Source organism: Agrobacterium sp. 20P9.1.2 (assembly GCF_057799395.1).
Map to the genome: position 1 here is coordinate 403,194 of NZ_JBYOKI010000005.1, position 45,501 is coordinate 448,694.

A 45,501-nucleotide genomic window follows, 5' to 3' on the forward strand; every position below is an offset into this window, starting at 1 on the left:
GAAGGATCGATCTTGGATTCGAAGCTGATAGGCGGCATGCCTTCATGCAGGCGGAAGGTTGCCTGGATGCGCATTCTGAGCGCACGGTCCCCATCGATGCGGTTTTTCATGATCGTGACGCGCACATCAGAGAGACGCGTTTCGAACATCGAAATCCGCCGCTCGATCGTCTGGGCCAGCTTTGCTTTCGACGCATCCGTGACCAGATTGGCCGAGAGGATACCATCGACGCCGTAGCTTACCAGCGCGTCCGGCAGTTCCTTGTAGATAGAAGGCGGCCCGGCGGGATTGCGCCGTGTGTTGAGCAGGGATTCCAGATCACGGCGAATGACTTCACGCATTTCGCGCACCTGATCGGAAAGGCTCGCGGGCGGATCGTTCTCCATGTCGGGCGCATCGTCAAGCAGCCGGTCGAGGACCGAGCGAGCCAACGTTCTTTGCTTTGGGCGATATTGCTCCAGCGGATCAACCACGCGCAGTCTGCCTTTCCTCGGTTTCAGATGGAGCCGACAGGCTGGCAATTTCGTGGAACGGCACGAGATCGTCACCGATCAACAGGCAGCGTTGGCCGCGACCGGTGACCAGCGGGCCATCCTCGTTCCACAGCGTTTCGCGACCAAGCAGCAGGGCGGTCGTATCGTCTGCGCTGTGATAGATCGATGGCAGCAGGACCGATGCGATGGCGCCATCCCGCAGTGTCAGCTCCGCCTGTCGGAAGGCGAGATCGCGCGGGCGGTTCATTGGCTCTATGGCTAGGCTTTCAATGCGGCTGTAATCGATCCAGAGATATTTGCCGCCATTCGTCAGCACCTCAAGCGCATGCGGAATGCGGTCATCCAGATCGCGGATGTCTCCCGCTGCGCCACCGTTGAGAATGATGGATGCCTCACCGCGCTTTGCATCCAGTTCTTCCAGAGCCTGCACCGCTTCATCGGCTTTGCCGTCACGGGCTGCGATATTAGCCTTGATGGCAAGCTGGTCGAGTTCAGATGGGCCGTGGGTGAAGTCTGGCACGGCACCGGTTTCAAACCATGCGACGCGGGCAGCCATGGCGCGCAGATGATGCCGGAAGAGGGAGAAGCCCACGGCATCCTGCGGCGCGAAGGTGGCAGCAAGATTGCACTGCGCATCCGCTTTTTCATATTCGCCCGCCAGGATCAGCAGATCGATATAGAGGTAACGACCCTCCTTGTCGGACGGCTTCTGCTTCACATGGTCTTTCGCCGCCGCAATCGCTTCGTGAAGCTCATCGGCATCGAGCAGGCGGGTGATATCGTCGCGCAGGGTCATGCGGGTATCCTTTGTGGCTCAGCCGAAGACCGCGTGATGGATGCGGTGGGCGTGTTGGTTTCGGCAATGAGGTGAAAACTGGTGGAGACGTCATCCAGCTGGAAATGCGGCTGGAGACGCACGGTGCAGGAAAAGCTGCCCGGCTTTCCGGGAATTTCGTAAACCTTGATACCGGCAGACCGCAGCGGGTAGCGCGTGCGAAGCGATGCTTCGGCGTCGTCATTGCCGAGAGTGTAGGATGACAGCCAGTTTTCCAACTTGCGTTCAATGGTAATCGCATCGCTCAACTGGCCAATATCGTCTCGCATAATCACCTTGAGGTAATGCGAGAAGCGCGAGGCGCAGAGCACATATTGCAGCATGGCTGCTAGCCGCGCGTTCTGACGAGCGCTTTCCTTGGAATAATGGCCCGGTGCGTGGAGCGACTGGTTGGCGTTGAAAATTGCCATGCTGGAGAGATAGGTGGTCGAAACCGGCACGATGCCGAGATCGGAGAATTGCTGTTCCTGCCCCATGGTCAGCTGCATTTCTACGGGTGGCTGGGCGGACAAGCCATTGCTTTCGATACCGAGATCGAGAGGCGGCAATTGCGATGGCGACAACATGCCACCGTCGATCTCATCCTGCGTCACACCGCGAATATCGGCAAACCAGCCGGAATCGATGAAATTGCGCACCACGACGGATGCAAAAGCAAAGGCTGGATTGCCCCAGAGGAATGTCTCGCCATTTTCGGAAACATGCTCCCGGAAGGGAAACGGGTCTTGGCGCCTGCGCGAGAAGGGTCGGTGCGGCGAGCGCAGAAGAATGCGCGGTGCGACGAGGCCGACGAAACGGCTGTCATCGCGGGCGCGAAGCGCATTCCAGCGCAGCCGTGATTTCTCCTGTTTTAGCCAGGAAAAATCATGAACGCGGCTGAGTTCGGAAAAATCCTCCAGCCCCATGGTCGATGGGGACGCTGCCGCAATGAAGGGGCAGAAGGCAGCGGCCGCGACCATGCCGATCTGCGACAGCGTGGTGATGGAATCCACGCCCTCGAAATCGTCAGGGGAAAAAGCGTAATCGCCAACCAGAAGGCCAACGGGTTCTCCGCCGGGCATGCCGAATTCGCGGTTATAGATGATTTCAAACAAATGGCTTTGGTCGAAATCCGTTGCCCGTTCCATGCTGCGGGCAAGTTCGCGCCAGCTGGCATTGAGAAGCTTGATCTTCACTTCCGGGCTTCGGCTCGCCTCACGCACCACCATGGCAAGCCCGCGCCATCTTGCTTCCATCGCCTGAAAATCGGGATGGTGCAAAATGGCGTTCACCTGGCCGTTCAACGCATCATCGATAAGTGCGATTAGCTGATCGGCCTGACTGCGGATGTCCGAAACGGACCTTTGCGTCATGAAATGGGCTCCGGGCGGAAATGATGTGGGGAGGGGCATTGCTGCCCCTTCACCCTGTTCAGTTCTTGGTTGGAATACGGGCAACCATGCGTAGAGACGTGGTCAGCTCTTCCATCTGCAACCAAGGACGCATCCATGCCACCGCGTTGTAGGCGCCCGGCTTGCCCGGAATTTCCTGAACCGTGACCTTCGCATCCCGCAGCGGATACTTGGCGCGGGATTCCTCGCCTGCCTCGTCATTGGCGTTGACGTAGTTGGAAATCCAGCGGTTCAGCCAGACTTCGCAATCGGAAGCCTCCATGAAGGAGCCGATCTTGTCGCGACCCATGACTTTCAGGTAATGGGCAAAGCGCGAGGTTGCCATCATGTATGGCAGGCGCGCAGAAACGGCGGCGTTGGCCGTTGCTTCCGGGCGGTCGTAGAGCTTCGGCTTATGGGCCGTCTGCGCACCGAAGAACACGGCGTAATCGGTGTTCTTGTAGTGGCAGAGCGGCAGGAAGCCGAGCTTGCCGAGTTCCGCATCGCGACGGTCGGTAATGCCGACTTCGGTCGGGCATTTCAGGTCCAGATCGCCGTCGTCGCTGGAGAAGACGTGCATGGGCAGGTTTTCCACCTTGCCACCGTTTTCCGCACCGCGAATGGCCGTGCACCAACCATATTTGGCAAAGGCTTCGGTGAGCTTGGTGCCCATCACATAGGCTGCGTTCATCCAGCAATATTCGTCATGTTGCAAATCGCCATTCACGGAACCATTGGTTTCGTCATAGGCGAATTCATCGACCGGATTGGTCTTCGGGCCGTATGGCATGCGTGCCAGAACGCGCGGCAGAGCGAGGGTAACGAAGCGGGAATCGTCACTTTCGCGGAAGCTGCGCCACTTGGCATATTCCACCGTGTCGAAGATTTTTTCCAAGTCGCGCGGGCGTGCGAGATCGCGGTAATCCTCGAAGCCGAACATGCGCGGGCTTGCCGCCGAAATGAAGGGTGCGAAGGCAGCCGCTGCGATGGACGACGCGCCTTGCAGAAGCTGCACATCGTCGAAGGAATTGTCGAACTCGTAATCGCCGATGATGGCGCCCATGGGTTCACCACCGGGTGTGCCGAATTCATCTTCATAGATCGACTTGAACAGACGCGACTGGTCGAACTCGACCGCTTTTTCCAGATCGCGGCCCAATTCGCGCTTGGAGGCGTTCAACACGCGGATTTTGAGGTTGACGCTGGTTTCGGAGTTTTTGACCAGATAGTTGAGGCCGCGCCATGTGCCTTCCAGCTTGGCAAATTCCGGCGCTTGCATGATGGCGGAGAGCTGCTCGGAAATCGCCTTGTCGATTTCGGCAATCGCCTGGTTCAGCGTGACTGTCAGGTTGCGATCATATTTGACCGTGCCCTTCAGGGCCTGATCGGTCAACGTGCGCAGAAGGTTCTGGGCGCGGTCCGGTTCGGTCTGACGTGTTGCGGCAACCACCTTGGCCAGAAGGCCATTCTCTTCAGCGGTTGTTGCCTGTGCATCGTTTTTCAGCAGGCTTTCAGCGCTCATTTTTCAATCCTTCCAAATGCGGCTTATGTTTTGCCGCTAGAACAGGTGAAGCCCCGTGCGCCGGGGCATCTCGAAGAAACAGTCCAGATGTCGCCAGGCTATTGCGCTGCGCCATTTTTCTCTTTCAGTTCGGAAACCAGCTTGCCGAGATCCGTCTTGTTCTGAAGGATGTCTTCCAAAAGCCGCTCCAGATCTTCCGAGCGGTCTGCCTTGGACAGCAGATCGCGAAGCTCGTTGCGGGCATCCAGAAGCGACTTGAGTGCTGGCACCTGATCCACGACGGAAGCTGGCAGGAAGTCATCCATGCTTTCGAACTTCAGATTGACCTGAATATCCGTGCCGTCATTTTGGAGCGTGTTGGGAACGTTGATGTTGAGGCCGGGCGTCATGCGGCGCATGACTTCATCGAAATTGTCGCGATCCACCTGTACGAATTTGCGCTCGCCGAAGGGCTTCAGCGGCTGTGTGGGGTTGCCGGAAAAATCGCCCAGCACGCCAACGACGAAGGGCAGTTCCTTCACCACCATCGCGCCTTCTGTTTCCACTTCGTATTTGATGTGAACGCGAGGCTTGCGAACCCGCTCCAGCTTCTCATGCACACTTGCCATTCAAACCTCCTTGATGCCGCTTGGGCATTGCTGACTTTCGGGAGCCTGGACGCTCCCTTGGTTTCACTTAGTTTCCGTTGTTCTCGCCGCCGGGCTTTATGCCTGCCGCCGTCAAAACGGCGTTGCGTGTCTGTGCTTCGGGTAAAAGCTCTGCGAGCAGTTCTGAAAAATCCATGCGCCCCCTGCGAACCAATGTTTCAATTGCCAGCGATATCGGAGAATGCGGCTCCGTCCGGCGGAAATAACGCGCAACTGTAAGAAGAGTTTCAAACGCTTCGTCACGAGATGCAATTTCTTCGGGATTTTTTACGATGGCTTTCTGAACTTCGGGATGTGCGCCGTTGACATCACCCTCCGCTATCCGTGCATTCTCCTGCGGTGCGGCCACGGTTTCGTCCTTTCCGCCAAGCGTGCGAATTGCAGCCGCGGCTTCGATAAGCGTGTTGCGAATGTTGGAGCTCGCTGGTGCATTGTGGCCGCAACGCTCGGACATAATGGCCGTGATCGCGTCGAACAGTGAAAGGCAGGTATTCACATCCGCAAGATGGGAAGACATAGCCGCGACACCGACTTCGGATGCTGCGTTATAGAGTTCTTCACGACGTTTCGTTTCGGTTGAACGCTGCGCCAGCTGGAAATCCCACAGGGTCTTGTCACCGAACTTGTTGCCGGGAATGAGCGAGCTCAATCGCAGCGGCTGAATCAGCGTTCCCTCACTGCCAATCCCGTTCAGTCCGGCAAAGGGAGCAAATTTTTCTTCGTCGTCATCATCGCTGATGGAGTGAATCGAGTCCCAATGGTTGCAAAATATATCATATGTAACCCGGTAAACTTCACGTAGACCGGGAAAGCCCTTCAAGCGTAACTGTGCTTCCGCAAGCCACGCCAATATTTCCACGTCGCGGCTTTCAGAATATATAATATGCAATCCGAGATTGCTGACCTCGGTCCAGTTATTGGAAACGCGTAGAACTTCTTGCGGTGAGACAGTACGTTCTTCTGCCCTTGCCTGGTTTCTTTCATCTTTAATTCTATAGTATAGTTCGCGAGTTCTTGCGTTGTTGCGAATATTTTCTCCGCAATCACCTAAGTATTCTATATTCTGAATGTCTTTCCGCGGGTCCAAAATCAGTTTATCCCTCATAAATTATGATAGATATGTGTCAGTTACTTCCGTTACGTAAGGTTATTCACTAAACAGACTTATGGAAAATGAGGCAAAATTGTGGCGACTTGTTTTTAAACTCGTCAAATAAAAAAGCAACTTTTGGCTGGACAAGTGAGTTTCATCAACCTAACTATGCCACGTCACGTTGTGGAATGATCCAAACCGGAGGCTCGCTGCATGTCGCATATTGATCTCAATCGCCTTGTTGAAGCGCTTGAGCCTGACCTGCGCGTATCGCTGGAGGCGGCGGCATCTGTCGCTGCAAGGCGGGGACACCAGTTTGTGGATATTGCGCACTGGATGTGCGCGGTTGTAGATTCTGACAAGCATGCTGACATATTTCATCAACTGAAAATACCGACCGACAAGCTGCATGCCGAAATCGATCGCGCGTTGGACGATGCCGCCATCGGCGATGGCGAGGCCTTGTCGCTCTCGCAAAATGTTCTGACAGCAGGGCGCGAGGCTTGGCTCTTGGCATCGCTGCAAGATGGCCGCTCGCACATCTCGCTGATCCATCTTCTCCTCGCTTTGGATGAGGAAACTTCGCTGCGCAGCCTTGTGCGCGCCGCGTTTCCGTCACTGAAACTGATGGACAGAGCCGCTCTGGAGCGTCTTCGCGAGGAAACCGCGAACAACTCGCCTTCGGAGGACGGTAAAACAACTCTCCCGTCGCAGGCTAAAGACCAGAACGATTTTCTACGTCTCTACACGCAGGACATGACGCAAGATGCGCGACAGGGGAAAATAGACCCAGTCATCGGTCGTGATGAAGAGTTGCGTCAGATGGTCGATATTTTGACCCGTCGTCGCCAGAACAACCCCATCCTCGTCGGTGAGGCCGGTGTCGGAAAAACGGCTGTGGCGGAAGCGTTGGCGCTCGAAATTGTGTCAGGCAATGTGCCGGAAAAATTGCGAAACGTCCGGCTGCTGAGCCTCGATCTCTCCCTTCTTCAGGCCGGTGCAGGCGTGAAAGGTGAGTTTGAACGACGTCTCCACGGTGTCATCGACGCGGTCAAACGCTCGCCAGAGCCGATCATTCTCTTCATCGATGAGGCTCACGGTCTTGTCGGGGCCGGTGGTGCAGCCGGGCAGGGCGATGCGGCCAATATTCTCAAGCCTGCGCTGGCGCGTGGTGAGGTGCGAACCGTCGCAGCCACCACATGGAGCGAGTACAAAAAGTATTTTGAAAAAGATGCCGCACTGACCCGCCGCTTTCAGCCCGTACATGTACGTGAGCCGGACGAAGCGACCGCCATTCGCATGCTGCGCGGCGTGGCCGATACGTTCGTCAAACACCATGGCGTCGTCATTCGCGATGAAGCCATCGTTGCTGCCGTCCAACTGTCCGCCCGATACATGCCCGCGCGCCAGCTGCCGGACAAAGCAGTTAGTCTCCTTGATACCGCGTCGGCAGCAGTTTCGCTTGCCCGTCAGACATTGCCAGAAAAGCTGCGTTCAATGGAAAGCGAACGCGCACTTCTATCCACGGAATTGGAATGGCTGGCGCGCGAGCCGTCTACCGAAGAGACGAGCGCTCGTATCGACGCCATAAAGTCTGAAATCACCAATCTCGAAACGGCTACCGAAGGCCTTCGTTCGCGTTATGACGCAGAACTCGCCGAATTGCAGGAATCTGAAAAAAGCGACGCCGAGCAATCCGATTCCTCCAATGTCGCACCGTTGAGGGCAGTTACCCTCGCGCCCGATAACAACGACGAAAAGCTGGTGCCGACCGTCGTTGACCGTGAAATGATCGCCGGTGTCGTGTCCCGCTGGACAGGCATTCCGCTTGGCAAACTGCTCGCCGACCAGATCGAAAGCGCAAAGACGCTGGATGAGCGGATGAAGCAGCGCGTTATCGGTCAGGATTTTGCCATTGATCGTATTGCGGATGCCATGCGTGCAGCCCGCGCCGGTCTGTCCGATCCGCGCCGCCCGCCTGCTGTCTTTCTGCTTGTCGGCATGTCGGGCACGGGCAAAACGGAAACCGCGCTATCACTGGCCGATCTGCTCTATGGCGGAAACAGCCATCTGACGACGATCAATATGTCTGAATTCAAGGAGGAGCATAAGGTTTCGCTGCTTCTCGGTTCGCCACCCGGCTATGTCGGTTATGGTGAGGGCGGAGTGCTGACAGAAGCCGTTCGTCGCCGTCCATTCGGCGTGCTGCTTCTGGATGAGATCGATAAGGCGCATCCCGGCGTTCAGGATATATTTTATCAGGTGTTCGACAAGGGCATGTTGAAGGACGGCGAAGGCCGCGACATCGACTTCAAGAACACCACCATTTTCATGACGGCCAACACCGGCTCCGAACTGTTGACGGCACTTTCGGCCGACCCGGACACCATGCCGGAAGGCGAGGCGCTGGAAGCGCTACTGATGCCGGAGCTGACAAAGCAGTTCAAGCCCGCATTCCTGGGACGCACGGTCATCCTGCCCTTCATGCCGCTCGGGCCGGAACAGCTGTCTCGGATCGTCGACATACAGATTGAGAAAATCGCTGAGCGAGTTCGTGCGGCCTATGGCACCGAACTCACTCTGTCCCCGCAGGCGCGCGAGGCGCTGGTCGGGCGGGCAGGCTCAAGCGAAATCGGCGCGCGCGCCATCGAAATCATGATTGGCCGGGATTTGCTGCCGCCACTGTCCAGCTTCTTTCTGGAGAAAGTCATCGCTGGCGACAAGGTCAAGCAGATCACGGTCGATTTTGATGAAACCGGGTTCGGCATTCGTGCCGAAGCGGTTGGGGAAACTGATGAATTCGCGGCATCCAAAAAGGGTGCAGTGGATAAAGTTGCCGCGTCGGAAGGGATGTCCCGACGCATGCGGCAGTAGTTGAAAGGCAAACACGGCCTCGGAGCAAGAGGTCTTTCATTAGCTACAGGAGCTTACAGCATGCCTATTTATTTGCAGATCGACGGTATTCAGGGTGATGCAACCCACGAGGAGCACCGCAAGTGGATGGACATTGAAGCCATTCATTGGAACGTATCGCGCAACATGAACACCACTGCTGGTTCTGCTGCAAACCGTGAAGCCTCCGAACCAACCATTTCGGAAGTTATTCTCACCAAGGTCAGCGATTCGTCCTCCACAAAGCTTTTCAGTGAAGCTTGCTCTGGTCGCCAGGGCAAGTTGGCGACGATCCACCTCGTCACCACCGGCAACCCCGGTAACACCTATATTCAGTACCTGCTGACGAACACGCTTATCGCCAGCTACTCTGTCGACTCCAGCGGTGACCGTCCTGTTGAGACCATCAAGCTCAACTTCACCAAGATGGAAGTCAAGTACACGCCTGCCGACGACAACAACACGCAGCAGGCTCCAATGATCGCTTCTTACGATCTGGCGACCACGAAGGCCGCTTAATCTGCCAAGGAAGGTGCCGGCAATTTCGCCGGCGCCTTTCCCTCTTATCGATATATTCGGGTTGGTCCTTGCGTGAAGCCGATGAACGGCTTGGCGGAGAGCAACGCATTCAGTCTAGCGATGGAGATGGTCGTGTCTTTGGCAACGGATCGTTTGAACAATATTCTCATTGAATTGCCGAAATACAAATCCCAATGGCAGTTGAACGTGGCGAGCCCCTATGTGCGCGCCTATGATCTTGCCATCGACAATTTTCAGAGGACGACCAAGGCGCAGCAGGCCCGCGACAAGATGATCGCGGAACTGTTTGTCCTGTCGGCATCGATCCTGACCGGCAGCGTGATGATGGCCGCTTTCGCGACCAGCTCGTTGCGGGTGTTGACCAGCCGCGCTGCACTGCGCGTGATCTGCAACAACAATCTGAATAGAACATTCGATGCCATGCACGCTGCGAACAACAACAAGGTCTTGATGTTCGCATTGGGTGGCGTGCTGGACGAAGCCAAGAAGGCTGCCGGGAAGCAGATTACCAGCGCGGTTGAAGGCCTGACCAGCAGCGCCTCTATCGCATCGGCACCCACAGCGCTCAATTTCCTCACGCGCGTCGAGGACTTCATCAACACCAACCACATCTGCGTGCACAAATTCGTTCAGGGCGTGCGCGATGACGGTAGCATCAGCGATGCGAGCAAGACCCATCTCGCGGATCTTGTAGCCAAGACGCCGTTCTGCAACCCGCCCGAAAGTCGGCGCGTGGATGAAAACCGTCTGTCACAGAAGATGGAACTGCTGTTCTACATGGATGCCGTGATGGAGTCAGACAAGCTGGTGAGCTATATACCCGGCAATAGCGGGATGTACGGTCCCAGCGAGATCGAACTCAGCAAAAAATCGATCCCCGAACTGACATCATCGCCCGGTTATCCGCAATCGACTGTGCCCCGCCTGAAAGGCGGCTTTCCAATGCGCGTCGAGCCGGGGCAACGGGTCGAGTATGACGGTCTGGGTTCGGTGGTTAGCGAACGGGTGAACCGCCTTCACAGCCAGATCCTTGGCCAGCAGTTTTTCCCTCCACAAAGCACGTTGGCAAGTATGGTCAGCTCGCCCTCTGTTAACAAAGAGCAGGTGGCAAAAGCTGAGCGCGTGATCGGTCAGCTTGGTGTTGCCGCCAGACCCCAAGGTCTTGCCGACATTAAGATGTTGTGAGGGCGCTCTGTGCTGTTGAGTTTCATGTCCCGCGCCTGGTCCCGTCTCATTCCTGCGCTGAGCACGTCTGTTCTTCTCGTTGCGTGTTCAGCGTCTGCGCAGGCTCACCCCGGCTGCGTGCTTGAGGTTGAGAATGTGAAGCGATACGCGAATTCAATCCCAAGCTTGCTGGACTTCGCCGAAAAGCGTTTTTCCGAAGAAAAGGGTGAAGATATCTTGTCAGTCGATGGGCTGCTACGACCAATCGTGACAAAGAACTTCGAAGAAAATTCTATATTCGCCAAGCTGGAATCAGAACTCAAGCCAGCGAGTTGCGACGATGCCGAACTCGTCGCCATCGCAAAGCGGATTGCGGACGCGAACGAGCAACTAGCGAGCGCCGGTAACAGCACCGGCTCTTCACAAGCCGCACTGACTCAAGACAAAATCCAAAAGCTGGAAGCGCTCGCCAACACTATGGTTTTGCCAGTGCTGGCCGCAGAAAACTCGGTCGCAGGTGCAGCCATAAACACCGCTCTACAGGCCTATTTCACTGAGAAGCCAGAGGCTCTTGCCAAGCAATCCGCGTCCGAGACCCAAAAAACGGCTGAAGAGGCTGTCGCCAATCTGCGCGGTAATCCGGGCAATCTGGGGCCGTTTGATCCGCAGGCCGCAAAGGGAAATCTGACGGCTCAACTGACGTTGATATTATCGACGCTGCCGGAGAGCGATATAACCCACCTTTCTGAGTTCTACGCATCCGCAGAAACGAAGGCGGACAGAGAAAAACTCATTGAAATCTATCGGCAGGAGATCGATCAGCGCAGCAGCACGATGTTGAGCGAGTCCATCGAAGCCTTCAAACCGCATCTTGCCAACAAGCATTCGGCATCAAATACGAGTGCATCGCCATGACAGACGCGCGCGATAACGCAACCGCCATAGCGAATGTCAAAACCACCCTCGTACGGGTGATTTCTGCCTGCTTCATTCTTGGTCCAACTTTTGGGTCGCAGGCTCTCGCTCAGGACGCGGAGCAGCCGTCAATCGTTTCCGGGGCTCAGCTGAAGATGGCAATCGAGGGAAAAAATGCGCCTGAAGTGACCGATCCGGAAACGCAGCGCATCATCTCCGCAGCCAGGGGAAGCGCCTATATTGCCGGCGTGGCTGATCTGACGAGTGGGAAAGACTGGTGCGGACAGGGCGTCGCCCCGCATGAGCTGACAGACCGCGTCTACACGCATCTGGGGGATGTTTCCCAAGAGAAGCTGAGCGGTCAGGCGGCGGCTCTCGTTCTGGAAGCTCTTACCGCTGCCTTCCCCTGTCAGCCGAACAAAAATTAAAGGAAGATTTGCATTGCGCGTTGATTTCGAAACTCTGTATTCCAACTATCCCAGCAGCGAACCATCGCGCTCCAATCATGTGAGCCAGCGGGATTTGTTCACGGAAATAGGTTGGGACGAGTTTCTCGGCAATCCCAATTACAGCAACACCTGCGCAATCCGCGTCAGCATGGCTTTCGTCAAGTCCGGCTTCAACATCGTTCCGGCGTCGCACAGAATTCAAAAAGGCGCGTTCGCTGGAAAGGGTGTTGAGGTCAACATGCGGCGGCTGGCCGATCTTATGGCTCGAAACAACTATCTTGGGACTTATGAGGACTACACGCCTGCCACGGCACAAAATGGCATCGGCGCACGTAAGGGCCTCGTCGCCTTCAACAATATTCCCGGTTATCGCGGCGGTGGCCATATCGATCTCGTCCTGGGCGGGACGGACGCCGCTCAATGCGCATCGGCCTGCTACTACCAATCCGAAACAATCTGGTTCTGGCCACTCCAGACCAGCCGCCTGTCTTAAGTTGAGGGATATTTGATGACCGAGCAGCCATCGTCCGCCGATTTCATCCAGGCCAGCCGTGTTTTGAAGGTCAAGTCGCCACTCGGCGAAGACCAGTTGCTGCCCGAACGCATGGTCATCAATGAAGGCGTATCGCAGCTCTTCGAAATCCAGCTCAATGTCCGCGCCAAGAAGGAAGCGGTCAAGCCGGAGGAGCTGATCGGCAGGTTAGTCGATGCCTCGATTGAAGTAAGCCAGGGCGAAGGCGAAGATGGCGGTGTCCGTCGTCCCTTCAATGGTCTGGTGACGGAACTGCATGAAGGCCCACCCATCACCCGTGGCCTGCGCTCCTATTCGATGACCATCCGTCCGCAAATGTGGCTGCTATCGCGCCGTTCGGACTGCCGTATCTGGATGGACAAGACGAGCGTTGAGATTGCCGAAACACTGTTTTCCGAACACGGCATTCCAGCACCGGATACGTCGGGCATCATTTCTCCGCCACCACCGCAGCACTACAGCGTCCAGTTCAACGAAGATGACCTGTCTTACCTTTTGCGCCGCTTCGAGGAAGACGGTCTTTTCTATTGGTTCAGCCACGAAGATGACTCTCACAAGCTGCATGTGGCCGATAGCGCCAATGGCTGGCTGGGCGCGTCCCCGTCTGCACAGGGCGAAGGCAAGGTGCGACTGGCGCAGGGCTCATCGGACCGCAACCACATCAACGACTGGGCCCGCCGCTTTTCCTATGTGCCGGGCCAGCGCGCCGGTGCCGACTGGAATTTCGAGACACCGGGCATGGTACCGGGCACGATGACGCCATCACTGGTGCAGATGCCGGATGCGACCAAGCGCGAGCTTTACGAATATCCCGCCCGCATCAAGACCGTGGAAGAAGCAGAGCGTGCGCAAAAACTACGCACCCAGTCGTCAGAAGCCGACCACGACCGCGTCTTCGGCGCCTCCACCTCCCGCATTCTGGAAGCTGGCCGCCGCTTCACTCCATACGAGGTGGCGCATCCCGAACATGAATATGAAGAGCATGTGATCATCAGGGCCAGCCACACCATCGTGGACCGCTCCTACGAGACCAACAGCAACGAACCGGAATACCGCAACGCCTTCGAGGCGATCCCGGCCCGCGTACCCCTCACCCCACATCGCACGACCAAGCGTCCCAAGATCGAAGGTACGCAGGTCGCCATTGTCGCCGGACCCGAGGGCGAAGAAATCCATCCGGATCAATACGGACGCATCAAGCTGTGGTTCCCATGGGACCGAAAGGCGAAGAAAGATGGCACGGATACCTGCTGGGTGCGGGTGGCGCAGAACTGGGCGGGCTCCACTTGGGGCGGCCAGATCATCCCGCGCATCGGTATGGAAGTGATGGTGGCATTTGTGGATGGTGACCCGGATAGGCCGTTGGTGACGGGGGTGGTGCCGAATGCGCGGCAGACGGTGCCGTATGAGCTGCCGGCGAATAAAACAAAGAGCACCTTTAGGACGCAGACACACAAGGGCGAGGGTTTCAACGAACTCAGCTTCGAGGATGAAAATGGACTTGAGGAAATTTTTCTCCACGCTCAAAAAGATTTGACGGTAAAAGTATTGAACCATGCGACCGAGAGGGTCGATGCAAATAAAGTAACATCTGTTGGCGGTGCATCCCTGACAGAAATTCAATCCAGCCAAACAACACATGTAGGCCGAAATGCCACTATTAATGTCGGCTCAGGTGTGGATGGTGGAGTAATCCGCGGGATTCTTGCCTCGAGTCATTTTGGGGTGCGAGATGTAGGGTACTTCCTTGAAAAAACGATTTCAGCCTTGAGTGGAAATGGGCATTACACAGTTAATGCTACTGGTGCGGTATCTATTAATGCACTAGGCGCATCAACCTTAACCGTTGGAGGCGCAAATATTGTGACCGTCGGTGGTGTATATACCTTAAACGTAGGAGGCGCGATCTATCAAAGCGCAGTTTCTACTTCGAGTGAGGTTGTAGGCAGCACGAAGACGATCGATGCTCATGAGAAAATCTTGCTTCGTTGCGGGAAATCTGAACTACACCTGCTTTCTAACGGAACAATAAAACTTATAGGCGTCAATCTAATTGTGGAAAAAGAAGAGAATATAAAAATGAATGCTAACCGCATAGATATCAATTAAAGAGCGGGAAAACTTTTGAAAAAAGTCATCCTCTGGTTATCCGTTATTCTCGCTCTAAGTCTTTCCGCACTCGCAATTAGCAATGCAAGGGAGCCGAATTTGTCGACCCGTATAATTATATATATCGATAGCCCGATGCTCGAAAAAGGTGGAGCAGTTATAGTATCTGGGCGCCCTATTGCTGATGATAAATGGCGGCTCCTTACTGGTTCAAAATCTGATGAAAATGATCATAAAAAAGAGTTTCATGTTAGCATTTCATCACCTGCATCAATGGTCGACTTTGTTTATCCAGAAAACGGTACTTATAGTTTCAAACTTGTTCCGAGTTTGCAAAATTCTACTTTCAACCTCGTAACCAAAGAGATTCTCGTTGGTAGTGCTGAGATTTTTGACCCCGAGACGAAGCAGGATATCAAATGGCCTTCAATGAGCGTCATCCACATTCGAGGATCGACTTATGATGAGAGTTGGGCGCGTATTCTTTCATCGACATTCGATTTAGCTTTCTCTGCGGACAAGCCAAATCTCATAGACGTTCATCGCTTCGCTGCTGGTCGGGTGATATCTCTATCGGAAACAGCTATCGAACAGTTCGTGAAGGACACTAAATGAGCAAGTTCGTTTTAGTTACGCGTTCTTTCCATCCCGACAGAAACTTTGGGATGGGGGGGTTAGGTTTCCACGGTGATGCGCGAGGCTTTTCTTCAAGCATGGGTGTAACTTCCAGGATAACTCATGAGGTTACTATCGACCTGCAAGCCGCTCGGTTCACTCGTGCTCGATGCTTTTCTGACCCCTCTTCAAATGAATTTATTCCTCGCGTACTGGAATTAAGAGGGCAACGTGCGGCGGACGTGATGGTAAGTGATGAAATGAGGGATAGAGGAATAGATATTCCTCAGAATGAATGGAGCCGGAGGGGCGATATTTTACCCAAGATGGCAAACGATTATTCGCAACCGAGGAAGCAGCCCCGTCATAATGTGTCGGGAAATATTACGCCTTATCGGGAGGATGGGGATCAAAGTGTAAACGGCAGGTTATCCTATGCCGGAAAGAATTTTGCTTTCTACGGCGCGGATACAGATACGGGACACTGGCTTCTCGGCGGTGGGATTTCGGATGGCGGTTCGGATACTCGAGGAGGCAATTTAAAGGTTTGGGAACGTTGGGGAGGGATGGTTCCAGATTTGGATGTCACTCACGAGTTTAGTTTTCGAATCAATCGCTCCAGCAAAAAGCTTCAGATTTCCTCCGCAATGTCCGGTGATGGTTTTCCAAACAGCGAGAGTTTTTTGATAGACGTTGCTAAGAATGTGATATTTTTGGGGACTCACATTCGGATAGGGACGGCTATTACACAACTTCCGAGTGGAAGGGCTTTGCCAATGACAAGAACGTTGCTTACCGTAGATTGGCTGCCTGGTGATCTGTTCGGACCCAACGTCAACGTCGATCTTGCGAATGACTATACTGGGGATGGTTCGCCTCAACACGTTGTTGCTGCAGGGGAAATGGCGCTTTCTGATTGGAACGCCGCTCACACTGGCCGCGATGCAAGTGGCGATTGGCTTCGCGGGATAGAAGATCATGTTCCAATGCCGAGGCAATCTTGGCGGGGATTGAAAGAGCAAATTCGGAACGCATTCTAATCTAAACCCAGCACGAACATCTTGAATTGGATTGGTAGTCATGCCCGAAGCCCACCGCCGCACTGACATAGGCTCAGGCCACTCATGCCACTTCCCGCCAACTCTGGCAACTGGCGGCAGCCCCAACGTGTTCGTCAACAACAAACCGCTGATGCGCGTCGGTGATGCCTACGTACCCCATGGTTGCCCGGTCTGCCCCGAACCCGTCCATGGCCGCAAGCTAGCCGCAGGATCATCCACTGTCTTCATCAACGGCAAGCCCGCTGGCCGCATTGGAGATGCCATTGATTGTGGTGGGCAGGCGCAGACGGGTTCACCCAATGTTTTTATCGGTGATGAGGGTGGTTCCGGCTCCGGTGGTGCAGGTGGAACGGAGTGTCAGAAGAGCATGGCGTCTCAATCGATGCCGATGGTGCGAAGGTAGATCTTATGGTTCCTGACGCTATTGACGAGAGGCAACTATCTTCAGTCGCTCAGGCTTTGTTGAAAAGCGTTTCCGAACTTGCTTCCGATCCCGACAAGCGCGTCTACGCGGTCATGGATGGTTCGCAATTCGATGACCTGCCGCGGTTGCTGAAGCAGGCTGATATCTCCCACCGCCCACTTTACCGCTATGCGGGCGGAGATTACGCCGTCATTGTTGGCGGTCCTTGGCTGGTTAATCCATATCAAGCTGCATTGTCGCAGTCGAATGACACCTCTTCCAGCGACGCTGCCGAGGACGACATTTCCAACGAGGAGCTTGAATCCCGTTCAGCGGCACTCTCCGCTCAGATGGTATCATCCTTGGAGGCGGGCGACCCGACTGGTGGCGGTATGCTGCCGGTGCCGGATGTCGATCCCACGCTCGTTATCCAGCGTCTCCAGAAAATCGTCGAGTTGAGTGATGGAAAGCCAGCATTGGTTCTCTGGTCTGGGAACGGTGATTTCACCACTGAGCATCTTCACCGCCATCTGCGCGGCCTCAACCGCATATTGGTGCCGAAGATATGGAAAGATAATCAAGTTTTGAATGAAGGACCGCGCGTTACGAACGAGGAAGAGTTTGTCGCCGCGGGAGATCATGAGTCACCAGAAGATTTGATGTCCGGCGGCCAGGAGATGGTCATTTTTCGACATGCAGACGCGAATGTCATGATGCAGACGATCCCGGCTCTGGATGAGGTTCAAGTCGCTCGTTTGTTCGGCCCCGCGATACAGCTTATCTTCGCGCCGGATAAGGCTTGGGGCGGGGGCGTCAAGAGAGCGCGTCGAGGGGCGGATATACCGGCCCCTCTCGGTCCTCTTAAGTTTGACCGCGCCGCGATGCAGATGATGAGTGCCTCCCGGCTGGAGGTTTCCCGGCAGCGAGTTATGACCTACCTGCGGGAAGCTGACCCCGAAAACAATAATCTTTCCGATGCTGATCTTCGTAAAAAGACGTTGTTTTACGAGGCTGATGGAAAGGAAATGGGACTTCGATCTGAAGCTGCGCATGCCCGCTGGGCGTTTTTGATGTCATCTACCGATGGTGAAATCGGCCGAGAGCAGGAAATCAGAAAGGCAGTGAAGACCTCCGCTGATCCCGATCAAACCTTGGGCCAGCTCATGGATGAGATGGTGAAAATTGGGCAGGCCGAGATCCAGGGCAAACGTGTATTGGGGGCCGGTTGATGGCTCTTCCTCTCGCTATTCCCGTTGCCGTTGGCTTAGGCCGTCTTGCCATGCTCGGCTACCGGGCTTATCAGGGCTACAGGGCCGTCCGAACCGCTCAGGCCGTCACCGCAACTGCGGAAGCTGCTCTTGCTGCTGAACGAGCAAGAAAAGCGGCTCAGTTGGCCCAAGCTGCCTCGATGGCCCAGCAACTCGCCCAAACAAAGGCGCGTGAAGAGCCGTGCGATGACTGCCCTTGCCACAGCGTCGTTGTCATTTCTAAAAGTAAGTATCCTGAGTCCGCGCAGCATATTTTGGATGCCCAGGCGGCGGGAAAGCCATCTATCTTGACAATTGACCGACCGAATGCTGCCATGCGTAGAGCAGCGGCGACTGGTTCGTATCCCCGGGAGGCTGGAAAGCAACCTGATGAATATCCCCCTGCAATGTTTTCGGAGGGCGGAACTGGCGCCAGCGTGAGAAATATTACTGCTGGTGACAACATGGGGGCAGGCGCTTCCATGGGTAATCAGCTTCGAAAATATCGTGATGGCTGTAAAGCCACTATTACTGTTGGACCTTGATTATGGCTGAAGTTTTTTCACTTTTTGTAAGCTACCAGCAAGTGGCTGTTTTCAATCAAAGTCTTGATAGCCCTTTCAATGACTGGGAACCACGCCATGTTTCACAAGGGTTTTCCTGGCGTCCTGATAGTGTTTCCTTCAGAGTTGCCGAGGGCGAGAATTACCTCGTCGAAATTCTTCAGAATGATGAGGAGTCGATGTTCACCGGGGAGCCGACAAGAATTATTTTAACGCCCTTTGAACGTCTTAATAATGATTTCGTAGCCGTTGGATCTATAACTGAAGAAAATAAAATCACGATTGTTGAGGCGGAAAAATTCCAGCTTATCTTTGAATTGCTGCCCAGTGGTATTTATGAAGGCGAGAAATTCGAGAACGGTATTCGACTTAGATTTATAAAAGACGACAGTCCGATGTTTGAAATCCAAAAAGCAGACAGCGAGATGGATGTATCTTTGCCATTGAACTTGGTTGCTCGGCCAGCGGAGTAAATCACGATATTCTCTGCATCGATGTAGGGATGCGGAGCGTTTTATGAATTTAGATTTTTAGTAGCGTGGGCTCTTTCAAATGATTGCCGAGTTTCCGTTGACGGCTCTATACAAACAAGTTGTCGTTCATCGCGCCGACCTGCCGCGTCCCGGTTTGCTATGGGATGATGATCACGTCGATCAAGGCTTTGCGTGGTCGGAAGGTATAGTCAGTTTCGGTGTACCCGATCACGATGGACAGTGCTTCCTTCAAATTGATGTAGCTGACCAGTTGAAACTGGAAGCCAACGCTGAGTGGGCCGTTCAGACTCCTTTCGAAGTTGATGCACCTTTAAAGATTGGCACGATCACCAATATGCGTGATGTTCTTGTGCCGAATGGCCGTTACAATCTCGTCTTTCAAGCTCTTCCCGGCTCTGCTGCTCCAGAGAATGGGTACGCTTATGTCCTCTTGTTGACCTTTGTTAAATCTGTTGAGCCATCTTTTGAAATTCTAAAGCAGGGTGAGGAGCTCGCCACAGACAAGGTTTTGCGTCGGGACGCACAGCGCGCCTAATGTCTATTTACCGGGGCTCCCTAGCACTAATAACTCTTTAGTTGATAGGAGTTTGATTAGAAAAATGGCGGATGTTGATTTTTGATCAGATCCCACGAAGCGCCCCGCTGAAAGGCAACGCCAGCGCTTGAAAAGTTGAGCTAGCGGCCTAAATATAACGTTAAAGTAGCTGCGCGGACATTTGTCGGGATGCCATCATTTAAATAGCTGTTTTGTAGTAAGATATATATTAGATTTAATGAAGCATGAAAAAATGATTGAAGAAATTTTATCCACTCGCAAGGCTACGCCGGAGCAAATCCTCCAGGCTTTCGATGATCTCCAAGCTGCAAATCTCGATTTCATGAATGGGCTTTGGAGCGGTTTTGAAATTCGCACTGGCCACGGGCTTGATGGGCTTCTGGAACCCAGTGGCTGGTATGGCAAGCTGTTTGAAACCGCTGAAGCCGTCCATCCGCTTTTGTTCTACGGTACAGGCAAGAGCAGTCTCTATGCGGTTGATCCTCTTCTGGTGCCGTTGTCAGCACCTCTGCCCCGCTCCTCTGCACTCGGTTACGCAATGAGAATTCTGCGACCTGTGCTGCAAACCAGATCGCCCAAAGCGCGCCTGCGGATGGTTGAGTTTCGCGGCCGGGCCACGGCGACGATGGTTTATGACAGCAAGCCGATCTTCGATCATTTCGCGCGGATAGATGACCGACGTGTTCTCGGCATCATGGACCTCAAAGGGATGCCTGGCCCCTATGCATTTTGCCTGGAACGCGATGATACTTCAATGGATATAAGGCTTTAACAAATGACTGGCGTTACACTCATTACCGGCGGCGCAAGCGGAATCGGGCGTTTGCATGCTTTGCGGTTTGCAGAAAAGGGCAAGACTGTCGCCATCATCGACCTCAATAAGGAGGGGCTTTCCGAGGTCGGTGGGCAGCATCGTTGTATCAATGCATTTTCATGCGATGTGACAGATCATGAGGCCCTTTCTAGGACGATTGCTGAGATTGAGCAGACCCTTGGTGAAATAGATGCGCTTATCGTTTGCGCCGCGATTATGCCGGGCGGTGAGCTTGCAAAAACAGAACCGGCCAAGACGATCAAAGTCATGCAAATCAATTATGGCGGAATGGTCAATGCGACGAGCATTGTTCTTTCCAAAATGCTGCCGCGCGCCCGCGGCGATGTCATAATATATGGATCAACAGCAGGCATCGTCCCCATTGATCGCTTCGGCGCCTATGGCGCAACGAAGGCAGCCGTCAATCATTATGCCAAAGTGCTGATGAATGAAAACCGCAACAAGGGCATCCGGTTTCAGCTCGTGTGTCCACCCGCAGTCGATACGCCGCTCATCTCTCAGGTCTCGAATGATGGCCCTGATTTCCTTAAGAATGGCCAGACATCAATTTCGCAAATGGTTACGCCAGAAGCTGTTGTCGACTCCGTAGAGCGCGCGCTGGAAGCAGGCCGCGAGATAAATTATCCAGGACGCGGCAAGTTGATCGAGCTGGCCTATCGAGCATTCCCAAATATTGTTCGCTGGGTGTCTAACAGGTAATGGCATTTTTCGCCGGGGCCGCATGGGCTAAGTCAGCTTTGGTCTCGGCACGATACAACATGTCTACGGAATGAAAAAAGCCGCCGTGCTATCTGGCCCATTTTCCTACGCTGCGGGTTACGCGCGACGCTGACAGTTCAGAAGCTTTAGCAAGCGTACCCCAGCCAATACCCAGCCCACCCCCGGAACATCTCCCGTCCCGCCGCGTTTGTGACAGGCTGTAGAAGGAGATGATCATGGCAGTGACGTATCACGTAGGTGAACACGACGGCGGGTATGCTTATCGGTTGGGGGATGTGTGGTCGGAGACGTTTCCGGATCATGATGCCGCTTTGGAGGCTGCGAAGGACGCGGCGCGGCGGCAGCAGATTGGGGGCGAGGAGGTGGATATCTCTTTCCAGCTAGCTAATGGACAATGGCAGTCGCAGCATGTTCATGGCGGTGATCGGCCTGATACAGATGTCGTGGACGATACTGTCGAGAAGTAATCGTTTCTATTAAATTAGGCCGGATGGGGCGCTTACCGTTTGTGGCGCTCCACCTGGTGATGTAATATATATTTTATGATTTCCTCGGAGCTCGTGCATTTTTGCACGCAATGGCTTCCTTATCACACTCGCACTTATAACAATGCGTCGCAGCCGAGCTATCGGTAAGCAGCTTGAAGTTCGCCAACGCCGGTGCAAGAGTGGTCCTATGCTTCTGTCGCTTTCCAATGTCACCAAATCATATGAGACCCCGGAGGGACCTGTTGAGGTTTTGAAGGGTGTAGATCTCCTTGTGTCTGAAGGTCAAAGCGTTGCTCTGACCGGGGAGTCGGGAAGCGGCAAAAGTACGCTACTGCATCTCGCTGGTGGGTTGGATCGTCCCGCAAGCGGGGTCATTTTGATGAATGGGCGTGATCTGACCGGCTTGGACGAAGCGGGGCGTGCGCTGTATCGGAAAAACGAAGTTGGGCTGATCTTCCAGCAGTTCAACCTCATCCCATCGCTTGATGTCGCGGCCAATATTGCGTTTCATGCCAAGCTTGCGGGTCGGCATGATGTTGCGTGGCAAAGTGAGTTGGTGGCACAGCTTGGTCTTGGCCAATTGCTGAACAGATATCCGGAACAGCTTTCGGGCGGCCAGCAGCAGCGGGTAGCCATTGCGCGGACGCTGGCGGCGCGGCCTGCCCTGGTGCTGGCAGATGAGCCAACCGGTAATCTGGATGAAGCAACCGGTGATGCGGTGCTGGACCTGATGTTGTCGCTGAGCCGGAATGCCGGGTCTGCGCTGCTGCTTGTTACGCATTCCATGCATCTTGCAGACAAGCTGGATCGTAAAGTCCTGCTGCGCGGCGGAAAAATTGCCGCATGAACCTCGCCACTTTTCTCGTTCTTATCTCCCACTGGCGTCACCGCCCGTTGCAGCTCATCACGCTTATTCTCGGCATTGGACTGGCAACTGCACTGTGGTCCGGCGTGCAGGCCATCAATGCGGAAGCGCGGGCCAGTTACGCGCGCTCCGCTGCAATCGTTGAGCAGAGCGGGCTTTCGCAACTGGTGGCGAAAGATGGTGGCATCATTCCGCTTGCCAGTTTTGCAAAGCTTCGACGCGCAGGCTGGAATGTCTCGCCCGTCATCGAAGGTGACTACAGGTTCGGCACCAGCCGCATAAGGCTGGTCGGCATAGACCCGCTGACAATGCCGGATGAGGGCCGTGTCTTCACTCTTTCGGGTTCTTCCGAAGTGGTGGATTTCATTGGCGGGCAGGATGTGCTGGTGGTGTCTGAGGCCACGGCACAACGGCTCAAGGGCGAGACTGGCGTTCGTTTGAAGGTGTCCGGCAATATACCGGATGATGCGGCTTTTACGGATATCAGCGTTGCCGACAGGTTGCTGCATCGTGATGGTGCACTGAGCAGGCTTGTGATTGCACCAGATCAGCGCCTCGCTTTACCCGCGCTGGAGAGCGTTGCGCCAGAGCTGAAGGTCAACTTAGCTGGTGAGCGGCCGGACATGGCGCGGCTGACGGACAGTTTTCATTTGAACCTTACGGCCTTCGGCTTCCTCGCCTTTATCGTTGGCCTTTTCATTGTCTATTCGGCCACTGGGCTTTCATTCGAACAGCGACGGGCCACGTTCCGTACCATCCGCTGCCTGGGTGTGTCGCTGCGCGCGCTGACATCGATGCTCATCATCGAAATCATGCTTCTTTCCTTGATCTCTGGCGTGATCGGCGTCGTCATTGGATATGTCATGGCCTCCATGCTGTTGCCCGGCGTGGCGGCGACGCTGCGCGGGCTTTATGGCGCAACGGTTTCCGGCAGCCTTTCCCTGCGGCCTGAATGGTGGCTGGCTGGAATGGGCATGGCCCTGGCAGGCACCGCTTTATCGTCCCTGCAAAGCCTCTGGCGCGTGCGCAACATGCCCATTCTGTCTGCTTCCCAGCCGCAGGCATGGGCTTTGGCATCGGGAAATGCGCTGCGCTTTCAGTCGCTTGGCGGCGCGCTTATGCTCGGCATTGCAGCCCTGTTTGCGGTCGTGGGTTCAGGGCTAGCGACCGGGTTCTTGGTGCTGGGTACCCTTCTTCTGGGCTCGGCGCTTTTGCTGCCTGCTTTTCTCACTCTCATTCTTCAGCTTGCGGAGCGGTGGTCTAAAAAGGTTCTGACCGTTTGGTTCTGGGCAGATACACGCTTACAACTGCCCGGCCTGTCACTGGCCTTGATGGCGCTGCTTCTTGCGCTGTCGGCCAATGTCGGTGTCGGTACCATGGTATCCAGTTTTCGCACCACTTTCCTAGGCTGGCTGGACCAGCGTCTGGTCGCGGAACTCTATGTCACGGCGCGTGATGAGGCGGAAGCGGCCCGTCTCAGGGCGTGGCTTCCCGTACATGCAGATGCGGTCCTGCCGATATGGAGCGCGTCGGGGCAAGTGCTGGGCGATGAGGTGCAGATATCCGGTGTTGCTGACCACGCGACTTACCGGGACCACTGGCCGCTTATTCAATCGATGCCGGGTGCTTGGGACACAATCGCGCAAGGACATGGCGCGCTGATAAATGAGCAGTTCTGGCGGGCAAAGCATGTTCAGCCCGGACAGGAAATAACTTTGCCGGATGGCTGGCGGGTGACAGTCGTTGGTGTTTATTCGGATTACGGCAATCCGAAGGGGCAGGTCATGGTCGGTGCGGATGCGCTAAGCAACCATTACCCCAACGTGTCCAAGCTCAGATATGGCGTCCGCGTCGATCCCGCACGCGCGTCCGATCTCAAACGCCAAATGGTGCAGGAGTTGGGACTGCCGGACGGTAATGTACTGGATCAGGCCTCGCTGAAACGCCAGTCGCGTGCGGTGTTCGAGCAGACCTTTGTCGTCACAGGCGCGCTGAATGTGCTGACGCTGGCCGTTGCCGGTTTTGCCATGTTTGCAAGCCTGCTGACGCTTTCCGGCATAAGGCTGCCGCAGCTTGCGCCTGTCTGGGCCATGGGCATCCGCCGGCGTAACCTTGCTATTCTGGAGGTGCTCAGAACGCTCGCTTTGTGGCTCGTCACCTTCATTGCCGCCATTCCCGTTGGGCTTGCGCTGGCCTGGGTGCTTCTCGTCATCGTCAATGTCGAGGCTTTCGGCTGGCGCCTGCCGATGATGATTTTTCCGGTGGAGTGGCTGAAGCTGGGTGCAATCGCGCTTGTGGCGGCCATCCTGTCAGTGCTTGTGCCAGTTCTGCGGTTGGCCGCCATCAATCCATCCGATCTGCTGAGAGTGTTTGCTAATGAGCGCTAGATATCTAGCTTTTTTCGGCACTGTGCTGATGGCCCTGCTTGCATTGCCAGCCATTCTTCTGGCGCAGGGCTTCGCAGGTCTCGGGTCGGATGCTCAAGGGTTTTCCGTTCCTCAGCGCGGGACCACGCTTTCGTTTCCGAGAGATCACGGGGCTCATCCGGATTTTCGGATCGAGTGGTGGTATGTCACCGCAAATCTCGAAACAGAAGATGGCCGCCCGCTTGGCGCGCAATGGACCCTGTTTCGCTCCGCCCTTTCGCCGCAAGATCAGACAGGTTGGTCCAGTCGGCAAATCTGGATCGGGCATGCGGCAGTGACGACGGCTGACCATCATTATGTCGCGGAGCGGCTTGCCCGGGGCGGTGTCGGGCAGGCGGGGGTGGTGACCAGCCCGTTCGAAGCGTGGATCGATGATTGGCAGATGACGTCGTCTTCAGCCGGAGGCATCGACCCACTGGCGCAGATCGATCTGCACGCCACCGGCCAGGACTTCGGTTACCAGCTGGCACTTACCGCAACGAAACCGCTCGTTTTGCAGGGAGATCGCGGTTATTCGGTCAAATCTCAGGCAGGGCAGGCGAGCTATTATTACTCCCAGCCCTTTTACGAGGTAAAAGGCACCGTCACCCTCGGCGGATCGCTCGTCAAGGTTCGCGGCAAGGCATGGCTGGACCGGGAATGGTCATCGCAGCCGCTGGCGTCAGATCAAACCGGCTGGGACTGGTTTTCGCTGCATCTTACCTCTGGCGAAAAGGTCATGGCGTTTCGGCTGCGCGATTCAGGTGAGGGCTACACGTCTGCGAACTGGATTTCCGAAGACGGCAAGACAACACCGCTCTCGTCGGATGATGTCAGTTTCGAACCTCTGCGAAGCGCCAGGGTCAACGGCAAAGACATTCCGGTTGCCTGGCGGGTAAAGATTGCCAGCAAGGGGCTGGATATCACCACAAAGCCGCTGAATGACAATGCGTGGATGGCCACATCCACGCCCTATTGGGAAGGCCCGATCTCGTTTGATGGAAGCACGTCCGGCGTCGGGTATCTGGAAATGACCGGCTATTGATTGGCTTAGGCCAAAGCCTGCCCAACCACTATCGATGAGAGATTAGCCGCCGGTATTCCGCTTCCGGTATGCCGTAGGAATCTCCCGCCGTTTCTTCCATGATGCTGCGGTCCCTGACCGTAATCATCGCGCGCTCTGCCTTTATCGCGCGGTTTCCTTCCAGCTTGTGCAGCGCATCCGTGACGCTGGGCCGTCTAACGCCGAGCATCACCGCCAGAAAATCGTGGGTCAGCGGCAGTTCGTCTCCCAGCCGGTCGTGACACATCAATAGCCAGCGTGCCAGACGTTGCTCGACATCGTAGCGTGCGTCTGCAAGGGCAGTTGCCGCGATCTGGATCATGAACACATGCGCATATCGCAACAGAAGCTCGCGCAATGCGCTGTTATCGTCCATCAGTTTCTGAAGCTCGGGCGTGGGAATTCGCAAGGCCTTGCCGCCTGCCTGCATGAATGCCTTGTGGGGGCTGCTGTCCACGCCCAGCAGAACCGGCACGCCGGAACATCCCTCGTGACCGATACAGCCGACCTCGATGGACTTGCTGGCCACGACTACTTCCGAGGACAGGCCGCTCTCGAAGAAGTAAACGTGGCTGATGGGTTTGCGAGTTTCAAACAGGACCTGCTCCTGCGCAAGCGTCACAGGTTCCAGCCGTGGCTGTACCAGGGCGACGTCTTTTTCGGATAGAGTTTTGAGAAGACCGTTAGTAGTCCAAGTCACGCGAAGCCCTTTCATGCGGTCCATAACAGGCAATGTGCGGCTTGAGCGTTTGGACCGAAGGGAACGCCCTGCTTCTATATCACAAATTGCACCGTGATGAAACTTTCCTCCCCGCCAAAGGTTCGGGACGAACAGGGGAGAATTGTAATGAGATACTATTTTCATGTCCGTCGTCATCAGGAACTGCAGAAAGATCCGGAAGGCGCGGAATTCGAAACTCTCGAAGCAGCGCGCGACGAGGCCTTTCAGGCCGCCCGCGAAATCCTCGCGGAGAGGATGGTACGTGGCGAAGTCATAGATGGCGAAGTTTTCGAAATCACGACAGAAGAGGGTGAAATCGTCACGACCGTTCCCTTCCGCGCAACGGTCCGCATGGCTGAGTAAAAGGTCTATCCATCTTCCAGAACTCACGTTGACAGTGGCTCACCTACGCCAAAAATCCGTCTTTTCAAGAGGCCGTTCAACAAGCGTACGCTAACGTACCCTTCCCTCAGGTGGAGGAACGATGATGCAGCCAAAGACTTGATTAACCTCAAGCTCATGAGGAGATCGAGCATGGCAGCAGAAATCAACACTCAGCAGGAACTCGTGTCCCTGATACCCGCCCTGCGCAGGTTCGCCTCGCGCTTTCACCGCAGCCAGACAGATGCCGATGATCTTGTGCAGGATACGCTGCTCAAAGCCTTGAAGGCCTTGCCCTCGTTTACGCCGGGCACGAACCTCAAATCCTGGCTGTTCACCATCATGCGCAACGCGCACCACACGACCTATCAAAAAGCCAAACGCATCACCGTCGGCACTGACAATCTCGACTTCCTCATCCCGGCAGCGGAGTCGCCGCAGGAATGGGCCATGCGGAAGCTGGAATACGACAAGGCCGTCGCCGCCATGCCGACCATATACAAGGATGTCTTCCATCTCGTGGTCGAAGACGGGCAGGCTTACGATGCGGCGGCGACCCAGTGCCGGATTTCCGTTGGAACGGTGAAGAGCCGTATTAACCGCGCAAAGCATTTTCTGGCAGATCGCATGGGCGACACCATGGCCAACGTCGCTTCCATTTGAAGCGACAGGGCCGGGGTAGGTTCTGGCCTGTGACAGGCGTTCTCACCGAAAGATAAAGCTTTTACCCGCAACCGGGGAACCAGATGCCCGCCATTCAGTTTCGGCTCCTCTCCCACTGGAGCCATGCATGACAATTCCCACCGCCACCTATCGCATTCAGTTTCGCAACGGCATGACCTTCGATCGTGCTGCTGCACTCATCCCCTATCTCAAGAAACTTGGTATCAGCCATCTCTATGCGTCGCCGATATTCACGGCGACGACTGAGTCCACGCATGGATATGACGTCACGGATGCCAATGAAATCGATCCGACCATCGGCGGTCGGGCTGGTTTTGATCGGCTGGTTGAGGCGCTGAAAGCTGAAGGTCTTGGGCTCATTCTGGATATCGTGCCCAATCACATGGCCGCGTCTCTGGAGAATGCGTGGTGGAAACACGTCATCGAGCACGGGCAAGAGAGCCGTTACGCCCACCATTTCGATATCGACTGGTCACGCCGTCTGACATTGCCCTTTCTCGGCAGCGATTTTGCCGAAGTGATTGAAGCAGACGAGATTACAATCAAGGCTGACCCGGTCACCGGCAAACCGGCATTTTGCTATCATGATGCCTTTTATCCGCTGACGCCTTCTTCCTACGCCGCAGAAGGCGCGGACGCACTTCAAACAACTGACAAAAGCCGTATTGCCGATCTGCACGACCAGCAGCCGTACCGGTTGATGTCCTGGCGAGATGCGAGTTCCGATCTCTCCTACAGGCGGTTTTTCGAAGTCACCGGCCTTGTCGGCGTCAGGGTCGAAGCGCCTGAAATCTTTGACGAGACACACCGTCTCATACTGGAACTGGTGCGCAGCGGCGCTGTCGATGGCCTGCGCGTCGATCATGTGGATGGGCTTGCTGATCCCAAAGCCTATCTGGAGCGGCTGCGCCGTGAGGTCGGGCCGGATTGCTATCTGACGGTGGAAAAAATCTTGGGCCCGGGCGAGGCGCTTCCTGCAGACTGGCCCGTATCAGGCACCACCGGATATGAGTTTATTTCCACGCTAAGCAACATCTTTGTGGACGAAACGAAGCTGGATGAACTGCGCTCGGCCTACGAACAGGCCACAGGTCGTCCAGTCGATATGCAGACGGAATTGCGAAAAGCCAAGCTGCTGATGGCCGACAAGAACTTCGCTGGGGAATTCTCAAGGCTCCTCAAGCTATCGATGGAGATACTGGGCGAGCAAACGGAGCAGCCGAGCGAAGCGGATGTTCGCGCTGCGCTGCGGGAATTGGTGACCTCATTTCCGGTCTACAGAACCTATGGCACAGAGGATGGACTTCCTCACCAAAGTGCCGAAGTTTTGGCCGAGGTTGTCGCTACCATATCCGCTGGCCCGAACGCGCCCAATGTGCATGCACTAAAAAGCCTGCAACACATTCTGCAAAGCGGTGAGGGGCCGATTGCCGCGGAGTTTAGAACGCGCTTCCAGCAATTGACGGGCCCGCTCATGGCGAAGTCGGTAGAAGATACGTTGTTCTACCGCGAAAACACGATGCTGGCGCTGAGCGAAGTCGGAGCAGAACCGCTGCCGCATGCTTATTCAGTGGAACGGTTTCATGCAGAGATGGCTCAGCGGCTGGAAACCCAGCCGCATGGCCTGTCGGCCACCTCCACCCATGATACCAAGAGAGGCGAAGACGCACGCGCGCGGCTCTATGCCATCACAGAAGCGCCGGAACTGTGGGCGAAGGCAGTCAGCCGCTGGCAGGGTATGAATGCCGGTTTCAAGCAGGACCTTGAGGACGGCGTGGCGCCCGAGCCAGCCGTGGAATGGATGCTGTATCAGGCGCTGGCAGGCGTCTGGCCATACGATTTGAAGACGACGGATCAGGAAGGGCTGAAAGCGCTGGAAGAGCGTTTTGCCGCCTATGTGGAAAAGGCCTTGCGCGAGGCGAAGCTGCGTACGAATTGGGGCGACGGCAACGAGGTCTATGAGAAGGCGGTGATCGACTATGCGCGGAATCTGCTTTCCCCGGATAATCAAATCTTTCTGCAAGACTTTATGAAGACGCTTGAACCCCTTGTAACCGCGGGGATTTCAAACAGTCTCTCGCAAACGCTGATAAAGCTGACCGCTCCCGGTGTGCCTGATATTTATCAAGGCAGTGAAGGGCTCGATCTCAGCCTTGTCGATCCGGATAATCGCCGCGAACCGGATTTCGACGCTCTTGCAACGCAACTGTCTGACGAGGACAGCGTGGTCGAAGACTGGCCGAACCCAAAACTAAAACAGCGTCTGATTGCCACCATTCTTCATATGCGACGCGAAGCGCCCGATCTTTTCCGTAAGGGACGCTATCTACCGCTCATAGCAACCGGCAGCGGCGCGGAACATGTCGTGTCCTATGCCAGAACCACACAGGATGATGCGCTCATCGTCGTCATACCCCGGCTCACAATGGGGAGTGGTTCAGTCGTAGACGAGAGGCGCATAAAGCTACCGGACGAATTGGCAAACCGGACATATGTCGATGTGTTGAGCCAGGAGACGTTTGAAGTGTCAGACGCGCTGATCTTGGGGAAACGCCTTTTCGCCGTGCTGCGGGCGTCGCGCTAATCAGTCTGCCTCGGCGCGGACCATCCGGTCGATGTGTCCGCGCGCCGTCAATGACCCCGGCGGATGACCGATGATGCGTTTGAAGGCGCGGCTGAAGGCGGCCTGTGAACCGTAACCCAGCTTGATCGCGGCGGTTTCGATTGGCATGTGTTCCTTGCCGATCCATTGTGAAGCAAGACGCATGCGCAGTTCTGTCAGATAGCGCAGTGGCGTAATGCCGGTAACATCCAGAAACCGTTCGGCAAAGACGGAGCGGGACGCGCCCATTTCACTCGCCAGTTCGGCCAGAGACCAGTCATGGCCGGGATTGTTGTGAATGGCCAGAATGACGCGGCCAAGGCGTGGGTCGCGCAGGGCAGCAATCCAGCCAGAGGAATCGCCACAGCCGCATTCCACCCATGCCCGCACAATGAAGGCGGCAACCACATCTGCCAGCCGAGCCAGAATGCCCGCAAATCCTGCCCGCGCCTGCGTCGTTTCCCGTTCCATAGCTTCCAGCATCGGCAGCAGTTCAGGATAGCGCGGCAAAAGCGTACCGACGAACATCACCTCCGGCATCAACCCGACCAGCGGGTGAAGGCCGCCGAGATCGAATTCCATGCAGCCGCTGAAAACCAGAACGCGCTTTTCATGCGGCGTGTCGGGATTGCAGGCCTTGATATCAGTTACCGAATTGCATAGCGGGGCTGCATCGAGCGAGCGGATATTCTGGCAGGGAATGTCAGGGCTCGAAATCAGCGAATGTGCACCGCCGCGTGGCAACAGCACCGCATCGCCTGTATTCATGGTATGAAGCGTTCCAGCGGGGCTGCGCAAATAGACAGGACCGCAGGCAACAAAGTGAAACTGCGCGCGCCCTTCCACTTCGCCAAAGCCGAGGCCGAAGGGCGCTGTCGCCTCTATCCGGCGGTAATCCAGCCCGACGAGACGCATGCCCATCAGCAATTCGCTGACGAGATCTGGATCTGGCAACAATCGATTTTCGGACTTTTGATCAAGCATGACGGATTATGTGGCATAGAACGTCCGGAAAGTCCAGTTTATGGTCAGCGCATTCTCATCCTCCCAAAGGACACGATTATGAACCCTACTTTTAATCCCGTTGCCGCTGAGGCCGGTCCACATGCGCCCGCCTGGGGTGCCGTCACCTCCATGGCACTTGGCGTTTTCGGCCTGGTGACGGCAGAGTTTCTGCCTGCCAGCCTGCTGACGCCCATTGCCGCCGAGCTTGGCATTACCGAAGGTGCGGCCGGGCAGGCGGTCACTGTCACTGCTGTTGTCGGCATGGTGGCAAGCCTCGCCATTACCTCTGTCGCTCAGCGCATTGATCGTCGGCATCTGATGATGCTGTTTTCGGCGCTGCTCGTTATCTCCAACCTCATGGTGGCAGCGGCTCCAAGCCTGACCATGCTTTTGATCGGACGTCTGTTGCTGGGTGTTGCGCTTGGTGGTTTCTGGGCGATGTCGACTGCCATCGTCATCCGGCTGGTACCGCCAAAGAGCATTCCGCGCGCGCTCTCCATGGTGTTCAGCGGCGTCTCCGCAGCCACCATCGTTGCTGCTCCTGTCGGTACCTATGTGGGTGATCTTGCGGGCTGGCGCGCCGTTTTCGTCCTGACCGCACTGCTGGGCGTGATCGCCTTCGTTATGCAGTTCCTGACATTGCCGAAACTCGCTCCAACAGGCACCACCAGCCTGAAGACCCTTGGCGTCGTTCTGGCAAGACCGGGAATTGCTCTTGGCCTTGCAGCAGCAACGCTGGTCTTTGGCGGCCACTTTGCCTTCTTCACCTATCTGCGGCCATATCTGGAGGCGGATATCGGCGCTGGCATCGGCATGGTTTCCGCTCTGCTGCTGGGTTTCGGATTGGCCAATTTTGTCGGAACATTGCTTGCCGGATCGCTGATCAGCCGCAGCCTGAGATTTTCGCTGGCTGCTCTGCCTCTGCTGATGGCGGTCATCGCATTGCTGCTTGTCACCACACAGCCACCGCTGCCCTTGGCCGCCATTCTGGTCGCAATCTGGGGCTTCCTGTTCGGTGCGGTCCCAGTGTCGTGGTCTACATGGCTTGCACGCACCATTCCCGATGAAGCGGAAAGCGCAGGCGGTCTGCTGGTGGCGTCCATCCAGTTTGCCATTGCCATGGGTGCTGCGATTGGCGGCGTCATCTTCGACTTGAACGGCGCAACCACTGTGTTTGGCACCAGCGGTCTGGTGCTGGCCATCGCCGCCATCGGTATCATTCTCGGTGTAAAGCCGCGTCCGCAGGTCAGCATGGCCTGAAGAATTTGAGGACCATCAATCAAAAAGAAAGCCGGGGCTGATGCCCCGGCTTTGCGTATGTCGGCGATATGGTCGCTTTAGTTCGGGCAGGCTGTGCCAGTCGTACCGGTCGTGCCTGTTGTCGTCGTGCTGTTCTGGGTGGATGCAGCGCCGTTGACACAGTTGGTGTTGTTTGTGTTACCACCCGCACCGGAACCGCTGTTCATATTCGAGTTCGAATTGTTCATGCCTGTGCCGGATGTTCCGTTGGTGCCGGAACCACTTGTCGAGCCGCTAGATGTGCCCGAACCTGCATTTGATCCGCCATTGCCGCCTGTGCCACCTGAACCGCTGCCACCTGTTTGCGCAACAGCAAGCGATGCGAAGCTCAAAGCGAAGACCGATGCGATGAGATACTTTTTCATGTGTGTTTCCTCCAAGGTTTTCGTTATCTGCACCTACCCTAACCGGTGGGGAGTCGCAGAGTTCCCTGAAGCCTTGGAGTCATTTGGTAAATCGTCCTCGCCGGACTGTAGTCATAGCCAACCGGCCTTCTTGAAGCGCACGTATAGCACGGAACACATGGCCGCAATCACCGCCAGAACGATGAAGTAGCCGTAACGGGTTTCCAGCTCCGGCATGTTCTTGAAGTTCATGCCATATATGCCGGCGATAGCCGTCGGCACAGCCAGAATGGCGGCCCATGCCGCCAGCTGTCGTGTGATCGCACCCTGCCGCTGCTGCTCCAGCAGGTTGGATGCCTCAAACACAGACGTCATGATTTCCCGCAGGCCACTCACCATGCCATCCACGCGGCGGATGTGGTCATGGACATCCTTGAAGAAGGGCTGAACATTCTCATCGACACAGGGCAATTCGAGATGGCTGAGCTTACCCACCACTTCCGCCATCGGCCCCAGAATCCGCTGAAAACGGATGACCTGACGGCGCATGCGGAAAATGCGTCTGATCTGTTCCGGCTGTAGCAGCGAGACGAGGACGTGCTTTTCCAGCTCCAGAACCTTGTCTTCCAGCGTCTCGATAATCGGCAGATAGCCATCCACGACGAAATCGATGATGCCGTGCAGGACATAGTCCGGCCCCTGTCGCAAAAGCCGCGGCGAATGTTCAAGCTGTTCGCGCAATTCCTTATGCGCGCGGGCCGAACCGTGCCTGACGGAGATGAGGTGATCCGAGCCGACGAAGATGCAGGTCTCGCCATAGACGATCTTGTCACCCTCGAGGTGAGCCGTCTTTGCGACGACGAAAAGCTGGTCGCCGTAGACATCGACTTTCGGTACCTGTTTGCCTTTCAGCGCATCTTCCACCGCAAGAGGGTGGAGGCCGAACATGGTTTTCAGGTCTTTCAGTTCCTCCGCCGTCGGATCGACCAGCCCGATCCAGACGAATTCCCCGTCTTTCGATTCAAATGCCTTGCCGCTCAGCGGCACCTCTTCGGCGCGTTTGCCGTCTCGGTATAGATAGGATGCTAAGATTGCCATGGGAGCCTGTGCGCGGGATGAAGGAGGAGCTCTCAACAACGCGAGGGAAAGAAATTCGCTCCCTCGACGCGCCATGAAAGCCTGAAGACGATAAGCGCAACGATGATGAAAGTCGCTGCCTAACGCTTCGCTTAGAGCAAGAACGGGATCAAGACACGCTGACGGGTTTCGAGCGAAGCCTGCTGGCCGTGGCGGGATCGGCGCGTCTGCACAGCTGTGGCGGTAAGCCTTTCATGATCAGCTCCGCGTCTGCGACTGCCATGGAACCCAGTCTGTAGAACGCATCGAGCGTTCCGCCAGTGCGGTGCGCAGAAAGTAACAGACCGGGGATCGAACGGACAGGATCATCCGCCGGGACGGGCTCATCGGGAAACACGTCGGTCGCCGCGCGGATATGGCCGGATTTAACAGCGTCGAGCATCGCCGGGAAATCCACTACCGCAGCGCGGCTCATCAGCAGGAAGGCAGAGCCCGGCTGCATGGCGTCGAACTGCCGTTTGCCAATAAAGCCCTGATTTTCACTGGTTACGCTGGCAAAGACATAAACGCCGCGGGATTTGGAAAAAACGTCATCCAGCGTGCTCGGAATGCAGTCCAGACGTTCGATGATTTCCGGCGGTAGCCATGGATCGTAGACATGGACCGCGTTCTTGAACGGTCGGGTCAGTTCCCGCAATTCGCGCCCGAGATCCCCGAAGCCAATGATGCCGATGGGCGCACCGGCATAGCGGAACGTATCGACGTTTCCGGCAAGGCCATATTCCTCGGTTCCCTCGCGAAACTGGCGGTCGGCGAGGGTTATGCCGCGTGCCAGATCGAGCGCCATGCCGAGCGATGCTTCCGCAACGGGCGATGAAAAAGCCGAGGCGGGTGCGATAACCCAGATGCCGCGCTCGACGCAGGCCTGATAGTCGATATTTGGCAGAAAGTTGGATTCCACGTTGATGATCGCCTTGAGCTTTGGCGCGCGATCCAGCCTTTCTTTTGGCATGTCGGTCTGGCCGAAGATCAGGACGGTATCGGGAAGAAGGGCATCCACCTGCTCCGCAGGCATCTGCCGATCCTCCGAAATGACAAGTTCACCCAGCTTTTCCAACCGGGCGCGAACATCGGGCTCCATGATTAGTTCAAGGGTCCGCGGCAGCGGATCGACCAGCACGATGTTACGATCTGTCATGATACCTCCCAGTATGAGACGGTATCTTCCGTCCCTATTTCGTTACCGTGCGGCCCAGTTTGCACCGCGGCGGAAGATTTCCCGCATCTGCGGGACCTCGAACTCTTTCGCCACATGGCCGAGCGCCGAATAGAACACGCGGCCTTTGCCGTAGTTCCGCTTCCACGCCACCGGCATTACTACGCCGTCGATCCACCACGCATGATCACCGGTAAAGTTGGTCGTTGCCAGCACCTCGTTGGATGGATCGACATGCATATAATACTGTTCGGACGTGTAGGGAAAGTCGGCGATCCCCTGCATGATCGGATCATCCGGCTTCGTGATATTCACCTTGTAATCGATGATGTTGCCGGGATGCGCGACCCATTGGCCGCCGATCATGAACTGGTATTCCACGCATTCGCGGAAACTGTCGCCCGCGCCACCGTGGTAACCTGCAATGCCCACACCGTTTTCGACGGCGGCAGCAAGGTTCTTTATCTCTTCCTTCTCGATCTTGGACATGGTGACAATCGGCACCACGAGGCTCAGATCATGCACGGATGGGTCCGCGAAAGCTTCCGTGCTGTGCTCGACATAGACCTTGAAACCTTCCTCCTCCAGAAGATCCTTGATGATGACAGAGCATTCCTGCGGTTCGTGACCGCTCCATCCGCCCCAAACTATCAGTGCTTCACGCATTTCATTCCTCCTTAAAATTATTTGCCGATCTGGCCGTCAACCAGCGATTCCGCCAGCGGTGCTGGGCGGTCGACGGCAGTGGTGATGGTGATGGTCGTGCCGGTGTCGGATGCGGTCTGAAACGCTTCCATGACTTCCAGCACATGCAAGGCGAGGTCGCCATTGGCGCGGTGCTGCCGGTCAGAGCGGATGGCGTGCGCCATATCCGCCACGCCGATGGAGCGGTAATTGCCATCCGAATAGGGCGACGACAGGTCCTGATTTTCGAACTGTCCACCCTTCTTTAGCAATTGTACTTCGCCGCCGAAATGGTTGGGGTCGGGCACAATCAATGTGCCTTCGGTACCGTAGAGCTCCAGCGGCACATGCTTGTGTCCGGCCACATCGAAGCTCATTCCGACCTGCACGATGGCTCCATTCTGGAACGCCAAAGCGCCAGCAACATGGGTGGCAATCTGCACCGGTATCTTTTCGCCATTGCGCGGTTCGCTGGTGATCAGTCGCGCCGTTCGTGGCGAGAAGGCAAAGCCCGCGACCTTGGCCACCGGGCCGAACAGATTGACGAGATCGGTGATGTAGTATGGTCCCATATCTAGCATCGGCCCACCGCCAACCTCGTAGTAGAAAGCGGGGTTAGGATGCCAGCGCTCATGGCCGGGGCACATGAAGGTGGCTGTGCCACCGACGGGCATGCCAAGAACGCCCTGGTCGATCAGCGTGCGGGCCGTCTGATGGCCGCCGCCGAGGAACGTGTCGGGGGCAGCGCCGATGCGCAGGTTTTTGGCCTTCGCGGCTTCGGCCAGCTTCTTGCCTTCTGCGAAATTGATGCCCAGCGGCTTTTCGGAATAGGTGTGCTTGCCCGCTTCCAGCGCCCGCAACGCCACCTCGACATGCGCCTTGGGGATCGTCAGGTTGACGATGATCTCGATGTCCGGGTCGGCAAACAACTCATCCACCGTCCGGGCCGTCAGGTTGAATTCCTCGGCCTTGGCCTTTGCCATATCCACATTCATGTCGGCCACGCCGCGAATGTCGAGAATGGGAAAGGATGCCATCGCTTTCAGATAAGCACCGGAAATATTGCCGCATCCGATGATGCCTATGCCGACTTTTTTCATGTTCTCTCTCCCGTCATGATGTGAACCCGCTCCCTCCTCAGAGAGCCGGACCCGTGGTGTTCCACGGCGATTCATAAAGCTCGTAAAGTGCGACCGCAGCAGCGCCTTGCGCCCACAATTCGTCGCTCGATTTGTCGAAAACCAGTTCCGCCACACCTTGCAGGGAAGGCGGCACGGAGGTCTCGTAGGCGGTGCGGATGCTGTCGATGAACGGTGCGCCGAGTTCCAGACTGGACCCGACGATGATGACCCGCGGTGGCGCAAACAGCGTAACGATATTGGCCAGCGTCAGCCCGATGGCCGCACCCGCGCGCTCGGCAGCGGCAATGAGATCATTGTCCTGCGCCAGCACCAGCGTCTGCGCATGCTGCATGCCCCGGCCCAGCCGAATGGCCTCCGCAAAGCGTCCATCCGCAGGTCGTGACCCTAAAATGGCATTCTCTCCGGCATGGCTCGCAAGCCGCACGGTGCCTTCCGGGCTGGCGACCAGCACGAGATCGCCGAGATTGTGGCTGAGGCCACCGGCACCGCGAAACAGATCGTTCCGGTGCAGCACGCCCAGCCCCAAAGTCTGCTCCAGCGAAATCAGCACCATGTCTTCCAGATCCCGCGCCTTGCCGAACCAGTGGTGGCCGAGCGTTACGGCATGGGCATCGCTTTCTATGATGGTCGGCGTGCCGAAACGCGCCGTCATTTCATCGGCAAAGTCTATATTCACTTCACGCAAAACGGGGCTGGAACGGATTTTTCCCGTGCGATGCTCGATGACGCCGGGTAGCCCGAGGCAGACCATGTCGACATCTTCCAGCGACAGACCGGCATCCACCACGCAGCGCCGCACCCCATCCTCGATGAGATCCGCTATGACGCCAATCGGCTGACGGTCGATGCGGATGGGTAGCGCAAGCGTGGATAGCACATTGCCGCAAAAATCCGTGACCACGAAAACCATGCGGCTCGCCGCGATCTTCGCACCCACCACACGCGCCGCATCCGGGTTGAGTTCCAGCATCACCCGGGGACGCCCACGCGCGCCTTCGGTGCGGATGTCGCCCAGATGCCGCGACAGAATCAGCCCGTCATCCAGCAGCGAGGCGGTAATCGCCGAGACGGTTGTGGTGGAAAGCTGCGTTCTTTCGCTGATCTCCACCCGTGAGATCGGCCCGTGACGACGCACGGTATCGAGGACGTTCAGGCGATTGATCGCGCGCATCAGTTCCGGGTCTGCGGTCTTCATGATTTCCAGTCGCGATCAAGCCAATGTCTGAGGCGGTATTTATATCGGATTGCGGATTAAATAACCGGGTCAGATGGGGGTGTGTCAAGCGTAAAGCTGAAAATATCAGCAATATGCCTTGACATTGAGCGCGTCCTTATATGAATTAATCCGCATTGGGGAATAATTGGTGAGGAACGTCCCCGGGAGGATTACCATCATGACGAATAAGCACGCAGGCGCAAGCCTGAGCGGCAAGTGGATGTCGTTTGCCGCAACCACAGCCATCACATTCATGTTAGGCACAGCGGCGGCATCTGCCGCAACGGTGGTCAAATGGATGCATGTGGAACTCGATCCGAAAGCCGTGGCCGTCTGGGAGGAGATTGCCAAGGATTTCGAATCCAAACATCCGGATGTTGATGTTCAGCTTCAGTTCCTTGAGAACGAAGCCTTCAAAGCCAAGCTGCCGACGCTGCTGCAATCCAACGATGTTCCCGACTTTTTCTATAGCTGGGGCGGCGGCGTGCTGGAGGAGCAGTCCAAAACCGGCGCATTGAAAGATCTGTCCGAGGTTTTCGATGCTGATGGAGGCAAGATTCGCAATGCTTATAACCCTGCGGCCATCGATGGCTTTTCCTTTGATGGCAAGGTCTGGGCCGTGCCGTTCAAGGTCAGCCTCGTCAGCTTCTTCTATAACAAGGAGCTTTTCGCCAAGGCTGGCGTGAAGGCTGATGACATCAAGTCCTGGGACGATCTGGGCAACGCCGTCAAAACCATCAAGGCTGCGGGCATCGTTCCAATTGCCGGTGGTGGCGGTGAAAAATGGCCGATCCATTTCTACTGGAGCTACCTCGTCATGCGCAATGGCGGACAGCCGGTGTTCGATGCAGCCCGCAAGGGTGAGGGCAAAGGCTTCATGGACCCGGCCATCATCAAGGCTGGCGAACAACTGGCGGAATTCGGCAAGCTCGAACCCTTCCAGCCCGGCTATCTCGGCTCCACATGGCCGCAGGCACTCGGCGTGTTCGGTGATGGCAAGGCCGCGATGATCCTCGGTTTTGACAATACCGAAGCCAACCAGCGCAAGAATGCCGGTGACGGCAAGGGCCTTGCACAAGACAATATCGGTCGCTTCGCCTTTCCAGCCGTCGAAGGCGGCGCGGGCAAGGCAACAGATACGCTCGGTGGCTTGAACGGCTGGGCCGTCACGAAGAATGCCTCCAAGGAAGCCATCGAATTCGCCACCTTCATGACCAATACGGAAAACGAAAAGAAGATGGCCAAGGCCGGTATGATCCTGCCGGTGGCTGTCGGCGCCAACGAAGCCGTGACAAACCCGCTGCTGGCCAGCTCTGCCAAGCAACTCTCGGAGTCCACATGGCACCAGAACTTCTTCGACCAGACATTGGGTGCAGCCGTCGGTCGCGTCGTCAATGACGTCTCCGTTGAAATCGTCTCGGGTCAGATGACATCGGAAGAAGGCGCCCAGCAGATTCAGGATGCCTTCGAGCTTCGCTGATCCCGCCTGAACGACAGGACGCCGCCGCTTGAATGCGGCGTCCTTCGCCCCGCGTGAAACCGAAAGCGGACATGATGACGAATATTTCCATCAATGCAGCACCCGCATTGGCCAAACCACTGACGAAGCTGAAGCGCAAACAAAGCTCGGTCGCCCATGACCGTGCCCTGACGCTGCTCATCTTCCTGCCACCGGCACTTCTTCTTTTTACCCTCTTCGTCATCCTGCCGATGGGCGAGGCGGCGTGGTACAGCCTCTATCGCTGGAACGGATATGGCACGCCCACCGATTTCATCGGGCTGAAGAACTTTCAGGTGTTGTTCGGCAATGCGGCCTTTTCGCAGGCACTTATCAACAACGCCTTGATCATCGTAATTTCGATCTGCATCCAGATCCCGCTGGCCATCTGGCTGGCAACGATGCTGGCGCATAAAATTCCGGGCGTCGTCGCCTTCCGCCTCGTCTTCTTCCTGCCCTACGTCCTTGCAGATGTCGCAGCAGGCCTGATCTGGCGCTTCGTCTATGATGGTGACTACGGCCTCTTTGCCGCCATCTCCAACTTCTTCGGCTTCGCCAACCCTTATGTTTTGGCGGACAAGGATGTGGCGATCTATGCGGTGCTGGCCGTCATCGTCTGGAAATATTTCGGTTTTCACATGATGCTGTTCATCGCCGGTCTGCAATCGGTCGACAAGAACGTTCTGGAAGCCGCTGAAATCGATGGCGCCACCGGTTGGCAGAAGTTCCGCTATGTCACGCTGCCTATGCTCGGTTCCACCGTGCGTCTTTCCATCTTCTTTGCGGTGATCGGCTCGCTGCAACTCTTCGACATGATCATGCCGCTCACCGGAGGCGGCCCGTCCAACTCCACGCAAACCATGGTGACCTTCCTTTATACCTACGGCGTCATGCGCATGCAGGTCGGTCTTGGCAGTGCGGTCGGCGTGGTGCTCTTCGTCATATGCGTCACGCTCGCCTTTGGTTACAAAAGGATTTTCATGCGCCATGACTGATACTTCCACATCCATCCGCGTAAGCACCAGCACGAAGCTCTATCTCTATGTGTCGCTCGGCCTCATCGCAGCCATCGTGCTGGTGCCGCTGTTGACCACAGCGCTGGGCGGCTTCAAGACGCTGGGTGATCTGCGCGTAAACCCCTTCGGCCTGCCGGCTGAATGGCAATGGTCCAATTACGGCGATATTCTCTTCGGCAAACGCTACTGGCTGCAAATCTTCAATTCGTTGGTCATTGCCGTTCTCACCGTGTTCCTCACGCTCGTCGTCTCGGCCATGGCAGCCTTCACCTTCGCGCACGTGAAATTCTTCGGCTCCAATTTCCTGCTGAACTACTTTCTGCTGGGGCTGATGTTTCCTGCCGCCACGGCCATCCTGCCGCTGTTCATCCGCATCCGCGATCTTGGCCTGCTGGATACCTATTGGGGCGTCGTGCTGCCGCAGGTGGCATTCGGGCTCGGCATGAGCATCCTGCTGTTTCGCAACTATTTCAGAAACCTGCCGGACGAGCTGTTTCAGGCGGCCTTCGTGGATGGCTGCGGTTATCTGAAATTCTTCTGGTACATTTCCATGCCGCTCTCACGCCCCATCATCGCGACGGTGGGCATCGTCTCCTTCGTGGGAAGCTGGAACAGCTATATCCTGCCGCTCATCATGCTCAATTCGGAATCGAAATACCCGTGGCCGCTCGGCATCATGGTCTATCGTGGCGAATTCGGCACGGAGTGGCAGCTGGTTCTGGCCTTCATCACCATGACGATCTTGCCCACCATCATCGTCTTTTTCCTAGCACAGAAACACATCATTGCGGGTCTGACGGCTGGCGCCGTCAAGTCCTGATCAGGAGCAGAACATGGCATCCGTCGAACTCAAAGATATCCGCAAGTCCTACGGCTCGCTCGGTGTCATTCATGGCATTTCGCTGGATATTGCCGATGGCGAATTCATCGCGCTCGTCGGCCCCTCCGGCTGCGGAAAATCCACGCTGCTGCGCATGATCGCTGGGCTGGAGGAAATCACCGATGGCGACATCATGATTGGCGGCAATGTCGTCAACGAGATGACGCCGCGGGAACGCAACATCGCCATGGTGTTCCAGTCCTATGCGCTCTACCCGCATATGACTGTCGCCGAAAACATGGGCTTCAACCTCAAGATCGCAGGCCAGCCAAAAACCGTGATCGATGAGCGCGTTGCAGAGGCCGCCCGCATGCTGGATCTCGCCAGCCTTCTCGAGCGCAAACCATCGCAGCTCTCCGGCGGCCAGCGCCAGCGCGTCGCTATGGGCCGCGCCGTCGTGCGAAATCCCGCCGTCTTTCTGTTCGATGAGCCATTGTCCAATCTCGACGCCAAGCTTCGTGTGCAGATGCGGAGCGAAATCAAGACTTTGCATCAAAAAGTTGGCACGACGTCTATCTACGTCACCCATGACCAGATCGAAGCCATGACCTTGGCCGACCGCGTCGTCGTCCTAAACCAGGGCCGCATCGAACAGCAGGGCACGCCGCTGGAACTCTACAAGACACCCGCCAACCTCTTCGTCGCCGCCTTCATCGGTTCCCCTGCCATGAACCTCATCGAATGCATCGTCGATGGAGAAGACGGCGCACCTGCCGCCCGTCTCGATGACGGTACGGCGATCCGCATCTCACCAGACCGCAAGGTCAAGCGTGGCCAGTCCGTCACGATAGGCCTTCGCCCTGAACATTTCGCCGTGGGCGGCGGTGGTGATGTGGCGGTCTCCGGACAAACGCTGCTGGTCGAGCCGACCGGTGCGCAAACCCATGTCATCTTCGATCTTGCCGGTCATCACGTTACGGCGGTGGTGGATGGCGAGCAACTGGTTCGGACGAACACCCCGTTTGCGGCAAACATCAGCCGAGACCGCGTCCATGTCTTTGACAGAGCTTCTGGACTGGCGCTTTAAAAATTAGGAAAATATTCAGGAGTTAGAAAACAAAAATGGAGCGGTTAAACCGCTCCATTTCAGCATAATCTCTTTAGGCGGCAGCGAGTGCTTTTTCGATGTCTTGAATCGAATGGCCGGTCAGGTCCTTGTCGAGTTCGCCCAAAAGGACGTCCGATAGCGACTTGTGATAACCCTTGCGCATCTCACCCAGCGTGCGGGGTGCTGCGACGACGATCAATCCCTTGATGTTGCCGGCCAGAACCTTCTTGTTCAGCATATCGGCAATACCGGCGCTGAAACCGTCTTCGTCCTGCTGGCTGTCATCAGGGTTTGCGGAGCTGCTGGAGTGACGCGCGCCGGATGAAATCTTGGAACTGTCCACGTCCGCATCCGGAAGCGCCGTCAGCTTCACATTCTGAGCATCGCCTTCATTGCGGAACAGGCTCAGCTTTTCGCCATCGGCCACAGCGACAACAGTGTGTTGTGGAATATCCATAGTCTTCTCCCAATCTTGCATTCAAAGCATGGTCATATCTGACCCTTGGCTCGCTTGAATAACCAGTCACGGGAGAATCCGTTCCTTAAGGATTTGCATACAGCGATGCTGTCACCTCACCAAACCCGCTCAGCAAAAGCCATTGAGCTTGAGAATTTTATAGGCCTCGATGGATGCGCGTAGCTCATCTTCAGAATTGCGATTGCCCTGATTGACGTCAGGGTGGTGCATCTTCAGCCGGTTCTTGTACCGGCTCCTGATTTCTTCAGGCGTAGCATCGTGCGACAGGCCGAGCGTTTCGAAAGCTTTGGCTTCCAAGACCTTCAGCTTGCGCTTTCGCAGTTCGGCCTTCTGTGCTTCGCGCTGCGCAGCGGTTTTCCGCGCGTTGAGCACTTTGGCAGAACCGGAGCGCTCAGTGGAGGGAAGAGGCATTTCGGTCGACTGGTTGATCCTGCTGCCAATCGTTTTACGGCTGCCGATGGCAGCTTCCTTCTGAAGGCGCGCGACGTCGGCGTTGGATGGCGCCGTCGTAAAGCTGTAACCCTTGTTGTACTCTCTCACATGCTCAAGACAGAACAGCAGATATAGGCCTTCCGCATTTGGGCCGACAGGGGCGCGGTGCGTGCCAATCTTCTCGCAGCCATCCCAGTGGCATTTCGGGCCTGCGGCCTGGCCGGTAGACACCGCATTTTTCTTGCGGGTGGACTTGAGGCCAACGAATATTTTCGAATCAACTGTCATGGTGCCTATATGGACCGAGTGTGCCATCACGGCAAGAATGCAGGCATAGAACTTCGAGCGTCATAATCAACCCCAGCGATAGGGAATAATCATTCTGATCGGCGTGTCCGTGTCAGATACATTTCAACACCAGCTCGGGTCAGAAATGAGGCCAGCCCGATAGCGATTGCGACAATCCGTATCCGGAACTCATCGGTCTCGACCTCGGCCTGCCGCACCTCCAGAAGATTGCGCTCATTGACGGTGATATCCCCGATGACATCACGAATGCGATCCATCGTCGCAACCGCCATATATGTGCTCTCCTGCGCCCGCGCGGCATCGGCACCATCAGTGTCGTGCAGCGTGATGGAGCGGCTCAACTCGCCCAGCTTTTCATCGATCAGCACGCCCAGCTGCCGCACCCGGGCCACCTGGCTGTCATTGTCGGAAACCCTGTTCAGCAGATTGACCCGCAGCGTCTGAAGGCGGCCCAACGCCTTCTCATAAGGTGCGAGATATTGCCTGTCGCTACTGACCAGATAACCCCGCTGCCCCGTTTCCGCATCATCCAGAGCGATGAGAACATCCTTCGTCGTATCGATGGCCTCATAGGTATGCACAACCATGTCCTGATGGTCGCTGAGAAGCGTGTGCGTCCAGGTCGTCGCGAAAACCCCGGCAGCGATGACGATACCCACGGGTATGGAGCGTAACAGGGTCGGTACCGTCAGATAGTTCTGACGCAAGGACTCCCAAGACCATTCGCTCATCTGGCTCATCGCAGGTGCCGCCATTTCCGTTCGTCATATCCGCACCCGGATGAACCCGGATAAGACCAGCATCGCACGGAGTGCAGGGTGCTGCCAATCGAGAAAAACGGAGGAGCTTATGGACGGCGAAGCAATCCTGTGCTGGGTAATCCCGTTCCTTTTGTGCGAATAAGAAATGCAGTTACCGATGACAGACGATAAAAACTTGCTTGCGCAACCCGGCCAATCAGAATCCGGCCATATCGACATTTACGCCGATGGCTCCTACGACGCAGCAAAAGAAAAAGGCGGCTGGGCCTTCGTCGCTCTCCACAACGGCCAGACGCTCGCCACGCAATCCGGCAGTTTCGCGGCCAAGACAAACAACGCACTGGAACTCATCGCCGCGCTAAAAGCCGCAGAATGGGCAACCACCCACGCACCGTCGCTCAAAGTAACAATCTGGTCGGATTCAACGCACGTCGTAGAAGGCTGCAAACACTGGCGCCCAATCTGGAAAAACAACGGCTGGAAGCGATACAACCCCAACCCAAAAGCCCGAAACCGCACCATCCCAGACGCCGCTCTGTGGAAACTGCTGGATGCCAAGCTTGCAGAAAACCCGCTTTTGACGGTGGCCTGGTGCAAGGGTCACCAGGGCGTTTCGGGGAATGAGCTGGCGGACGAGTTGGCGGGTGCCGCTTGTGCGCGAGGGTGACTGTGACCGGTGATGTCGGCCCAACCTAATTCGTGCGCACAATCAACACGCGATCGAAACACAAAAACTCAAATTATTGCCTGACATGCAGGCGTGAGGAGAGGTGAAAGCTGAAGTCAGAAAATTTGCTCGCACCAAACGATCGGCGGTTTGCTTTTCGGAAC

46 protein-coding genes (1 of these 46 cut by a window edge) are annotated in these 45,501 nt (G+C 56.2%); 29 read left to right on the plus strand and 17 right to left on the minus strand.

Annotated elements, in window-relative coordinates; genetic code table 11:
* From tssE to tssA, 6 genes are all read right to left on the minus strand, one after another.
* A protein-coding gene (tssE, locus tag AC27VJ_RS16635; protein WP_113089249.1) for a type VI secretion system baseplate subunit TssE crosses the window boundary here: on the minus strand, nucleotides 1–473 show its 5' portion. Its footprint begins 37 nt before the window's first position; 473 of the gene's 510 nt are visible here — the first part of the coding sequence; its start codon is at nucleotides 471–473; its stop codon lies off the left edge, out of view.
* Entirely contained in the window at nucleotides 466–1,290 is an 825-nt protein-coding gene (locus tag AC27VJ_RS16640) for a type VI secretion system accessory protein TagJ (protein ID WP_488684953.1), read from the minus strand. The genes tssE and AC27VJ_RS16640 overlap by 8 nt, the downstream gene beginning before the upstream one ends.
* Entirely contained in the window at nucleotides 1,287–2,681 is a 1,395-nt protein-coding gene (gene tssC / locus AC27VJ_RS16645; RefSeq protein WP_488684954.1) for a type VI secretion system contractile sheath large subunit, read from the minus strand. Before tssC (AC27VJ_RS16645) ends, AC27VJ_RS16640 begins: the two co-directional genes overlap by 4 nt.
* Nucleotides 2,682–2,739: 58 nt before the next feature.
* Nucleotides 2,740–4,221: a type VI secretion system contractile sheath large subunit gene (gene tssC / locus AC27VJ_RS16650; protein WP_353578520.1), complete on the minus strand. Its 1,482-nt coding sequence runs from the start codon at nucleotides 4,219–4,221 to the stop codon at nucleotides 2,740–2,742.
* Nucleotides 4,222–4,319: 98 nt separating this feature from the next.
* A complete protein-coding gene (gene tssB, locus AC27VJ_RS16655) occupies nucleotides 4,320–4,829 on the minus strand; it encodes a type VI secretion system contractile sheath small subunit (protein WP_488684955.1) in 510 nt (169 codons plus the stop codon).
* A gap of 67 nt (nucleotides 4,830–4,896) precedes the next feature.
* Entirely contained in the window at nucleotides 4,897–5,973 is a 1,077-nt protein-coding gene (gene tssA / locus AC27VJ_RS16660) for a type VI secretion system protein TssA (RefSeq protein WP_488684956.1), read from the minus strand.
* Between the two features lie 201 nt (nucleotides 5,974–6,174).
* Between tssA and tssH the strand changes: the two genes are divergently transcribed.
* From tssH to AC27VJ_RS16760, 20 genes are all read left to right on the plus strand, one after another.
* A complete protein-coding gene (gene tssH, locus AC27VJ_RS16665; protein ID WP_488684957.1) occupies nucleotides 6,175–8,835 on the plus strand; it encodes a type VI secretion system ATPase TssH in 2,661 nt (886 codons plus the stop codon).
* A gap of 60 nt (nucleotides 8,836–8,895) precedes the next feature.
* The gene (locus AC27VJ_RS16670; protein ID WP_113089256.1) at nucleotides 8,896–9,372 is read left to right on the plus strand and encodes an Hcp family type VI secretion system effector; all 477 of its coding nucleotides are present in this window, start codon (nucleotides 8,896–8,898) and stop codon (nucleotides 9,370–9,372) included.
* A 222-nt stretch (nucleotides 9,373–9,594) separates the two neighbouring features.
* Entirely contained in the window at nucleotides 9,595–10,578 is a 984-nt protein-coding gene (locus AC27VJ_RS16675) for a hypothetical protein (protein ID WP_488684958.1), read from the plus strand.
* Between the two features lie 9 nt (nucleotides 10,579–10,587).
* On the plus strand, nucleotides 10,588–11,472 hold the full coding sequence (locus AC27VJ_RS16680) for a hypothetical protein (RefSeq protein WP_488684959.1): 885 nt from the start codon (nucleotides 10,588–10,590) through the stop codon (nucleotides 11,470–11,472).
* A complete protein-coding gene (locus tag AC27VJ_RS16685; RefSeq protein ID WP_488684960.1) occupies nucleotides 11,469–11,900 on the plus strand; it encodes a Rap1a/Tai family immunity protein in 432 nt (143 codons plus the stop codon). Before AC27VJ_RS16680 ends, AC27VJ_RS16685 begins: the two co-directional genes overlap by 4 nt.
* 13 nt (nucleotides 11,901–11,913) lie before the next feature.
* Nucleotides 11,914–12,414 carry a type VI secretion system amidase effector protein Tae4 gene (locus AC27VJ_RS16690; protein ID WP_113089259.1) on the plus strand — a complete coding sequence of 167 codons (501 nt, stop codon included), beginning with the start codon at nucleotides 11,914–11,916 and terminating at the stop codon, nucleotides 12,412–12,414.
* Between the two features lie 15 nt (nucleotides 12,415–12,429).
* The gene (tssI, locus tag AC27VJ_RS16695; protein ID WP_488684961.1) at nucleotides 12,430–14,562 is read left to right on the plus strand and encodes a type VI secretion system tip protein TssI/VgrG; all 2,133 of its coding nucleotides are present in this window, start codon (nucleotides 12,430–12,432) and stop codon (nucleotides 14,560–14,562) included.
* Nucleotides 14,563–14,577: 15 nt separating this feature from the next.
* Complete coding sequence (locus tag AC27VJ_RS16700) at nucleotides 14,578–15,177, plus strand: hypothetical protein (protein ID WP_488684962.1); 600 nt, start codon at nucleotides 14,578–14,580, stop codon at nucleotides 15,175–15,177.
* Entirely contained in the window at nucleotides 15,174–16,217 is a 1,044-nt protein-coding gene (locus AC27VJ_RS16705) for a hypothetical protein (RefSeq protein ID WP_113089261.1), read from the plus strand. Before AC27VJ_RS16700 ends, AC27VJ_RS16705 begins: the two co-directional genes overlap by 4 nt.
* Nucleotides 16,218–16,257: 40 nt before the next feature.
* A complete protein-coding gene (locus AC27VJ_RS16710) occupies nucleotides 16,258–16,641 on the plus strand; it encodes a PAAR domain-containing protein (RefSeq protein ID WP_488684963.1) in 384 nt (127 codons plus the stop codon).
* Nucleotides 16,593–17,870 carry a hypothetical protein gene (locus tag AC27VJ_RS16715; RefSeq protein ID WP_488684965.1) on the plus strand — a complete coding sequence of 426 codons (1,278 nt, stop codon included), beginning with the start codon at nucleotides 16,593–16,595 and terminating at the stop codon, nucleotides 17,868–17,870. Before AC27VJ_RS16710 ends, AC27VJ_RS16715 begins: the two co-directional genes overlap by 49 nt.
* Nucleotides 17,870–18,433, plus strand: a complete 564-nt coding sequence (locus tag AC27VJ_RS16720; RefSeq protein ID WP_488684966.1) for a NucA/NucB deoxyribonuclease domain-containing protein — start codon at nucleotides 17,870–17,872, stop codon at nucleotides 18,431–18,433. Before AC27VJ_RS16715 ends, AC27VJ_RS16720 begins: the two co-directional genes overlap by 1 nt.
* Nucleotides 18,434–18,435: 2 nt before the next feature.
* A complete protein-coding gene (gene comJ / locus AC27VJ_RS16725; RefSeq protein ID WP_488684967.1) occupies nucleotides 18,436–18,924 on the plus strand; it encodes a competence protein ComJ in 489 nt (162 codons plus the stop codon).
* A 79-nt stretch (nucleotides 18,925–19,003) separates the two neighbouring features.
* Nucleotides 19,004–19,480, plus strand: coding sequence for a competence protein ComJ (gene comJ / locus AC27VJ_RS16730; RefSeq protein ID WP_488684968.1), 477 nt, complete (start codon nucleotides 19,004–19,006; stop codon nucleotides 19,478–19,480).
* 253 nt (nucleotides 19,481–19,733) lie between these two features.
* Nucleotides 19,734–20,273: a DUF4334 domain-containing protein gene (locus tag AC27VJ_RS16735; RefSeq protein ID WP_488684970.1), complete on the plus strand. Its 540-nt coding sequence runs from the start codon at nucleotides 19,734–19,736 to the stop codon at nucleotides 20,271–20,273.
* 3 nt (nucleotides 20,274–20,276) lie between these two features.
* Nucleotides 20,277–21,035, plus strand: a complete 759-nt coding sequence (locus AC27VJ_RS16740; RefSeq protein WP_488684971.1) for an SDR family NAD(P)-dependent oxidoreductase — start codon at nucleotides 20,277–20,279, stop codon at nucleotides 21,033–21,035.
* A gap of 236 nt (nucleotides 21,036–21,271) precedes the next feature.
* The gene (locus tag AC27VJ_RS16745) at nucleotides 21,272–21,523 is read left to right on the plus strand and encodes a DUF2188 domain-containing protein (protein ID WP_488684972.1); all 252 of its coding nucleotides are present in this window, start codon (nucleotides 21,272–21,274) and stop codon (nucleotides 21,521–21,523) included.
* Between the two features lie 208 nt (nucleotides 21,524–21,731).
* Nucleotides 21,732–22,391: an ABC transporter ATP-binding protein gene (locus AC27VJ_RS16750; protein ID WP_488684973.1), complete on the plus strand. Its 660-nt coding sequence runs from the start codon at nucleotides 21,732–21,734 to the stop codon at nucleotides 22,389–22,391.
* Nucleotides 22,388–24,796 carry an ABC transporter permease gene (locus tag AC27VJ_RS16755; RefSeq protein ID WP_488684974.1) on the plus strand — a complete coding sequence of 803 codons (2,409 nt, stop codon included), beginning with the start codon at nucleotides 22,388–22,390 and terminating at the stop codon, nucleotides 24,794–24,796. Before AC27VJ_RS16750 ends, AC27VJ_RS16755 begins: the two co-directional genes overlap by 4 nt.
* 28 nt (nucleotides 24,797–24,824) lie before the next feature.
* On the plus strand, nucleotides 24,825–25,859 hold the full coding sequence (locus AC27VJ_RS16760; RefSeq protein ID WP_488685005.1) for a lipocalin-like domain-containing protein: 1,035 nt from the start codon (nucleotides 24,825–24,827) through the stop codon (nucleotides 25,857–25,859).
* A 28-nt stretch (nucleotides 25,860–25,887) separates the two neighbouring features.
* Here AC27VJ_RS16760 and AC27VJ_RS16765 read toward each other — a convergent pair whose 3' ends face one another.
* Complete coding sequence (locus AC27VJ_RS16765) at nucleotides 25,888–26,577, minus strand: Crp/Fnr family transcriptional regulator (protein ID WP_488684975.1); 690 nt, start codon at nucleotides 26,575–26,577, stop codon at nucleotides 25,888–25,890.
* A gap of 147 nt (nucleotides 26,578–26,724) precedes the next feature.
* On the opposite strand from AC27VJ_RS16765, the gene AC27VJ_RS16770 reads away from it, so the two are divergent.
* From AC27VJ_RS16770 to treY, 3 genes are all read left to right on the plus strand, one after another.
* Nucleotides 26,725–26,961 (plus strand): DUF6894 family protein, encoded by a 237-nt coding sequence (locus tag AC27VJ_RS16770; RefSeq protein ID WP_113089272.1) that lies wholly within the window; start codon nucleotides 26,725–26,727, stop codon nucleotides 26,959–26,961.
* Nucleotides 26,962–27,132: 171 nt separating this feature from the next.
* Nucleotides 27,133–27,642 (plus strand): RNA polymerase sigma factor, encoded by a 510-nt coding sequence (locus AC27VJ_RS16775; RefSeq protein WP_162727863.1) that lies wholly within the window; start codon nucleotides 27,133–27,135, stop codon nucleotides 27,640–27,642.
* Between the two features lie 127 nt (nucleotides 27,643–27,769).
* Nucleotides 27,770–30,247, plus strand: coding sequence for a malto-oligosyltrehalose synthase (gene treY, locus AC27VJ_RS16780; protein ID WP_488684976.1), 2,478 nt, complete (start codon nucleotides 27,770–27,772; stop codon nucleotides 30,245–30,247).
* On the opposite strand, the gene AC27VJ_RS16785 is transcribed toward treY, so the two are convergent.
* Complete coding sequence (locus tag AC27VJ_RS16785) at nucleotides 30,248–31,249, minus strand: AraC family transcriptional regulator (RefSeq protein ID WP_488684977.1); 1,002 nt, start codon at nucleotides 31,247–31,249, stop codon at nucleotides 30,248–30,250. It abuts the gene before it with no gap.
* 78 nt (nucleotides 31,250–31,327) lie between these two features.
* Between AC27VJ_RS16785 and AC27VJ_RS16790 the strand changes: the two genes are divergently transcribed.
* Nucleotides 31,328–32,530, plus strand: coding sequence for an MFS transporter (locus AC27VJ_RS16790; protein ID WP_488684979.1), 1,203 nt, complete (start codon nucleotides 31,328–31,330; stop codon nucleotides 32,528–32,530).
* Between the two features lie 77 nt (nucleotides 32,531–32,607).
* Here AC27VJ_RS16790 and AC27VJ_RS16795 read toward each other — a convergent pair whose 3' ends face one another.
* The 6 genes from AC27VJ_RS16795 to AC27VJ_RS16820 all read right to left on the minus strand — a co-directional run bounded on the left by AC27VJ_RS16795 (nucleotide 32,608) and on the right by AC27VJ_RS16820 (nucleotide 38,227).
* Nucleotides 32,608–32,934, minus strand: a complete 327-nt coding sequence (locus tag AC27VJ_RS16795) for a hypothetical protein (RefSeq protein ID WP_488684980.1) — start codon at nucleotides 32,932–32,934, stop codon at nucleotides 32,608–32,610.
* Nucleotides 32,935–33,045: 111 nt separating this feature from the next.
* Entirely contained in the window at nucleotides 33,046–34,011 is a 966-nt protein-coding gene (gene corA / locus AC27VJ_RS16800; RefSeq protein WP_488684981.1) for a magnesium/cobalt transporter CorA, read from the minus strand.
* A gap of 148 nt (nucleotides 34,012–34,159) precedes the next feature.
* Complete coding sequence (locus tag AC27VJ_RS16805; protein WP_488684982.1) at nucleotides 34,160–35,188, minus strand: hydroxyacid dehydrogenase; 1,029 nt, start codon at nucleotides 35,186–35,188, stop codon at nucleotides 34,160–34,162.
* A gap of 42 nt (nucleotides 35,189–35,230) precedes the next feature.
* Nucleotides 35,231–35,872, minus strand: a complete 642-nt coding sequence (locus AC27VJ_RS16810; protein ID WP_488684983.1) for a ThuA domain-containing protein — start codon at nucleotides 35,870–35,872, stop codon at nucleotides 35,231–35,233.
* Between the two features lie 17 nt (nucleotides 35,873–35,889).
* Complete coding sequence (locus tag AC27VJ_RS16815) at nucleotides 35,890–36,990, minus strand: Gfo/Idh/MocA family protein (protein ID WP_488684984.1); 1,101 nt, start codon at nucleotides 36,988–36,990, stop codon at nucleotides 35,890–35,892.
* Between the two features lie 37 nt (nucleotides 36,991–37,027).
* Nucleotides 37,028–38,227, minus strand: coding sequence for an ROK family protein (locus AC27VJ_RS16820; RefSeq protein WP_488684985.1), 1,200 nt, complete (start codon nucleotides 38,225–38,227; stop codon nucleotides 37,028–37,030).
* A 241-nt stretch (nucleotides 38,228–38,468) separates the two neighbouring features.
* Here AC27VJ_RS16820 and AC27VJ_RS16825 point away from each other — a divergent pair, with 241 nt between their 5' ends.
* The 4 genes from AC27VJ_RS16825 to AC27VJ_RS16840 all read left to right on the plus strand — a co-directional run bounded on the left by AC27VJ_RS16825 (nucleotide 38,469) and on the right by AC27VJ_RS16840 (nucleotide 42,669).
* Entirely contained in the window at nucleotides 38,469–39,728 is a 1,260-nt protein-coding gene (locus AC27VJ_RS16825; RefSeq protein WP_488685006.1) for an ABC transporter substrate-binding protein, read from the plus strand.
* Between the two features lie 74 nt (nucleotides 39,729–39,802).
* Entirely contained in the window at nucleotides 39,803–40,741 is a 939-nt protein-coding gene (locus tag AC27VJ_RS16830) for a carbohydrate ABC transporter permease (RefSeq protein ID WP_077104360.1), read from the plus strand.
* Nucleotides 40,734–41,582, plus strand: coding sequence for a carbohydrate ABC transporter permease (locus tag AC27VJ_RS16835; protein WP_112501333.1), 849 nt, complete (start codon nucleotides 40,734–40,736; stop codon nucleotides 41,580–41,582). Before AC27VJ_RS16830 ends, AC27VJ_RS16835 begins: the two co-directional genes overlap by 8 nt.
* A 13-nt stretch (nucleotides 41,583–41,595) precedes the next feature.
* Nucleotides 41,596–42,669, plus strand: a complete 1,074-nt coding sequence (locus tag AC27VJ_RS16840) for an ABC transporter ATP-binding protein (protein WP_488684986.1) — start codon at nucleotides 41,596–41,598, stop codon at nucleotides 42,667–42,669.
* A 73-nt stretch (nucleotides 42,670–42,742) separates the two neighbouring features.
* Here AC27VJ_RS16840 and AC27VJ_RS16845 read toward each other — a convergent pair whose 3' ends face one another.
* The 3 genes from AC27VJ_RS16845 to AC27VJ_RS16855 form a co-directional block, all read right to left on the minus strand.
* On the minus strand, nucleotides 42,743–43,147 hold the full coding sequence (locus AC27VJ_RS16845) for a host attachment family protein (RefSeq protein WP_488684987.1): 405 nt from the start codon (nucleotides 43,145–43,147) through the stop codon (nucleotides 42,743–42,745).
* A 129-nt stretch (nucleotides 43,148–43,276) separates the two neighbouring features.
* A complete protein-coding gene (locus tag AC27VJ_RS16850) occupies nucleotides 43,277–43,888 on the minus strand; it encodes a J domain-containing protein (protein WP_113089285.1) in 612 nt (203 codons plus the stop codon).
* A gap of 89 nt (nucleotides 43,889–43,977) precedes the next feature.
* Complete coding sequence (locus AC27VJ_RS16855) at nucleotides 43,978–44,664, minus strand: CHASE3 domain-containing protein (RefSeq protein WP_113089286.1); 687 nt, start codon at nucleotides 44,662–44,664, stop codon at nucleotides 43,978–43,980.
* A 163-nt stretch (nucleotides 44,665–44,827) separates the two neighbouring features.
* Here AC27VJ_RS16855 and AC27VJ_RS16860 point away from each other — a divergent pair, with 163 nt between their 5' ends.
* A complete protein-coding gene (locus tag AC27VJ_RS16860; protein WP_162727864.1) occupies nucleotides 44,828–45,337 on the plus strand; it encodes a ribonuclease H family protein in 510 nt (169 codons plus the stop codon).
* The last annotated feature ends 164 nt before the right edge of the window (nucleotides 45,338–45,501 follow it).

Coding starts and splice junctions, on each gene's coding strand:
- comJ (WP_488684968.1), top strand. CDS start 19,004: ATGATTGCCGAGTTTCCGTTGACGGCTCTATACAAACAAGTTGTCGTT.
- comJ (WP_488684967.1), top strand. CDS start 18,436: ATGGCTGAAGTTTTTTCACTTTTTGTAAGCTACCAGCAAGTGGCTGTT.
- tssB (WP_488684955.1), bottom strand. CDS start 4,829: ATGGCAAGTGTGCATGAGAAGCTGGAGCGGGTTCGCAAGCCTCGCGTT.
- AC27VJ_RS16820 (WP_488684985.1), bottom strand. CDS start 38,227: ATGAAGACCGCAGACCCGGAACTGATGCGCGCGATCAATCGCCTGAAC.
- AC27VJ_RS16790 (WP_488684979.1), top strand. CDS start 31,328: ATGAACCCTACTTTTAATCCCGTTGCCGCTGAGGCCGGTCCACATGCG.
- tssH (WP_488684957.1), top strand. CDS start 6,175: ATGTCGCATATTGATCTCAATCGCCTTGTTGAAGCGCTTGAGCCTGAC.
- AC27VJ_RS16670 (WP_113089256.1), top strand. CDS start 8,896: ATGCCTATTTATTTGCAGATCGACGGTATTCAGGGTGATGCAACCCAC.
- AC27VJ_RS16735 (WP_488684970.1), top strand. CDS start 19,734: ATGATTGAAGAAATTTTATCCACTCGCAAGGCTACGCCGGAGCAAATC.
- tssC (WP_488684954.1), bottom strand. CDS start 2,681: ATGACGCAAAGGTCCGTTTCGGACATCCGCAGTCAGGCCGATCAGCTA.
- AC27VJ_RS16770 (WP_113089272.1), top strand. CDS start 26,725: ATGAGATACTATTTTCATGTCCGTCGTCATCAGGAACTGCAGAAAGAT.
- AC27VJ_RS16850 (WP_113089285.1), bottom strand. CDS start 43,888: ATGACAGTTGATTCGAAAATATTCGTTGGCCTCAAGTCCACCCGCAAG.
- AC27VJ_RS16835 (WP_112501333.1), top strand. CDS start 40,734: ATGACTGATACTTCCACATCCATCCGCGTAAGCACCAGCACGAAGCTC.
- tssA (WP_488684956.1), bottom strand. CDS start 5,973: ATGAGGGATAAACTGATTTTGGACCCGCGGAAAGACATTCAGAATATA.
- AC27VJ_RS16710 (WP_488684963.1), top strand. CDS start 16,258: ATGCCCGAAGCCCACCGCCGCACTGACATAGGCTCAGGCCACTCATGC.
- AC27VJ_RS16640 (WP_488684953.1), bottom strand. CDS start 1,290: ATGACCCTGCGCGACGATATCACCCGCCTGCTCGATGCCGATGAGCTT.
- AC27VJ_RS16720 (WP_488684966.1), top strand. CDS start 17,870: ATGGCTCTTCCTCTCGCTATTCCCGTTGCCGTTGGCTTAGGCCGTCTT.
- AC27VJ_RS16705 (WP_113089261.1), top strand. CDS start 15,174: ATGAGCAAGTTCGTTTTAGTTACGCGTTCTTTCCATCCCGACAGAAAC.
- tssI (WP_488684961.1), top strand. CDS start 12,430: ATGACCGAGCAGCCATCGTCCGCCGATTTCATCCAGGCCAGCCGTGTT.
- AC27VJ_RS16860 (WP_162727864.1), top strand. CDS start 44,828: ATGACAGACGATAAAAACTTGCTTGCGCAACCCGGCCAATCAGAATCC.
- AC27VJ_RS16815 (WP_488684984.1), bottom strand. CDS start 36,990: ATGAAAAAAGTCGGCATAGGCATCATCGGATGCGGCAATATTTCCGGT.
- AC27VJ_RS16740 (WP_488684971.1), top strand. CDS start 20,277: ATGACTGGCGTTACACTCATTACCGGCGGCGCAAGCGGAATCGGGCGT.
- AC27VJ_RS16745 (WP_488684972.1), top strand. CDS start 21,272: ATGGCAGTGACGTATCACGTAGGTGAACACGACGGCGGGTATGCTTAT.
- AC27VJ_RS16785 (WP_488684977.1), bottom strand. CDS start 31,249: ATGCTTGATCAAAAGTCCGAAAATCGATTGTTGCCAGATCCAGATCTC.
- AC27VJ_RS16685 (WP_488684960.1), top strand. CDS start 11,469: ATGACAGACGCGCGCGATAACGCAACCGCCATAGCGAATGTCAAAACC.
- AC27VJ_RS16795 (WP_488684980.1), bottom strand. CDS start 32,934: ATGAAAAAGTATCTCATCGCATCGGTCTTCGCTTTGAGCTTCGCATCG.
- AC27VJ_RS16750 (WP_488684973.1), top strand. CDS start 21,732: ATGCTTCTGTCGCTTTCCAATGTCACCAAATCATATGAGACCCCGGAG.
- AC27VJ_RS16855 (WP_113089286.1), bottom strand. CDS start 44,664: ATGGCGGCACCTGCGATGAGCCAGATGAGCGAATGGTCTTGGGAGTCC.
- AC27VJ_RS16775 (WP_162727863.1), top strand. CDS start 27,133: ATGGCAGCAGAAATCAACACTCAGCAGGAACTCGTGTCCCTGATACCC.
- corA (WP_488684981.1), bottom strand. CDS start 34,011: ATGGCAATCTTAGCATCCTATCTATACCGAGACGGCAAACGCGCCGAA.
- AC27VJ_RS16755 (WP_488684974.1), top strand. CDS start 22,388: ATGAACCTCGCCACTTTTCTCGTTCTTATCTCCCACTGGCGTCACCGC.
- AC27VJ_RS16760 (WP_488685005.1), top strand. CDS start 24,825: ATGGCCCTGCTTGCATTGCCAGCCATTCTTCTGGCGCAGGGCTTCGCA.
- tssC (WP_353578520.1), bottom strand. CDS start 4,221: ATGAGCGCTGAAAGCCTGCTGAAAAACGATGCACAGGCAACAACCGCT.
- AC27VJ_RS16845 (WP_488684987.1), bottom strand. CDS start 43,147: ATGGATATTCCACAACACACTGTTGTCGCTGTGGCCGATGGCGAAAAG.
- AC27VJ_RS16830 (WP_077104360.1), top strand. CDS start 39,803: ATGACGAATATTTCCATCAATGCAGCACCCGCATTGGCCAAACCACTG.
- AC27VJ_RS16825 (WP_488685006.1), top strand. CDS start 38,469: ATGTCGTTTGCCGCAACCACAGCCATCACATTCATGTTAGGCACAGCG.
- AC27VJ_RS16805 (WP_488684982.1), bottom strand. CDS start 35,188: ATGACAGATCGTAACATCGTGCTGGTCGATCCGCTGCCGCGGACCCTT.
- treY (WP_488684976.1), top strand. CDS start 27,770: ATGACAATTCCCACCGCCACCTATCGCATTCAGTTTCGCAACGGCATG.
- AC27VJ_RS16840 (WP_488684986.1), top strand. CDS start 41,596: ATGGCATCCGTCGAACTCAAAGATATCCGCAAGTCCTACGGCTCGCTC.
- AC27VJ_RS16810 (WP_488684983.1), bottom strand. CDS start 35,872: ATGCGTGAAGCACTGATAGTTTGGGGCGGATGGAGCGGTCACGAACCG.